Annotated in this window: 52 protein-coding genes and 1 pseudogene (1 of these 53 running past the window's edge); 14 read left to right on the plus strand and 39 right to left on the minus strand. The window is 62.1% G+C overall.

The features are described 5' to 3' along the window. Nucleotides 1-134: 134 nt before the first annotated feature. From RNA01_RS09880 to RNA01_RS09915, 8 genes are all read right to left on the minus strand, one after another. Nucleotides 135-638 (minus strand): 2-thiouracil desulfurase family protein, encoded by a 504-nt coding sequence (locus RNA01_RS09880; protein ID WP_235916555.1) that lies wholly within the window; start codon nt 636-638, stop codon nt 135-137. Nucleotides 639-654: 16 nt separating this feature from the next. After that, a complete protein-coding gene (gene glyS, locus RNA01_RS09885; protein ID WP_147179991.1) occupies nt 655-2,961 on the minus strand; it encodes a glycine--tRNA ligase subunit beta in 2,307 nt (768 codons plus the stop codon). Between the two features lie 122 nt (nt 2,962-3,083). Continuing rightward, nucleotides 3,084-3,635 (minus strand): hypothetical protein, encoded by a 552-nt coding sequence (locus RNA01_RS09890; RefSeq protein WP_147179993.1) that lies wholly within the window; start codon nt 3,633-3,635, stop codon nt 3,084-3,086. A 26-nt stretch (nt 3,636-3,661) separates the two neighbouring features. Then, nucleotides 3,662-5,593 (minus strand): DUF2207 domain-containing protein, encoded by a 1,932-nt coding sequence (locus RNA01_RS09895; protein WP_147179995.1) that lies wholly within the window; start codon nt 5,591-5,593, stop codon nt 3,662-3,664. Nucleotides 5,594-5,598: 5 nt separating this feature from the next. Further along, nucleotides 5,599-6,855 (minus strand): 3-phosphoshikimate 1-carboxyvinyltransferase, encoded by a 1,257-nt coding sequence (aroA, locus tag RNA01_RS09900; protein ID WP_147179997.1) that lies wholly within the window; start codon nt 6,853-6,855, stop codon nt 5,599-5,601. Between the two features lie 34 nt (nt 6,856-6,889). Beyond that, nucleotides 6,890-7,441 (minus strand): LemA family protein, encoded by a 552-nt coding sequence (locus tag RNA01_RS09905; RefSeq protein ID WP_147179999.1) that lies wholly within the window; start codon nt 7,439-7,441, stop codon nt 6,890-6,892. Between the two features lie 85 nt (nt 7,442-7,526). Further along, complete coding sequence (locus tag RNA01_RS09910; protein WP_147180001.1) at nt 7,527-8,264, minus strand: DUF4328 domain-containing protein; 738 nt, start codon at nt 8,262-8,264, stop codon at nt 7,527-7,529. Continuing rightward, nucleotides 8,261-9,193 (minus strand): glycine--tRNA ligase subunit alpha, encoded by a 933-nt coding sequence (locus RNA01_RS09915; RefSeq protein WP_147180212.1) that lies wholly within the window; start codon nt 9,191-9,193, stop codon nt 8,261-8,263. The genes RNA01_RS09910 and RNA01_RS09915 overlap by 4 nt, the downstream gene beginning before the upstream one ends. Before the next feature lie 195 nt (nt 9,194-9,388). Between RNA01_RS09915 and RNA01_RS09920 the strand changes: the two genes are divergently transcribed. Next, complete coding sequence (locus RNA01_RS09920) at nt 9,389-10,120, plus strand: glycosyltransferase (RefSeq protein WP_147180003.1); 732 nt, start codon at nt 9,389-9,391, stop codon at nt 10,118-10,120. Between the two features lie 49 nt (nt 10,121-10,169). On the opposite strand, the gene RNA01_RS09925 is transcribed toward RNA01_RS09920, so the two are convergent. Beyond that, nucleotides 10,170-10,361 carry a hypothetical protein gene (locus tag RNA01_RS09925; protein ID WP_147180005.1) on the minus strand — a complete coding sequence of 64 codons (192 nt, stop codon included), beginning with the start codon at nt 10,359-10,361 and terminating at the stop codon, nt 10,170-10,172. Between the two features lie 14 nt (nt 10,362-10,375). Further along, nucleotides 10,376-11,242, minus strand: a complete 867-nt coding sequence (locus RNA01_RS09930) for a S49 family peptidase (protein WP_147180006.1) — start codon at nt 11,240-11,242, stop codon at nt 10,376-10,378. Between the two features lie 176 nt (nt 11,243-11,418). On the opposite strand from RNA01_RS09930, the gene RNA01_RS09935 reads away from it, so the two are divergent. Further along, entirely contained in the window at nt 11,419-12,765 is a 1,347-nt protein-coding gene (locus RNA01_RS09935; RefSeq protein WP_147180008.1) for an Nramp family divalent metal transporter, read from the plus strand. A 19-nt stretch (nt 12,766-12,784) separates the two neighbouring features. Here the strand turns inward: RNA01_RS09935 and RNA01_RS09940 are convergent, their stop codons facing one another. Both RNA01_RS09940 and RNA01_RS09945 read right to left on the minus strand, forming a co-directional pair. Continuing rightward, nucleotides 12,785-13,570: a tRNA1(Val) (adenine(37)-N6)-methyltransferase gene (locus tag RNA01_RS09940; protein ID WP_235916557.1), complete on the minus strand. Its 786-nt coding sequence runs from the start codon at nt 13,568-13,570 to the stop codon at nt 12,785-12,787. A 3-nt stretch (nt 13,571-13,573) separates the two neighbouring features. Further along, nucleotides 13,574-13,804 carry a putative signal transducing protein gene (locus RNA01_RS09945; protein ID WP_147180010.1) on the minus strand — a complete coding sequence of 77 codons (231 nt, stop codon included), beginning with the start codon at nt 13,802-13,804 and terminating at the stop codon, nt 13,574-13,576. 106 nt (nt 13,805-13,910) lie between these two features. Between RNA01_RS09945 and RNA01_RS09950 the strand changes: the two genes are divergently transcribed. The 3 genes and pseudogenes from RNA01_RS09950 to RNA01_RS09960 all read left to right on the plus strand — a co-directional run bounded on the left by RNA01_RS09950 (nt 13,911) and on the right by RNA01_RS09960 (nt 17,960). Beyond that, entirely contained in the window at nt 13,911-14,927 is a 1,017-nt protein-coding gene (locus RNA01_RS09950; protein ID WP_147180012.1) for a polyprenyl synthetase family protein, read from the plus strand. A gap of 122 nt (nt 14,928-15,049) precedes the next feature. Beyond that, nucleotides 15,050-16,822 (plus strand): annotated as a pseudogene (locus tag RNA01_RS09955) (tetratricopeptide repeat protein); the annotation flags it as partial. Nucleotides 16,823-17,060: 238 nt separating this feature from the next. Continuing rightward, nucleotides 17,061-17,960 carry a 4-(cytidine 5'-diphospho)-2-C-methyl-D-erythritol kinase gene (locus tag RNA01_RS09960; protein WP_147180015.1) on the plus strand — a complete coding sequence of 300 codons (900 nt, stop codon included), beginning with the start codon at nt 17,061-17,063 and terminating at the stop codon, nt 17,958-17,960. Nucleotides 17,961-17,995: 35 nt separating this feature from the next. On the opposite strand, the gene RNA01_RS09965 is transcribed toward RNA01_RS09960, so the two are convergent. Beyond that, entirely contained in the window at nt 17,996-18,517 is a 522-nt protein-coding gene (locus RNA01_RS09965) for a glycosyltransferase family 2 protein (protein WP_147180017.1), read from the minus strand. 130 nt (nt 18,518-18,647) lie between these two features. Here RNA01_RS09965 and RNA01_RS09970 point away from each other — a divergent pair, with 130 nt between their 5' ends. Then, the gene (locus RNA01_RS09970; protein WP_147180020.1) at nt 18,648-19,805 is read left to right on the plus strand and encodes a PA0069 family radical SAM protein; all 1,158 of its coding nucleotides are present in this window, start codon (nt 18,648-18,650) and stop codon (nt 19,803-19,805) included. A gap of 267 nt (nt 19,806-20,072) precedes the next feature. Continuing rightward, complete coding sequence (rnhB, locus tag RNA01_RS09975; RefSeq protein WP_147180022.1) at nt 20,073-20,744, plus strand: ribonuclease HII; 672 nt, start codon at nt 20,073-20,075, stop codon at nt 20,742-20,744. Between the two features lie 156 nt (nt 20,745-20,900). On the opposite strand, the gene RNA01_RS09980 is transcribed toward rnhB, so the two are convergent. The 8 genes from RNA01_RS09980 to RNA01_RS10015 all read right to left on the minus strand — a co-directional run bounded on the left by RNA01_RS09980 (nt 20,901) and on the right by RNA01_RS10015 (nt 28,102). Beyond that, complete coding sequence (locus tag RNA01_RS09980) at nt 20,901-21,386, minus strand: F0F1 ATP synthase subunit B (RefSeq protein ID WP_147180024.1); 486 nt, start codon at nt 21,384-21,386, stop codon at nt 20,901-20,903. 2 nt (nt 21,387-21,388) lie between these two features. Beyond that, nucleotides 21,389-22,048, minus strand: a complete 660-nt coding sequence (locus RNA01_RS09985) for a F0F1 ATP synthase subunit B (RefSeq protein ID WP_147180026.1) — start codon at nt 22,046-22,048, stop codon at nt 21,389-21,391. Between the two features lie 80 nt (nt 22,049-22,128). After that, nucleotides 22,129-22,356 (minus strand): F0F1 ATP synthase subunit C, encoded by a 228-nt coding sequence (locus RNA01_RS09990; protein ID WP_006466154.1) that lies wholly within the window; start codon nt 22,354-22,356, stop codon nt 22,129-22,131. A gap of 67 nt (nt 22,357-22,423) precedes the next feature. Continuing rightward, entirely contained in the window at nt 22,424-23,176 is a 753-nt protein-coding gene (locus RNA01_RS09995; protein ID WP_147180028.1) for a F0F1 ATP synthase subunit A, read from the minus strand. A 66-nt stretch (nt 23,177-23,242) separates the two neighbouring features. After that, nucleotides 23,243-23,608: an AtpZ/AtpI family protein gene (locus RNA01_RS10000; RefSeq protein WP_147180030.1), complete on the minus strand. Its 366-nt coding sequence runs from the start codon at nt 23,606-23,608 to the stop codon at nt 23,243-23,245. Between the two features lie 271 nt (nt 23,609-23,879). Further along, complete coding sequence (locus tag RNA01_RS10005) at nt 23,880-25,070, minus strand: cell wall hydrolase (RefSeq protein ID WP_147180031.1); 1,191 nt, start codon at nt 25,068-25,070, stop codon at nt 23,880-23,882. A 137-nt stretch (nt 25,071-25,207) separates the two neighbouring features. Continuing rightward, nucleotides 25,208-27,109, minus strand: coding sequence for a potassium transporter Kup (locus RNA01_RS10010; protein ID WP_147180033.1), 1,902 nt, complete (start codon nt 27,107-27,109; stop codon nt 25,208-25,210). A gap of 15 nt (nt 27,110-27,124) precedes the next feature. After that, nucleotides 27,125-28,102 carry a magnesium transporter CorA family protein gene (locus RNA01_RS10015; protein ID WP_147180035.1) on the minus strand — a complete coding sequence of 326 codons (978 nt, stop codon included), beginning with the start codon at nt 28,100-28,102 and terminating at the stop codon, nt 27,125-27,127. 249 nt (nt 28,103-28,351) lie between these two features. Between RNA01_RS10015 and RNA01_RS10020 the strand changes: the two genes are divergently transcribed. Next, nucleotides 28,352-28,825 carry an Hsp20/alpha crystallin family protein gene (locus tag RNA01_RS10020; RefSeq protein ID WP_147180037.1) on the plus strand — a complete coding sequence of 158 codons (474 nt, stop codon included), beginning with the start codon at nt 28,352-28,354 and terminating at the stop codon, nt 28,823-28,825. Between the two features lie 69 nt (nt 28,826-28,894). Here the strand turns inward: RNA01_RS10020 and RNA01_RS10025 are convergent, their stop codons facing one another. Together RNA01_RS10025 and RNA01_RS10030 are read right to left on the minus strand one after the other, a co-directional pair. Beyond that, entirely contained in the window at nt 28,895-30,034 is a 1,140-nt protein-coding gene (locus tag RNA01_RS10025; protein WP_147180039.1) for an Mrp/NBP35 family ATP-binding protein, read from the minus strand. Nucleotides 30,035-30,511: 477 nt separating this feature from the next. Beyond that, entirely contained in the window at nt 30,512-31,249 is a 738-nt protein-coding gene (locus RNA01_RS10030) for a LuxR family transcriptional regulator (RefSeq protein ID WP_147180041.1), read from the minus strand. Between the two features lie 393 nt (nt 31,250-31,642). Here RNA01_RS10030 and RNA01_RS10035 point away from each other — a divergent pair, with 393 nt between their 5' ends. Together RNA01_RS10035 and RNA01_RS10040 are read left to right on the plus strand one after the other, a co-directional pair. Then, nucleotides 31,643-32,530 carry an SMP-30/gluconolactonase/LRE family protein gene (locus RNA01_RS10035; protein ID WP_147180042.1) on the plus strand — a complete coding sequence of 296 codons (888 nt, stop codon included), beginning with the start codon at nt 31,643-31,645 and terminating at the stop codon, nt 32,528-32,530. Nucleotides 32,531-32,750: 220 nt separating this feature from the next. Then, complete coding sequence (locus tag RNA01_RS10040; RefSeq protein WP_147180044.1) at nt 32,751-33,332, plus strand: PRC-barrel domain-containing protein; 582 nt, start codon at nt 32,751-32,753, stop codon at nt 33,330-33,332. A gap of 108 nt (nt 33,333-33,440) precedes the next feature. Here RNA01_RS10040 and RNA01_RS10045 read toward each other — a convergent pair whose 3' ends face one another. Together RNA01_RS10045 and RNA01_RS10050 are read right to left on the minus strand one after the other, a co-directional pair. Further along, nucleotides 33,441-34,802 carry a putative bifunctional diguanylate cyclase/phosphodiesterase gene (locus tag RNA01_RS10045; RefSeq protein WP_147180045.1) on the minus strand — a complete coding sequence of 454 codons (1,362 nt, stop codon included), beginning with the start codon at nt 34,800-34,802 and terminating at the stop codon, nt 33,441-33,443. A gap of 125 nt (nt 34,803-34,927) precedes the next feature. After that, nucleotides 34,928-36,553, minus strand: coding sequence for a response regulator (locus tag RNA01_RS10050; protein WP_235916558.1), 1,626 nt, complete (start codon nt 36,551-36,553; stop codon nt 34,928-34,930). A 377-nt stretch (nt 36,554-36,930) separates the two neighbouring features. Between RNA01_RS10050 and mutL the strand changes: the two genes are divergently transcribed. Together mutL and RNA01_RS10060 are read left to right on the plus strand one after the other, a co-directional pair. After that, nucleotides 36,931-38,778: a DNA mismatch repair endonuclease MutL gene (gene mutL, locus RNA01_RS10055; RefSeq protein WP_147180049.1), complete on the plus strand. Its 1,848-nt coding sequence runs from the start codon at nt 36,931-36,933 to the stop codon at nt 38,776-38,778. A 75-nt stretch (nt 38,779-38,853) separates the two neighbouring features. Then, nucleotides 38,854-39,081, plus strand: coding sequence for a DUF2093 domain-containing protein (locus RNA01_RS10060; RefSeq protein WP_115671513.1), 228 nt, complete (start codon nt 38,854-38,856; stop codon nt 39,079-39,081). Nucleotides 39,082-39,096: 15 nt separating this feature from the next. Here RNA01_RS10060 and lpxK read toward each other — a convergent pair whose 3' ends face one another. The 6 genes from lpxK to RNA01_RS10090 form a co-directional block, all read right to left on the minus strand. Continuing rightward, nucleotides 39,097-40,134 carry a tetraacyldisaccharide 4'-kinase gene (lpxK, locus tag RNA01_RS10065; protein WP_147180051.1) on the minus strand — a complete coding sequence of 346 codons (1,038 nt, stop codon included), beginning with the start codon at nt 40,132-40,134 and terminating at the stop codon, nt 39,097-39,099. 82 nt (nt 40,135-40,216) lie between these two features. After that, nucleotides 40,217-40,957: an HAD family hydrolase gene (locus RNA01_RS10070; RefSeq protein WP_147180053.1), complete on the minus strand. Its 741-nt coding sequence runs from the start codon at nt 40,955-40,957 to the stop codon at nt 40,217-40,219. 20 nt (nt 40,958-40,977) lie between these two features. Then, the gene (gene waaA, locus RNA01_RS10075; protein WP_147180214.1) at nt 40,978-42,297 is read right to left on the minus strand and encodes a lipid IV(A) 3-deoxy-D-manno-octulosonic acid transferase; all 1,320 of its coding nucleotides are present in this window, start codon (nt 42,295-42,297) and stop codon (nt 40,978-40,980) included. A 160-nt stretch (nt 42,298-42,457) separates the two neighbouring features. Next, nucleotides 42,458-42,706 carry a DUF4170 domain-containing protein gene (locus RNA01_RS10080; protein WP_147180055.1) on the minus strand — a complete coding sequence of 83 codons (249 nt, stop codon included), beginning with the start codon at nt 42,704-42,706 and terminating at the stop codon, nt 42,458-42,460. Between the two features lie 62 nt (nt 42,707-42,768). Further along, nucleotides 42,769-43,578 (minus strand): 3'(2'),5'-bisphosphate nucleotidase CysQ, encoded by an 810-nt coding sequence (locus tag RNA01_RS10085; protein ID WP_147180057.1) that lies wholly within the window; start codon nt 43,576-43,578, stop codon nt 42,769-42,771. A 39-nt stretch (nt 43,579-43,617) separates the two neighbouring features. After that, nucleotides 43,618-44,964 (minus strand): TldD/PmbA family protein, encoded by a 1,347-nt coding sequence (locus RNA01_RS10090; protein ID WP_147180215.1) that lies wholly within the window; start codon nt 44,962-44,964, stop codon nt 43,618-43,620. A gap of 108 nt (nt 44,965-45,072) precedes the next feature. On the opposite strand from RNA01_RS10090, the gene RNA01_RS10095 reads away from it, so the two are divergent. Next, on the plus strand, nt 45,073-46,884 hold the full coding sequence (locus RNA01_RS10095) for a monovalent cation:proton antiporter-2 (CPA2) family protein (RefSeq protein ID WP_147180059.1): 1,812 nt from the start codon (nt 45,073-45,075) through the stop codon (nt 46,882-46,884). Nucleotides 46,885-46,892: 8 nt separating this feature from the next. Here the strand turns inward: RNA01_RS10095 and RNA01_RS10100 are convergent, their stop codons facing one another. From RNA01_RS10100 to RNA01_RS10110, 3 genes are read right to left on the minus strand one after another with little or no spacing between them, the layout of a single operon-like run. Further along, nucleotides 46,893-47,780, minus strand: coding sequence for a patatin-like phospholipase family protein (locus RNA01_RS10100; RefSeq protein ID WP_147180061.1), 888 nt, complete (start codon nt 47,778-47,780; stop codon nt 46,893-46,895). Between the two features lie 24 nt (nt 47,781-47,804). Beyond that, nucleotides 47,805-48,365 carry a 16S rRNA (guanine(966)-N(2))-methyltransferase RsmD gene (gene rsmD, locus RNA01_RS10105; RefSeq protein ID WP_147180063.1) on the minus strand — a complete coding sequence of 187 codons (561 nt, stop codon included), beginning with the start codon at nt 48,363-48,365 and terminating at the stop codon, nt 47,805-47,807. A gap of 6 nt (nt 48,366-48,371) precedes the next feature. After that, on the minus strand, nt 48,372-50,351 hold the full coding sequence (locus tag RNA01_RS10110) for a pseudouridine synthase (RefSeq protein ID WP_147180065.1): 1,980 nt from the start codon (nt 50,349-50,351) through the stop codon (nt 48,372-48,374). A 91-nt stretch (nt 50,352-50,442) separates the two neighbouring features. Here RNA01_RS10110 and RNA01_RS10115 point away from each other — a divergent pair, with 91 nt between their 5' ends. Further along, nucleotides 50,443-50,880 (plus strand): nucleoside deaminase, encoded by a 438-nt coding sequence (locus tag RNA01_RS10115; protein ID WP_284728043.1) that lies wholly within the window; start codon nt 50,443-50,445, stop codon nt 50,878-50,880. 80 nt (nt 50,881-50,960) lie between these two features. On the opposite strand, the gene RNA01_RS10120 is transcribed toward RNA01_RS10115, so the two are convergent. The 5 genes from RNA01_RS10120 to RNA01_RS10140 all read right to left on the minus strand — a co-directional run. Then, entirely contained in the window at nt 50,961-51,761 is an 801-nt protein-coding gene (locus RNA01_RS10120) for a GGDEF domain-containing protein (RefSeq protein ID WP_147180069.1), read from the minus strand. Between the two features lie 72 nt (nt 51,762-51,833). After that, the gene (locus RNA01_RS10125) at nt 51,834-52,313 is read right to left on the minus strand and encodes a GNAT family N-acetyltransferase (RefSeq protein WP_147180071.1); all 480 of its coding nucleotides are present in this window, start codon (nt 52,311-52,313) and stop codon (nt 51,834-51,836) included. Nucleotides 52,314-52,398: 85 nt separating this feature from the next. Beyond that, nucleotides 52,399-53,025, minus strand: a complete 627-nt coding sequence (locus RNA01_RS10130; protein WP_147180072.1) for a hypothetical protein — start codon at nt 53,023-53,025, stop codon at nt 52,399-52,401. A 136-nt stretch (nt 53,026-53,161) separates the two neighbouring features. Continuing rightward, nucleotides 53,162-56,185: an isoleucine--tRNA ligase gene (ileS, locus tag RNA01_RS10135; RefSeq protein WP_371864058.1), complete on the minus strand. Its 3,024-nt coding sequence runs from the start codon at nt 56,183-56,185 to the stop codon at nt 53,162-53,164. Nucleotides 56,186-56,375: 190 nt separating this feature from the next. Further along, nucleotides 56,376-56,477, minus strand: the final stretch of a protein-coding gene (locus RNA01_RS10140) for a YeeE/YedE family protein (RefSeq protein WP_147180076.1). Its footprint extends 342 nt past the window's final position; only the last 102 of its 444 coding nucleotides appear in the window; its start codon lies beyond the right edge, outside the window; its stop codon occupies nt 56,376-56,378.

A 56,477-nucleotide genomic window follows, 5' to 3' on the forward strand; every position in this document is an offset into this window, starting at 1 on the left:
TGCCTCGCAGTCGACCTCGCTCAGCGGCATGGCCCAGCAGATGCGTCGCGCCAGCTGACGCAAAACCAGGCTCGCGCCACGCAAATCAAGCCGCCGGAGGAAACTCCGGCGGCTTTTCCATCTGGAGAACTGTTTCAGGAGGCGGAGCCGGCGGCGCCATCGAGATGCGCCACAAGCGCATCGATCTCACGGTCGGCATAAACCGCGATGCCGGCGCGACGCAGCAGGGCCACCGTCACGCCCTCACCGGAATGCCGGACACCGGAAAAGCTGCCATCGTAGATGAAGCCCGACCCGCAGGACGGGCTGCCGTCAATCAGCAACGCGAACCGGCAGTGCTGCGCCTTGGCGACGGCGACCGTCTTCTCCGCTCCAGCGATGAATTCGGCCGTCACGTCGCGACCGGTCACTTCCAGCACCCGGGCGCGACCTTCCAGCACATCATCGCCATTCATGCCGCTTTCGATTTCGGCGGGCGGGCGTGGTGTCGGCAGACCGCCGGACTGCTCGGGACAGAAACCGATCAGCCGGCCTTCCGCCATCCAGCGGGCGATCACCGGATGATGAAGCGGCTTGCCCTTGCCGTCATAGCGGACGGGGCGGCCGAGCAGGCAGGCGCTGATGAGGATCTTTTCCACGTCAGCGCCACCCCAATCAACCGACGATCTTGGAGAAATCTGCGACCGTGCCGGTCGCCTCGCGGATCGCCTTGAGGAGAGCCAGACGGTTGGCGCGGATCGCGGCGTCCTCGTCATTGACCAGAACATCCTCGAAGAATGTGTCGACCGGGGCGCGCAGCTTCGACAGCGCCTGCATGGCCGAGCGGAAGTCTTCCTTGGCCACGGCGTCGGCGGCTTCGGCGCTGGCGATTTTGATCGCGGCGAAGAGCGCCTTCTCCGCGTCGAGCGTCAGCAGGGCTTCCGACACGCCGTCAGCGACGACGGTGCCCTTCTTCTCTTCGGCGGCCAGAAGCTGGGTCGCACGCTTGGTGCCGGCCAGCAGGTTCTTTCCGTCTTCCGAGGTGATGAAGGCGGTGAGCGCCTCGGCGCGGCGGGCGACCATCAGCAGATCGTCGGCCTCGGGGGTGAGTACCGCATCGATGATGTCGTGGCGGGCACCCTGATCGCGCAGGTAGACCTTCAGGCGGTCGTGGAAGAAATCGAGCATCGATGACGTGACTTCCGAAAAATCCTCGACGACAATTCCACCTTCCCCACCTCCGAATACCTTATCTCGATATTCTCCTGTTTCACTAACCAGTTCAGCTAATCGCCTCGACTGTGCATACAGGCGCCTTACTTTGTGCGCCGCAAGAATCTTTGCGCTCAAGTTCAATATTGGAGCCAAATTAAGGCGAATGCCCCGCTCCAGGATCATCCGCACCACGCCCAGTGCCGCGCGGCGTAGCGCATAGGGGTCCTTCGAGCCGGTCGGCTTTTCGTCGATCGCCCAGAAGCCGACGAGCGTATCGAGCTTGTCGGCGAGCGCCACGGTGAGGCCCACCTTGTCTTCCGGCAGACGGTCGGAGGGGCCGTTCGGCTTCCAGTGATCCTCGATGGCGGCGGCGACGGCGGCGTCTTCGCCCTGGAGCAGCGCGTAGCGGCGGCCCATGAGGCCTTGGAGCTCGGGGAATTCGCCGACGGCTTCGGTGCGAAGATCGGCCTTGGCCAGAACCACGGCGCGGTCGACGAGGTCTGCGTCTGCGCCGACGATCGGCGCCAGTTCCTTCGCCAGCGCGCGGATGCGGGCGACGCGCTCACCCTGCGTTCCGAGCTTGGCGTGGAAGGTGACATTCAGCGCGTCGAGCTTGGCCATGCGCTGGTCAAGCGGCTTTTTCAGATCAAGGTCGAATTTCTTCGCCGAGGCTTCGAGATCGCCGAGATCCGGCAGGTCGCCCTGGTCGCGGGTCCAGAAATGCTTGGCGTCCGACAGGCGGGCGCGCACAACCTTGCCGTTGCCGTGCATGATCTCCTTGCCGCCGTCCCTGGCCTCGATGTTGGAGACGAGGACGAAATGGTTGGACAGGCCTTCGGTCGCGCCGTGCGGGCGGGTGACAAAGCATTTCTGGTTGGTCTTGATGGTCAGCCGGATGATCTCGGCCGGGATCTCCAGATATTCCGGCTCGAAGGTGCCAAGCAGAACGTGCGGATATTCGACCAAGCCGGACACCTCTTCGAGCAGGCCCTCGTCCTCGACGAGGTCGAGACCGTTGGCAAAGGCGAGATTGGCGGCGTCCTGTGCAATGATCTGCTTGCGGCGCTCGGCATCAAGGATGACCTTGGCCTTTTCCAGGCTGGCGACATAATCGTCGAAGCGGCGCACGGTAATGGCGTCCGGCGCATGGAAACGGTGGCCGTAGGTGACATTGCCGGCGGTGATGCCGTCGATCTCGAAGGGGATGACGACGGTTTCGTCGTGGTCGGTGCCGAAAGTGCAGACGATCGACTGGAGCGGGCGCACCCAGCGCAATGCTTCCGGGCCCTTGCCCTCGATGCCGGCGAAGCTCGAGCCCTTCGGCATGGAGGCAGCGCCTGAGCGCATCGATTTTAGCCAAGGGAAAGTGCGGATGATGCCGGGCATGACGTCGGCGACGATTTCCTCGGCGGCACGGCCAGGCTTGTCGAGATAGGCGACATAGAAATCGCCCTTCTTCGGATCGGTCTTGATCACCGCCTGATCGATCGAGGCAAGGCCCGCACCGCGCAGGAAGCCGTCGATCGCCTGTTGCGGCGCGCTGACACTCGGCCCCTTCTTTTCTTCACGAATGTCGGCCGAACGGGCCGAAAGGCCGCGAATGTCCAGCGTCAGGCGGCGCGGCGTCCAGTATTCGCGGGCGCCTTCGTAATGCAGGCCTGCCTCGACCAGCGCGTCGGTGACAAGCTTCTTCAGATCACCGGCCGCCTTGCGTTGCATGCGGGCGGGAATTTCCTCGGAGCGGAGTTCGAGCAATAGATCAGGCATAGGTTTTCTGCTTCATCTTGAAAGACATTCTTCGAGGTCGGGGCTTATCAAGGCAGGAGGTGATTGTCATCCAAAAAGCAGGAAAAACCATGGCGGGAAGGCCATCCCAGCCATGAAAACACCTAGAGCAAACGCCGCCGGAACAGAAGCAGGGTGATGAGCAATACCACCACACCCGATAGGGCGAACGGGATGACGACATGGCCGGCACCAGGGCTTGCGGCGACACTCCAAAAGATCTTCGCGCCTGCGCCCAGAATAGCGACCGCAAGGCCAAGCCGCCACGACCTGCGCCAGAAGGCCAGAACGAGCGCCACCCCATAAAGCACAATGGCGGCAAGACTGGCGATGATCGCGGGAGTCCAGCCGCCGCTAAGAACGCTCTGTTCCATAGCTAGGAACTGTTGAACCTCGGCCCGAGGAGCCGATGGGGCGGGAAACCAGAACATGGACGACAGGATCGCCAGCACACAGAACATCACGCCGCCGAGAGATCGCCGCCAAGCACAATAACAGAGGGGAAGCAGCAGCAAGGGCCGCACAACCCATGAGAGGGTGTTCTGATGCCGACGGAAAGCCCATTCGAAGAAAGCATCGTTGCCAAAGAACATCACGAGCAGCACGACGATTACACAACAGGCGGCGAGCGCGACAGTCCGGTCCAGAGATTTCAACGGCTGCCCTCCCTTGATGCGAAGGATCACCAGCCGCCGCCGCCACCGCCACCACCACCGCCACCGGAAAAGCCGCCGCCGGAGGAAAAGCCGGAGGACGAGCTTTTCGGCGGGGCCGGAATGGTGGAGGCGATGGTCGAGGCCATGGACCGCGAGAAGCCGCCGATCCGGCCGCCGAAACCGCCGGGATAGGCGCCGTGATACCAGGTCGGCTGGTAGCTCGCGGCAGCGGCCCCAGCGGCCGCCGAGGCAAGCCAGATTTCAAACGTCCGCGTCCAGGGCTTTTCGACCCCGAGCGCCACGGCGTAGGGCAGCAGGGTCTCGAAATGCTGCGGCGACATTTTCGGAGCACCCTGCATGTTGAGCCTGTCCTTCTCGGCCAGCGTCATATAGGTCCTCAGCCCCTCGATACCGTCCATCAGCTTTCGACCGACGGGCGTCGGCGCGCCCATCAGGAAGAAGAACAGCACGTTAAGCAGCACAATGCCGCCGACCGCGATCAGGACGTGAAGCTGGTTGATGTCGGAGAAGTCGATAAAGATCGCCAGAAAGGTGAAGATCACCACGGCTATGGCGACAAAACCAAGGACCGCCAACCCAATGATGGAAATGATCCGGACGGGGAGCGCCGCACCTCTTTGCACGCCCTTGCCGAGGCGAACCGCGAAGATGCCGAGGAACAGGGAAAGCATGATCGGGGCGAACAGCAGGCCGATCGTGTCCTCCGTCAGCGAACCGAAAATCAACAGGGCAGCGAGCGCGGCCACGCTGAGAACCACGCCGCCGACGATATAGCCGGTGTTTGCCTGGTAGTATTTTCCGCGATGCTCCTTCTCGATCGCACCGCGGAACTTGTTGCCGACCGATTGCACCCGCTTGCCGTTCGCCTTGTCGATGGTGAATTCGTCACCCGATTTGCCAAGCGACGCGATCAAAGCGGCCTGGCCGGCGGACAGCTTGCCAGTGACCTGCTTTTCCGTTCGCTGGACGACGATCGATTTTTCCAGATCATCGAGCACGACATAGCCCTTCACCGCCAGATCGAGCAGCGAGGCCGAAAGCGCCGTCCAACCCTCGCCGGAAAAGCCCTTGTTGTCGATATAGTTGACCAACGCCGGCGAAATGCCGTCGGGCGGATCCCAGCGCGGCACCATCACGCCCGCCTTCGGATCGCGGCCGACCGCGATCCAGAAACGCAGATAATAGAGCGCCACGAGGCCGAGGCCGCCGAAGCCGAGGATCGCATTGATGTTGTCGCGGATCCACCACCAGCCGACCTGCTCGCTCGAGGGCGCGGAAACGGTCCCCTTCGGCAGGCCGACGACAATGGTCAGGCCATTGCCGATGCCAAGGCGTTCGGTCGTTTCGAAATAGGGACCTTCCGCCGTCATCTCATAGCACGCATTGGTGGCGGTCGAGCCGAGATAACCGGTATAATAGGCCGTTCGCGTGGGGGTCGCGCCGCCCGGCAGAGTCACCAGGGCGGAGGCCTTGAGGATCGGGAAACGCCAGCCATTGCCGGTCACGTTCCAATAGAGTTCGTCATGATCGTCGAAATAGCGGATCTGCCGGCCGGTCGTATAGGTAATGGTATAGGTGTAGTCACCGGGATCGAGGAAAACGTCGGCCGAACCGGCATAAATGCGGATACCGCCGGTAATGCTCTCGGTGTGATAGTCCTCCGGCTCACCGTCGCGCTCGACCGAGAGGAGGTTGAAATCGACCTCGACGCGACGGCCATCGGCATCTTCGGCATAGAGCGGAAAGTCGCGGAAGATGCCGCGCTTGATCTCTTGCCCCTCGGCGCGCACCGTGATCGTCTCGGTCACGGTAAGCGTCGCATCGGAGGAAACGGCGATATCGGCGTGATAGTCGCGGATAACCTCGGCGGCCAGAGACTGCCCCGCCGCAGCAAGAACGAGGAAGACTGCCGTCAGGAGGCCGAGCATCGCTTTCATGCCATCTAATCCTGCTTGAACTGAACGCCGAGCGAGCCGAGCGCATCCCAATAGCCGGGATAGGTCTTGGCGACACAGCCGGGGTCGAGAATGGTGATGTCGCGGATTTTCAGGCCGGCCAGCGCAAAGCTCATGGCGATGCGGTGGTCGGCGAAGGTGTCGATCTCGGCCGGAAGGCTCTGGCCGGTGAGTGCCGGATCGGAATGGACGATGAGGTCGTCCCCCTCCTCCACCGCCAGACCCGTACGGATGTTGTTGAGCCCGGTCGAAAGCGCCCGGATGCGGTCGCATTCCTTGACCCGGAGATTGGCGATGCCGACGAAACGGACCGGCGTCTCGTTGAAGGCGGCAAGCACGGCGATCGTCGGGATGGCGTCCTGCATCTGTGAGCCGTCGATGACGGCCGGCATGTGCGGGAAGGCGGAAATGACATCATAGGCCCGGGCATCTGGCTGGGTGAATTCTCCGGCCGGCGTGCTGATGTCAATCGCCCCCCCGGTCAGCACCTGCGCGCCCCAGAGATAGGTCGCGGCCGAGGCGTCCGGCTCGATGTGGAAATCGGTGGCGGTATAGCCGGTCGGCTCGATGCGCCAGGACGCTGGTGTCGGCTGGCTGACCTTCGCCCCGAAGGCGCGCATGGCGGCCAAGGTCAAATCGATATAACCGCGTGCACCGATATCGGCGCCGGCTAGCTCGATCTCGAACGGTTCCGCCCCACAGGCCGCCGCCATTTGCAGGGCGGAGACATATTGGCTGGAGAGGCCGGCGTCGATGACGACCTTGTTGCGAGTGAAGGCGCCCTTGGCGTCGATGGTTACCGGCGGGCAGCCGGTCGGCGCCTCGATAGCCACCCCAAGCGATTTCAGCGCCTCGACCAGCGGCTTGATCGGCCGCTTGCGCATGTGCTCGTCGCCGTCGACGACATAGCGACCGGAACCAAGAGCGAGCGCGGCGGTGAGGAAGCGCGTGGCTGTCCCGGCATTGCCGAGGAAAAGAGGTTCGGCCGGGGCTTTCAATTCGCCTGAGCCGGTGACCACGAATGTCGTGGCGTCGGGTTCATCAACGGTGACGCCCATGGCGCGCAGGGCGTCGGCCATATAGCGCGTGTCGTCGCTCTTCAACGCGCCGGTCAGCCGGCTCGTGCCCCTGGCGAGTCCGGCCAGCAGCAGCGCGCGGTTGGTGATCGACTTGGAGCCGGGCGGGTCGACGCGCCCGCAAAGCGGACGGCCCGGCGGAAGGATGGTCAGTTTGTCGGTTTTCATGCGGGGTCTCGAAGCGGGAACAGCGGGCCCGCGTTTAGAATTTCACGGTCGGGACGGCGCGGTCGGCGTCGTTGGCAATCTCGAAATAACCGGCTTTGGTGAAACCGAAATTGCGGGCCACCAGATTGGACGGAAAGCTGTCGACCCTGACGTTGAGGTCACGGGCGGCGCCGTTATAATAGCGCCGCGACATCTGGATCTCTCCTTCGATCGCATCGAGCGAACGGTGCAACTCCATGAAGTTCTCGTTGGCCTTGAGATCCGGATAGGCTTCGGCAAGAGCCACGATGCGTCCGAGAGCCTGACCGAGCAGTCCTTCTGCTGCGGCACGGCCCGCCACGTCGCCCGCCGGCACGGCCTGGGCCCGGTTCCTCAGCTCGACCACTTCCTCGAAAGTCGACTTCTCGTGGGCCGCATAGCCCTTCACCGTCTCGATCAGGTTGGGAATAAGATCGGCGCGGCGCTTCAGCTGAACATCGATGCCGGACCAAGCTTCCTCGGTCATCTGCCGGGATTTGACGAGACCGTTATAGACGGAGACCGCATAGAGAGCGACAAGGACGAGAATAGCAAGCGTGATATACATGGCGATGCTCCAGCCGGTGCAAGGATAGTCGGACCTTAGGCGTTCAGCCGGGGAAAGTCATCATCAGATCGCGCGGTGCGCGATCTCAAGGCACGTCACTGCGAACGGCTGCGGCAGATGTCAGACGCTCGGTTTCGGCGAGTTCACGAAGTGCCAATTCCTGTCCGGTGGAGACGATGCGCATATAGGCATTGCTCAGCATCAAAAGGACCAGATGAGCGATCGCTCCGAGAGCGGCGATCTGCATCAATCTCTGGCTCGCGGCGGGATTGGAAAAGCCCTCGACTGGCGTGGCATTGACGATCTGCCACAGACCATAGGCAAGGAAGCCGCAAAAGACCATGCCGGCCGGATACCAAGGGAAGGCCGAGACGGGCCGCTCCTCTTCTGCCGCCGCGAAGGCTTCAAGATCAATCAGGACCTGGAGTGGCATCCAGTAATTGACGATCGGCACGAGGAACCCGACGACAGCAACCCAGGGCGCATAACGAACGCTTTCCCGATTCACCGCGCGGGCCAGCACGACGGACAGCCAGATCCAGCGGAGGAAGACGAGAATGGCAACGGCCTCCAGCACGGTGAGGCAGAGGTCGAAGACACCCGAGGCGTTCAGCATGACCTGAAAAGCCGCGCTGTCGGCGCCGGTGCGAAAGGTCGAGCCAGTGTGCTCTATGACGTAGCTGACGAAGGCGATGTAGAGATAGAAGCCGACCGATAGAACCAGCATCGAGCCGCTGAGCCATGCCAAAACAACCCAGGCGCGGCGAGCCCATGACAGCCCGTCGGCCAGAGACTTAGCCGGCAGAGGCCGGCCTTTGCTCATGCAGCCTTGCCGAAGTTCGCTCCACCGGCGTCAGTCAGCAGGAAGGCCTCCCCGCAAGCCTTGGCCAGTGTACGAACGCGCAGGATGTAGCTCTGCCGCTCAGTCACCGAAATCACCCCGCGCGCATCGAGCAAGTTGAAGACATGGGACGCCTTGATGCACTGGTCATAGGCCGGGAAGACGCATTTGTGCAGGCGCTGATTGTCGTTTTCGCCGGGCGCGCCGGCGGCGAGCAGCGCCAGGCATTCCTTCTCGGCGTCGACGAAGTGGCGGTGCAGCATTTCGGTATTGGCGAATTCGAAATTGTGCCTGGAATACTCCTGCTCTGCCTGCAGGAAGACCTCGCCATAGGAGATCTTCTCGTCGCCCTCGCGACCGTTGAAATTGAGGTCGTAGACGTTGTCGACGCCCTGGACATACATGGCGAGGCGTTCAAGGCCGTAGGTCAATTCGCCGGCGACCGGCGAACACTCAATGCCGCAGACCTGCTGGAAATAGGTGAACTGCGACACTTCCATGCCGTCGCACCAGCACTCCCAGCCGAGACCCCAGGCGCCGAGCGTCGGGCTTTCCCAGTCATCCTCGACGAAGCGGATGTCATGCAGCAGAGGGTCGAGGCCGATGGCGGCCAGCGAGCCGAGATAGAGTTCCTGCAGGTTGGACGGGTTCGGCTTCAGGATGACCTGGTACTGATAATAGTGCTGGAGACGGTTGGGGTTCTCGCCGTAGCGACCGTCGGAGGGGCGACGCGAGGGCTGCACATAGGCGGCCTTCCAAGGCTTGGGGCCAAGCGCGCGCAACGTGGTGGCTGGATGAAAGGTGCCGGCGCCCACTTCCATGTCGTAGGGCTGAAGAACCGCGCAACCCTTGTCCGCCCAGTAGTTGTGAAGGGTCAGGATCAGCGCCTGGAACGAGCGCTTGGGGTCCATATGGGGGGCGAGGCTGGTCTCGGTCATGGGGGATCCGGTTTTTCATCAAAAAAACTTGCGGTGAGGTGGCACACTGCTCTTAGCCGGTCAAGTGCGGCTGCGGCCAAAGTCTCGCCACTATCTTCATTTGTTGACAGTGATGAAGTCAACTCTCTATTAATTTCCGACTTTTAACTAAGACCCAAGGAACTCGCCATGATCAACGTCTTCATTGGATACGACCCACGCGAGGCCGTCGCCTACCACGTCTGTGCGAACAGCATGATCCGTCATTCGAGCGAGATCCTGGCGCTGACGCCGCTCGCTCTCAACAATCTCGGCGCCTATAAGGAGACGCATAGCGACGGTTCCAACCAGTTCATCTATAGCCGCTTCCTGCTGCCGCACATCATGAACTACAACGGCTGGGCGCTGTTCGTCGATGGCGACATGCTCGTTCGCGATGACCTTGCCAAATTGTGGGCACTGCGCGACGAGACGAAAGCGGTCATGTGCGTGCATCACGACTACAAGACCAAGGCCAAGACCAAGTATCTGGGTTCAACCAATGCCGACTACCCGCGTAAGAACTGGTCGAGCGTGGTTCTGTGGAACTGTGGCCATCCGGCGAACAAAGTCGTCACACCCGAATTCGTTATGAATGCCACCGGCGCGCAATTGCACCGGTTCACCTGGCTTTCGGATGACCTTGTCGGCGAACTGCCGAAGATCTGGAACTGGCTGCCGGACGAGTTCGGACCGAACCCGGACGCCAAGCTACTGCACTGGACGCTTGGCACGCCGTGCTTCCACGAATATGCGACCGCGCCGATGGCTGGTGAATGGCACCGCGAAAAGCTGCTGACCGATTTCAGCATTCAGCATACGGTCAACGGTCCTTTCGAGGATGAAATCGCCAGCGCGGCAGAAAATAAAGCTGCTGAATAAAGCGGCGGGCAGATCGTAAAATACAGGGCGGCCTTCGAGGTCGCCTTTTTTACTCTCCCTCGCGCTTCACCCGATATTCGCCGGTCACCTCGTCCTTGACCAGCGTGCCCATGGCGCCGGTCTGGCGCTCCTTCTCAGACGCCTTCGACTTGGCCGCCAACTTCTGCGCATCGGTCACGAAGCGGCGATAGAGGTAGTAGGCACCCCCAATCAGAACGACGAAGAAAATGATCCGCGACATATCCCCTCACGCAGTCAGAGCCCGTAACGGCTCCACAATGCCTTTTCTTCCAGTGTCTCGGCAAGCCCGGATACAGCCATAGCCGCGACCTGCTCCAGCCCGGCGCCTTTCGCGTCCACGCCCGGAAGCCGCCGGCCGAAGAAATCCCGGGAACCGGAGACCAGTTCCAGCTTGGCATCCCTGCCGTAGCGCTTCTTGATCTCCTCGCGCATGCCGCCGAGACTGTCGACAAGGCCGAGTTCCAACCCGCGCCGACCAGTCCAGAACAGACCGGAAAAGATATCGGCATGATCGACAAGGGCGCTGCCGCGGCGCGATTTCACCATGTCGATGAAGATCTCGTGGATCTCGACCTGCAACGACTTCAGGTAATCGATGTCGCTTTCCTTTTCCGGCTGGAAAGGATCGAGGATCACCTTGTTCTCGCCAGCAGTATAGACGCGCCGTTCAACACCGATCTTCTTCAGCAGTTCCGGAAAGCCGAAGCCGCCGGAGACCACCCCGATCGAGCCGACGATTGACGTGGCGTCAGCGAAAATCTCGTCGCCGGCCAATGCGATCATGTAGCCGCCGGAAGCCGCGACGTCCTCGACGAAGACCAGAACGCGCTTGTTCTTTTCCTCGGCGAGCGCGCGGATGCGATCGAAGATCATACGCGACTGGACCGGCGAACCGCCCGGCGAATTGATAGACAGAGCAACGGCCGGACTGTCCTTCTTGGCGAAGGCTTTTTCCAACGCTGGCGCGACACTCGCCAGATTGAGTTGCGGCTTGAACCGGCTGCCGCCGCTCATGATCGCACCGTGCAGGCGAACAACCGGAATCACCAATCCGTCATCACGGAACCGCTTGGGCACAAATCGCTTGAGAAAACCGGCCATTCACATCTCCTGCTGCACATGCTGTGGACGCTGATGTATGTATTTCACGCGGAAACACAATGGCCTAACGCAGATCATCATACGCTGGCATTCTGTGCTCTTGCGCCGCAGGGCAATAGCGCATAGCCTTCTTGCGAATTATTCGCATTACAAAACTCAGACAACAAGAACAGGCCATGGCTGAAGCGCAAGACAAAAGCAGGACCTCTCCCGGCTGGACCAGGGAACGCGGAGAACCGAGTCTGTCAGACGTGCACGCGTCCATATCGGTGAAGTCTACCAGCCCTTACTGGCGCCGCGCGCTCGCCTTTCTCGGACCGGGCTATCTTGTCGCCGTCGGCTACATGGACCCCGGCAATTGGGCCACCTCGCTCGCCGGCGGCTCTCGGTTCGGCTACGCCCTTCTGGTCGCCATCCTGATCTCCAGCCTCATGGCCATTCTCTTGCAGTCGCTTGCCGCACGGCTTGCGATCGCCTCCGGGCGCGATCTCGCGCAGGCCTGCCGTGATTCCTATCCGATGCCGGTCAACATTATTCTCTGGCTGCTGGCTGAAATCGCCATCGTCGCCACCGACGTCGCCGAAGTAATCGGCACCGCGATCGGCATACAACTGATCTTCGGCATACCTCTCGAGATCGGCGTCCTCATCACCGCGGCGGATGTCTTCATCATCCTCCTGCTGCAGCGGCTCGGTTTCCGATGGGTCGAGGCCTTCGTAATCACACTGACCGTCATTATCGCTGCAAGCTTCGCCATCCAGCTGACGCTCGCAGGCCCAGACTGGGGCGGCGTTGCGGCGGGCTTCCTGCCTTCAGCGCAGATCGTGCTGGACCCAGAAATGCTCTATATCGCCATCGGGATCATCGGGGCGACGGTCATGCCCCACAATCTCTACCTGCATTCCGGCATCATCCAGACGCGGCAGGTTCACACCGGCATCAAAGCCAAGCGCGAAGCCCTTACCTTCGCCACCTTCGATTCCACCCTGGCATTGTTTTTCGCCTTCCTGGTCAACGCCTCCATCCTCATCCTCGCCGCCGCGGCATTCCATGGCAGCGGGCATCAGGATGTCGCCGAACTCGGCGATGCGCACGCGCTGCTTTCGCCCTTGCTCGGCAGCACGGCGGCACCGATATTGTTCGGCGTGGCACTCTTGTGCAGCGGCCTCAACTCGACAGCGACGGCGACGCTGGCGGGCCAGATCGTCATGGAGGGCTTCGTCAACCTGCGGGTCAGCCCGTGGATCCGGCGGCTCATCACGCGCGGGCTTGCCATCATTCCAGCCGCCGTCGTCACGATCTGGTTTGGCGAGAGAGGGACCGCCGAACTGCTGATCCTCAGTCAGGTCGTCCTCAGCCTTCAATTGCCCTTCGCCGTCATCCCCCTGGTGACGATGACCGCCAGCCGCGCAAAGATGGGCGCGCTGGTCTCGCCGCGGTGGCTCTCCGGCCTGGCCACATTGATCGCCGTTGTCATCATCCTGCTCAACATGAAGCTGGTCATCGATTTCATTGCCGGATGAGGCCAAAAGACGCGTCGCATCACTTCCGGCGATAGGCGGAGCGGCCGTTGTTCAGGTCATCGACAAAGGCGGAGAACTTGTGGCTGGTCGGATCGTCGTGCATCAGGAGCGGCGACCGCAAGTTGAGCCGGGCCTTCGAACCCTTGATCGCCGTCACCAGGATGCGCACGGCGTTCTCGCCCGCCCGCGGATAGACGGGTGTTACCTCCAGCCCGCCGAAGCGGCGGCCACAGGCATCGATGATCTCGGCGACCGATTGCGGCCGGGCGATCAGCGACAATTGCCCGCCCGGCACCATGATCGCGCCGGCAGTGCGGATCCAGCCCTCAAAAAGGCCTTCGGTCATCGCATGGGCTTCGGCCTTCAACGCATCCGGCGTCTTGCGATCGCCCGCATCGTTGAAGGGCGGGTTCATGATGACATGATCGAAAACATCATCAGCAAGGCCGGCGGCAACCCGTGCACGACCGGTCAGCGTCACGTCCGCCTCGATCAGCACCACGCGGGGGGCGATCGCGGCGTTCTCCGCCAGCGCCAGGCTCTTGGCCGCGAAGGCGATCATCTCGGCAGACCGCTCGACCAACGTGACCTCGGCCTGCTCCAGCCGGGCCGCCACGGCGAGACCGGCAGCACCGGCCCCGGCACCGAGATCGGCGACCCGGATAGGCCCTGGGGCGTCAACCAGCGAGGCCAGCAGCATGGCGTCCATACCGGCGCGGTGGCCCCTGCCCTTCGGCTGGACCAGATGAAAGCGACCACGGTGAAAGGCGTCGACGGTTTCTGCGATCTGTGGGGCGCCTGGCACGGGTCAAGCCTCTGGATCGAGCAACTCGTCGCCAAGGCCGGCATCCGTCAGAATGCGGCGCGCCTCATCCGCCCGATCGCCCTCGACCAGCAAACGACGCGGTAGCATGCCGAGCGAACCTTCAAGAATGCTCATCGCCTGATCGGCGATCATGCAGGAAATCCCGGCATCCTTCATCAGGCTTTCGGCGAAGGACAGGACAACGGCGTCGTTGCTGCGGATAATCTCGTGCATTGCGCCCCAAACCCTTCCTAAAACGGCCTGGGCGGCTGATTCGCTCTTGCCCATCATGCCGCCACTTTTTATTGTCGCGCCGAGAATGCAATAGGAGTCCGGTGCGTTGGGCGTAGTCATACCGCTTGAGGAAAATAAAAACAAACAGGCTTCCATCCAGCCTCTGGTGGACCTGACCAAGCCGGGTATGGAACGGGTGAACCAGCTCATTCTGTCGAAGGCCGGCTCGGATGTGCAGATGATTCCCGAAGTGGCCAATCACCTGATCTCGTCCGGTGGCAAGCGGCTCCGGCCGATGCTGACGCTCGCCTCTGCGGCACTGTTCGGCTACCAGGGCGACGGCGATGTCAAGCTCTCGACCAGCGTCGAGTTCATGCACACAGCCACGCTTCTGCACGACGACGTGGTCGATGAGAGCGATCTTCGCCGCGGCAAGTCGACGGCACGGATGATCTGGGGGAACCAGGCGAGCGTACTGGTCGGCGACTACCTGCTCGGCCAAGCCTTCCGCATGATGGTCGAAGTCGGCTCGCTCGAAGCGCTCGACGTACTGTCAGCGGCCGCGTCGGTAATCGCCGAAGGCGAAGTGCTGCAATTGTCGGTCGCCAAGAACATGGAGACCACGGAGGACGACTATCTTTCAGTCATCCGGGCCAAGACGGCGGCCCTCTTCGCCGCTGCGGCGGAAGTCGGTCCGATCGTCGCTGGCGCCGACAAGGCCGGGCGTAACGCACTCAAGTCCTACGGGATGAATCTCGGACTGGCCTTCCAGTTGGTCGACGACGCGCTCGACTACGGCGGCAAGGCCGTCGATCTCGGCAAGAATGTCGGCGACGATTTCCGCGAAGGCAAGATCACGCTTCCGGTCATCCTTGCCTATCGCCGCGGCACCCAGGAAGAGCGTGCTTTCTGGCGCGAGGCGATCGAGCAGGGTCACAACGACGACGCCCGGCTGGAAAAGGCGCTCGGCCTGATCACGAAATACGGTGCGCTCAATGAAACGATCGCCCGCGCCCTGCATTACGGCACGATCGCCCGCGATGCGCTGGCGCCGCTGCCCGAGACGGAATGGAAGTCCGCCCTCATGGACGTGATCGATTTCTGCATCGCCCGAGTGAATTGAAGTGGCCGGCATGTCGCCTTGCGAGGCTGCTTCAAAAAAGCCATTCTGTGCATGAATAATTCCCGCATTCTGGGGTATCAACAGCCCATGGCGGCTGGTCATCGATTCTGAAAGGCTCTTTCATGCGGCAAAGACTTGCCATCCGTCTGCTCGCCGGTACGGCGCTCGCCTTCCTGGTTAGCGTTTTCCCCTCCGGTATCGTGCATGCCCAGGCCACCGACGAGGTGAAGCCAGCCGAATCGGAGACCTTCGACAGCCAGAGCGTCGACACGTTCTCCGGAGCCTTTCTCGCTGCCCGCACGGCCGATGCCGACCGCGACTACGAGAACGCCATCGCGCTCTACAAAAAAGCGCTGTCCTTTTCGCCGAATGAACTCGACATCCAGGAACGGCTGATGATCGCCCAGTTCATGAATGGCGATTTCGACGACGGCGTGGCACTTGCCGAAGAGCTGAAGAACGACGAGGCGATCGAGCGTGTCACCTCGGTCGCACGCGCTCTCGAGGCGATCCGCAGGCAAGATTTCGCCGGCGCCGAGAAGATCCTCACCTATAGCGGCCCGAATGACCTCGACCGCCTGATGAACCAACTGCTCGTCGCCTGGGCCAAAGTGGGAGCCGGCCAGGGCAAGGAAGCGCTGGCCCTTGTCGAAGGCCTCAAGGGTCCGGACTGGTATGGCATCTTCCAGCATTACAACGCCGGTGCGATCGCCGCGCTGATCGGTGAGCCCGATGCGGCACGCCGCAATTTCACCGATGCCGTGGTCGACAAATCGGGTGCTGCCACTGCGCCCGACACCTTTACCCGAACCATTATTTCGCTGGCAACGCTTGAGGCGCAACAGGGCAACAAGCAGAAGGCGCTGGACGCCATTTCCGCCGGAGACGCACTAATCGCCAATTTCGCGCCCTTCAAGGCCCTGCGTGAACGCATTAATGCCGACGAAAAGCCGGATTCTCTGGCCAAGACCGCAGCTGAGGGAGCGGCCGGCGTTCTCTTCTCGATCGGCGGTGCACTCAATCGCGATGGCGCGGGAGACACGGTCACGCTCTACCTGCAGCTCGCCCGCGCGCTTGATCCGACGAGCGCCGACACGCTGATCCTGCTCGGCGGGATCGCCGAGAACGCCAAGCAACCGGAGCGGGCTATCCGCTTCTACAGCGAGGTGCCCGCCACTTCGCCGATGCGCCGGATCTCCGAACTACAGCTTGGCATGACACTCGCCGAGACCGGCAAAGTCGATGAAGCCCGGCAGCACCTCCAGTCGCTGATCTCTTCCGATCCGTCCGACATCCGCAGCTACCTCGCCTATGGCAGCGTGCTGTCCGACGCCAAAGACTATCCGGCCATGGCGGAAAACTACGACAAGGCCGTCGAGATCATCGGCTCGAACCCGGTTCGCAGTGACTGGTCGATCTTCTTCCAACGCGGCATCGCCTATGAACGGCTGAAGAAGTGGGATCAGGCGGAGCCCAATTTCCGCAAGGCGCTGGAACTCAATCCGGACCAGCCGCAAGTGCTGAACTATCTCGGCTATTCCTGGGTCGACATGAACCGCAACCTCGAGGAAGGCCTCGACATGATCCGCAAGGCGGTCGAATTGCGCCCCGATGACGGCTATATCGTCGATTCGCTCGGCTGGGCCTATTACCGCCTCGGTCGTTTCGACGAAGCCGTGACGGAACTGGAACGTGCGGCCGAACTGAAGGCCGGCGACGCGACCATCAACGACCATCTGGGTGACGGTTATTGGCGCGTCGGGCGCAAGCTCGAAGCGACTTTCCAATGGAAACGGGCACTCGCCTCCAAGCCGGAACTGGCCGAGATTCCGAAGATCGAGGCAAAGCTGCGCGACGGTCTTCCCGAGGTCACACCGCGGGTCGTCGCGAAGGACACCGAGGCCGCACAGGCAGATGCCATGAGCGATGCCGAAAAAGGTCAGGCACCGGCAATCGAAACGGACAGTTACACCGTCAAGGCGGGCGATTCGCTTTGGGACATCGCCACCGAGGCCTTAGGGGACGGTCAGCGCTTCATCGACCTGATCAATGCCAATCCGGACCTCAAGCGCCATCCCGACCGGATCTTCCCCGGCCAGCTGCTGAAAATGCCGAAGAGCGGCAACTGACGCCATGTCGGCGGAGACGACAAGCGAGGCAGCGCCAGCCAAGATCAATCTGGCGCTGCACATCACCGGGCAGCGCGCCGATGGCTACCATCTGCTGGACAGTATCGTCGCCTTCGCAAGCCATGGCGACCTGTTGACCTTTTCGCCTGCGGATCGAGACGGCTTCGGCCTGGCCGGCCGCTTCGGCGCATCGCTCTCGGCCGAGGCCGGGGGCAAGGACGACAATCTCGTATTGAAGGCACGTGATCTCCTGCGCGCGGCCCTTGCCGCCGACGGGCATGTCATGGAGCCCGTCGCCATAGAACTGGAAAAGAACCTGCCCGTCGCCTCCGGGATCGGCGGCGGATCGGCGGATGCGGCGGCGACGCTGCGCGGCCTGCTGCGTTTCTGGCGGGCTTCCCTCCCCCCCGAGACACTGTCGGCCATCGCCCTCAAGCTCGGCGCCGACGTTCCGATGTGCCTTGAAAGTCGCCCCCTGCGTGCCCGCGCCATCGGCGAGCGGATCGATATGCTCGGCTCCATACCGCGCTTCGCGCTCGTGCTCGCCAATCCGCTGAAGTCGGTCTCGACGCCGGACATTTTCCGGCGCCTGGCAAAGCGTGACAATCCGCCGATCGGTACGCTCCCCACCTCTTGCGACATCGCCGCGTGGATCGCCTTTCTCTCGGGCTTGCGCAACGACCTTGAAGCACCAGCAAGGGCGATTGTCCCGGAGATTGCCAGTGTTTCCACGGCGCTGCGGGAGGCCGGCTCTCAACTGGTTCGCATGTCGGGATCCGGCGCCACTTGCTTCGGCATATTCTCCGACAGAGAGCAAGCCGAGAAAGCCGCCCTTGAGTTGGAAAGCCGCCACCCTGACTGGTATGTTCAGGCGACCGAGACGGAGAATGGCTCTGCGGGCTGACCCGGATGCGCCAAAGGGCGACTTGATCCCGAGGCTTAGCGGCGGCCCTGCCGCGCAACCCAGGACGGGACGATTTCACTGGAGAGCCGACGCGGCTTCAGCCCCAGGGCCAGTTGAGAGAGCTGCATGCCGGATCTGGCCAGCGCCAGCGCCTCGCGCTTCTGCAAAAGCAGGCCGGTTTCCAGCGGCGGGCTGCGGTGGCCAATCCGCTTGTAGAACGGGCGTCTGTGCGCACGCGACACGGAGAAACGTGCCGACACCTTGTGGAGTGCGACATATTCGCCGATCTCGTCGATCCAGCCGTTGAGCGGCCGCGCGCCGGCCTCGACCAACAACAACCACTCCCCCCGCGCCGCCCGCAGTACATCCTTGATGTCCCATTGGGCGTAATAACGACAACCGGCAGCGTCTGCGATACGCAACACGCCATCTGATGAACCGTGGTCGAGAACGACCACGTCACTGACAAGTCCCTCAACCGCGCCGGCGACGAGCACAGCGAGCGTCTGAGCAAGCTCGGGCTCCTGGTCGCGACATTCCATCATCACTGTCAACATCTCTTATCTTTACCGCATCGCACAAACCAACGCCACTGCGACTTTCCGCATTTTGTTCTTGCATTGTTCTCATTTCGGCGGTAGGAATTTAGTCATCGAAACGGGGATAATGCCCCCGTGAGGAGCTAACATGAACGAGCTGTCCCTTGTGGCGCAGGCTGCCTTTCAGCCTGCCAATACGGCAGATATTGCCGATGCGATAGTTGCTGGCTCCGGTCTTCGGATCGAGATTGACCGGCGCCGCGGACGAGCTGCCGGGATGAATCCTTCCGGGCGCTTCGAGACCCGTGAGCGGGTCACCTTCGACGACGGCTGGGAGAGCCTCGAGGACATGCCGCCCTTTCGCACCGAGGTGCAAGTTGAGCGGCCACGCAGCGTCATCACCCGCAACGATTCACCCGATATTCCTTTCGACCGTTCGATCAACCCCTATCGCGGCTGCGAGCATGGTTGCATCTATTGCTTCGCGCGCCCCACCCACGGCTACATGGGACTATCGGCCGGGCTCGATTTCGAGGCAAAGCTGTTTGCCAAGCCCGATGCGCCCAAGCTGCTAGAGCGGGAACTCGCCAAGCCCGGCTACAAGCCGCGCACCATCGCGATTGGCACCAATACCGATCCCTACCAGCCGATCGAACGGGAATGGCGCATCATGCGGCAGATCCTCGAGGTGCTGGACAAGGCCAACCATCCGGTGGCGATCGTCACCAAGTCGGCGCTTATCCTGCGCGATCTCGATATCCTGTCGTCGATGGCATCGCGCGGGCTGGCCAAGGTGGCGATCTCCGTCACCACGCTTGACCGCAAGCTGGCGAGAACCATGGAGCCACGAGCCTCGACACCAGCGAAGCGGCTGGAGGCGATCCGGGCGTTAAACGAGGCGGGCGTGCTGACCGGCGTACTGATGGCACCGGTCATTCCCGCACTCAACGACCACGAGATCGAGCGCGTACTGGATTCGGCCAAGGCGGCAGGCGCCAGCGAGGCAGGCTATGTGTTGCTGCGCCTGCCCCTCGAAGTGAGCCCGCTGTTTCGCGACTGGCTGCTGCAACACTATCCGGATCGCTACCGTCACGTCATGTCATTGGTGCGGTCCATGCGCGGCGGCAAGGACTATGACGCCGAATTCGGCAAGCGGATGAAGGGGGCTGGTCCCTATGCCTGGCAGATCAGCCGGCGCTTCGAGATGACGACCAAACGGCTCGGCCTCGTTCGCCGCGGTATGCACCTGCGTGACGACCTGTTTATGCCGCCAAACGGCAGTGGTGTGCAGCTGTCACTGCTGTGAGGGTGCCGCCGACCGCTTCCCGACCCGTTCCAGGCGATGCCGTTCGGCGTGGCGATCAGGAACGACGGTTGCGATCAAGTTGAAACGGGGCGGTTCGCCGCTCCGACGAGAAATTGGCCAGCGTGCTGGCCATCGTTCTTTCCGGTGAGGTCCGCCGCCTCGCGCCGGGAAAAAAGTCCCCGGCTGCCGCTTCGGTGGTTGCCTCCCCTGCCGGCCATCGATGTCGGGGACTTGCAGGAGGTCGGGTGCGCGTGCGATTTCTGCCGCATGAAATCTCGCACGCCACCCGATTCTCCTGATCTTTTTGCCAAGCGGCCGTCAACGCCCGATTTCGAGTTCGAAAAACTCGCGGCCGAGCGCGGCCTTTTTCCTGTCGCCGGCACTGACGAGGCCGGACGAGGTCCGCTTGCCGGGCCTGTTGTGGCCGCCGCCGTCATTCTCGATGCGAACAATATCCCGGCCGGGCTCAACGATTCCAAGAAACTGACCGCCGCCCACCGCGAGCGCCTGTTCGAGGAGATCATCCTGTCGGCAACGGTCTCGATCGCCTCTTCGTCGCCACGCCACATCGACGCCCTCGACATCCGCAAGGCAAGCCTCGACGCCATGCGTCGCGCGGTGGCGGGCCTCGCGCTTCCGCCGCGCCACGTCCTGATCGATGGTCGCGACGTTCCGGAGGGACTGATCTGCCCGGGCAAAGCTCTGGTCAAGGGTGACGCCCGCTCGCTCTCGATCGCGGCCGCCTCGATTGTCGCAAAGGTAACCCGCGACAGGATGATGACGCGTGCGGGCCTCGTCTTCCCTGCCTATGGCTTTGAGAGCCACGCCGGCTACGGAACCGACCGTCACCGAACGGCGATCGTGGTGTATGGCCCTTGTATCCTGCATCGCATGAGCTTTCGCCCCTTGCGGCGCGATGATCCGGACACCGACAGGTAGAAGAAAGGTTCGCCGAATGCCCCCCGGATCAGGCGGCTCGGTTTCGCCGTCCTGACCATTTGACGCCCAGCCCCCCCTCGCCCGATCGGGGATATGGCAGGCAAAGAAAAAGCCGGGCGTCTCCACCCGGCTTTGCGATTCAGACTGGCCGATGCCTCAGTTGAGGCGGGTCTTGACCTCACCAACGGCGCCCTTGAACAGCTTGTCCTGAACGCCGGCGTCGGCCTTCTTGACGAGGAGCATTTCCGCAGCGGCGATCGAGAGATCGACAGCAGCGGCGCGCACGGCGTTGACGGCTTCCGTCTCGGCCTGCTTGATCTTCTGCTCGGACAGAGCGTTGCGGCGTGCCACGAACTCTTCGGTCTTCTGCTTGGCTTCGGCCGTCAGCATGGCGGCCTCGCGTTCAGCAGCGGCGATGATGCCTGCGGCCTCCGCTTCGGCTTCCTTGCGCTTGCGCTGGTATTCTGCCAGCACATGCTGAGCCTCCTCACGCAGACGCTTGGCTTCTGCCAGTTCATCACGGATCTTGCCGGCCCGCTCGTCGAGCGACTTTGCCACCATGCCCGGTACTTTAAGATAGACGATCAGAGCCAGGAAGAGCAGCAGGCCGACGAAGGCGAAGAATGTTGCGTCGAATTGCATGTTCAAGCCCCCTGCTTGGCGGTAACGCCGCTGACGGCCGCCTTGATGTCGGCCGCGGTCGCCTTGGCGCCAATCAGCTGCTCGACGATCGTGCCGACGGTGTCGACGGCGATGGTATCGACCTCGGCGAATGCCTTGGCCTTGATCTCGGCGATGCGCGCTTCTGCGGCTGCAACCTTGCCGGCGAGTTCCGCCTCAACGGCGGTCCGCTCGGCGTCAGCCTTGGCCTTGGCACTTTCGCGGGCGGTCGCTGCGATCTGCCCGGCTTTGGCCTTGGCAGTGGCGAGCTCACGCTCATAGGTTTCGATGGCAGCATCGGCCTCGGACTTCAGCCGGGCAGCCTCATCGAGATCCTGTGCGATCCGGTCATGCCGGTTTTCCAGGATGCCACCGACGCGCGGTACGATGACCTTCTGCATGAGCACGTAGAAAAGACCGAACGTAATCACCAGCCACAAGAGCTGCGAGGCGTAGGTCGACTGGTCGAACGGCGGAAAAACGCCACCACCATGCCCCTTGGCGGGGGCAACACCGGTCTCCGTATGAACTTCGCCGTGTGCAGGGGTCTCTTCGGTATGAACCTGACCCTGTGCGGGGGCTGCTTCGGCGGGAGTCTGGCCCTGCGCCGGGGTTTCCTGCGCATAGGCGGGGGTCACGAACATGCTCACCTCCAGGTGTATTCTCAAATGCGAAGGATCACGGCCGCCCCAAGGCGAGCCGTGACCCCATTACCCGGCCGATATTAGACGGCGAACAGGAGCAGGAGAGCGATGAGCAGCGAGAAGATGCCCAGAGCTTCCGTAACGGCGAAGCCGAATACCAGACGGCCGAACTGGCTGTCAGCGGCAGACGGATTGCGCAGAGCGCCGGACAGGTAGTTGCCGAAGATGTTGCCGAGGCCGAGAGCCGTGCCGGCCATACCAAAGCAAGCCAAACCTGCGCCGATGTACTTTGCTGCTTCCGCTTCCATGATTGATCTCCTTAGAATGGTTGTTGCGGCGAATGACTGACGCCTTCAGGCGCCAATGTCGTTATCCTTAGTGCCCGCCAGGGTGAATTGCGTCGTTGAGGTACATGCAAGTCAGTACCGCAAAAACATAAGCCTGCAGGAAGGCGACGAGGAACTCGAGACCGGTCAGAGCGACCGTCATGATCAGGGGCAGAACGGCGCCGCCGATGCCCATCGCACCAAGGGTTCCGAGCGAGGCGACGAAGCCTGCGAACACCTTGAGCGTAATATGTCCGGCCAGCATGTTGGCGAACAGACGAATGGAGAGCGAAATCGGACGCGAAAGGAACGAGATCACTTCGATCGGCACGACGAGCAGCAATAGCGCCGCCGGCACGCCCGAAGGCACGAAGAGCTTGAGGAAGCCGAACCCGTGCTTCATGAAGCCATAGACCAGCACGGTGCCGATAACGAAGATCGCCAAGGCGAAGGTCACGACGATCTGGCTGGTGATGGTGAAGAAGTAAGGCATCATGCCGAGCAAGTTCGCGGTCAGCACGAACATGAACAGCGAGAAGACCATGGGGAAGAATTTCATGCCATGACTGCCGGCACCTTCACGCAGCATCGAGGCGATGAATTCATAGGACATCTCGGCGACCGACTGAGCGCGGGTCGGGATCAATCCGCGGCTGGACGTCGAGAAATACAGGAATGCGGAGGCGCAGGCGACCGTGGCAACCATGAACAGCGAAGCGTTGGTGAACGAAAAATCAATCCCGCCGATCTCGATCGGAACAATCTTCTGGATCTGGAACTGATGAGTCGGATCGTTTGACACCGTCTGGTCTCTTTCGCTTTTAGCCCGCCCACGGGCGGATACCTGCCTATTTCACGCTTCGCAACCTTATCGATCGGCGTCGCGCTTATTCCCTGCCTCAGTACTTCGGTCCGCCGGATGGGGCGACGCCACTTTGCCCGCGGTCCTCAGCACATTCAAAACACCGGCACAGAACCCGAGTAACAGGAGCACGATCATGCCCCAGGGCGCAGTACCGACAAAACGGTCGAAAAGATAGCCCAGGATTGCGCCAACAACGACAGCGGAGATGAATTCGCTCGAAAGCTTCATGGCCTCGGCATAACCCTTGCGGCTCTGCTCGGCCCGCTCGTCGGCGGCTTCTTCACCCCTCGTCTCGACCCCCTTCACCGCCAATTCGGCAGCGAGGCGCCTGCGACGCTCTTCCAGACTCTTTTCGCGGTTTTCCGTCATGATCTCGCATCCGTCCGTTTCTGCGTTTCACCGAACCATCCGCGGCCCGACAGCACTGTAGATACGGCAGGATTTGAACCCTTCCAGCCCGTCTTGAAGTCGCGCGCACCATAATTTTGAGCGCCCGCATAGTCAAGGCATACCAAGGGCAAGTTTCACCACAAATTAACCGGGAAAAATCATAGACTTAAGTCGAAACCGCCGAATCTTGGGGAGAGTTTCGGACAAAAGGCCGCCATTGGTCGCAGGCGGGCGGGCTTTTTGTCGAAGATCAGCTCCAGCCGCCGCCATAGGTGCGGTAGAAGACATGTAGACCGATACGGCCGACCTTCTTCATCGTACGCGCCCAGCCGGGGCGAACATATATGGCGTGATAGTGAGTCGAGGATCCGACCTCCTTCAGCCAGATCTTGCCTGCGGTAACGGCCAGCGCCACTTCGCGCGCCACCTTCCAGTGGTACTGGGAATTCACCCGATCCTTGATATTGTCGCAGGCGAAAGAGAATTGGCAGCGGTTGCGCCAGTCCTCGTTCTGGTAGACGACCCCGCAGATCGTATCGGGATAAGCGGGATTACGCACGCGGTTGAGGATAACCTGGGCGACGGCCGCCTGGCCCTTCACCGATTCGCCGCGCGCTTCAAAATAGACGCCGGAGGCCAGGCACTGCTGCTCCCGGACGGAAAAGACCGCGGGCGGCAGGACGGACGCCGCCCAGGCATGGTCATCAGGCCCGATCTTCGGGACAAAACGGCCCGCTCCCGGCTTCTTCGTCAACAGGGCATCGAAGGGTGAGACGCTGGCGAAATCAGGCTCGGGTGGCGCATAGGCCGTCGCCAGCACATCGGCCTGGCGGTTGGTGACAAGAGACGCGAGCATGGCCGGCACGCCGACATCTGCCTTTGGAGCACTCTTCTTGAAATAGAAGCTGGCGAGTTCGACCGGCTTGGCCTTGGAGTGAACGAAGGCCGTCAGTTCATTTGGCGTGGTCTTGGGGGCGAGGAGCGAAGAGGTCCGCTGCAGGACGGACCCCGCAGTGAAGGCCTTGGGCGGCTGCATCGCCTCGACAGCGACCACCCTGCCCCTCTTGAGACCACGGGTGACACGGTCCTCGTCCGGCAACGGATCGGCCTCGGATTTGCCGCCGTCAAAGGCGATCTTACGGCCGTCGGGCAGCAGGATGCCGCTGTCCTTGTTCAATGCGGAGGAAGCCTCCGCGTCGCTAAAGGCGAGCTGTGACTGATGCAGCGACCCCGCCGGCGACGCGGTCAGCACCATGCGCCAATTGCTCGATCCACGATCGATACCGGTAATCAGCCCGGCGAGATCCGCCTGGGCTGCGATCGAGGGAAAGGCGAGCCAAGACACGAGGCCAAAGACCACGGGCGATGTCCACTTCTCCAGACGGAAGACGGACAAATTCGGCAGACGGCTTCTCTGACGCAAAACCGGTACTCCATACATGATCACGGTTACATTAGAGAAATATGCATCGTTAACCTTGATGTCTGGTTAATGCCCAAACCGTTCGTGGCGTCGATCGACGCAAAAGGCCGCCGGATCACTCCGGCGGCCTTGCAGGTATTACGACCGAGCCTCGTTCAGATGATGACGTGCGAGCCCAGTTCGACGACGCGATTGGCCGGCAGGCGGAAGTAGTCGGACGGATCGGTCGCTGAATTGGCGAGCGTGATGTAGAGCCGATCCTGCCAATAGGGCATGCCCGACTTGGCATCTGGAACGAGCTTGCGCCGACCGAGATAGAAGGAGGTCGACATGATGTCGAACTTCAGTCCGCCACGCCGCAGGCTTGCCAGCGCCTTGGAGACATTCTGGTTCTCCATGAAACCGAAGCGGATCTCGACCAGGGAGAAACTCTCGGACAAGCTCTCCACGAGGAACCTCTCCTCGTCCGTCGCCCGCGGACGATTGACCGTCCGGATGGTCAGGATGATGTTGCGCGTGTGAATCACATGGTTGTGCTTCAGGTTGTGCAAGAGTGCCGCCGGCGCGGTCTCGGGATCGCTGGTGAGAAAGATCGCCGTGCCGGCGACACGCACCGGCGCATGCTCGCTCTTCTTCTCGATCGAGGCGACGAAGGAGGCAAGCGGAACGTCGCCATGCCGCGTCTTGGCGAACAGGATCGCGGAGCCACGCCGCCAGGTCCACATGACGACCGTAAAGCCGCCAGCGAACAGAACCGGCACATAGCCACCATCACGGATCTTCAGCATGTTGGCGCCAAGGAAGACGAGCTCGAGGGCGAAGAGTGGCGCGAGAAGGAGGATGGCCGTCGACACATTCCAGTTCCACCGGGTCCGGACAAATTCAAAGGCCATAATGGTGGTGACGACCATGGCGCCGGTGACCGATATGCCATAGGCGGTGGCAAGCGCCTCGGAGCTCTGGAACAGAAGAACCAGCGCCAGCACGCCGACAAAGAGAAGGGCGTTGACCGCCGGGAGGTAGATCTGGCCGGTATGGGTCTCAGAGGTGAACAGGATCTGCATGCGCGGCAGGAAACCGAGGTGGATCGCCTGACGCACCAGCGAGAAGGCGCCGGTGATCACCGCCTGGCTGGCGATGATGGTGGCCGCGGTCGCCAGGATGACCATGGGCAGCAGCGCCCATTCGGGGAACATCAGAAAGAACGGATCAGATGCGGCCTCCGGGTGCTTCAGCACCATGGCGCCCTGGCCGAGATAATTCAGCACCAGCGCGGGAAAAACCAGAACGAACCAGGCCAGCTGGATCGGCTTACGGCCGAAATGGCCGAGATCGGCATAAAGCGCCTCCGCGCCCGTCACCGTCAGGAACACAGCTCCGAGCACGACGATGCCGAGAAACCCCTCATGCGCCAGGAAATTGACGGCGTGCCATGGGTTGAATGCGGCCAGAATGCCAAAGTCGTCCGATATGTGCATGATGCCGGCAAGGGCCATCGCGAGAAACCAGACGACCGTGATCGGGCCGAAGAATCTGGCCACAGCACCCGTTCCATGCGACTGCGCGGCGAAGATGGCGACCATGATCGCCACCGAGATCGGGATGACGAAGTGCCCCATATGCGGAGCAACCAGTTTCAGCCCCTCGACCGCCGACAGAACGGAAAGTGCCGGAGTGATCATCGAATCGCCGAGGAACAGGGCCGCGCCGATCAGACCGAGGAACATCAGGACGGCGCCATGGCGGCCGGCATTCTTCGACAGCAACGCCAGCAGGGAAAGCGTGCCCCCCTCGCCCTCGTTGTCCGCCCGCAGCAGAAAGAGAACGTATTTGAACGTGACGATGATGGTCAGCGTCCAGATGATGAGCGAGATCAGACCGATGATCTCGTCGCGCAGGATACCGCCCTCCGCCAGCGGCTTCAGCGCCTCGCGAAAGGCATAAAGCGGGCTGGTGCCGATGTCGCCATAAACGACGCCGACCGAGCCGAGGGCAAGCCAGAGGAGATTGCGAAGGTCCTTTGGCGCCTCCGGTACTTCACTGATTTCTTGGGTCATGGGGCACCTGGCTCGTCAGAGCCAGCCTTTCCAGCGGAAGAATAGGAAGGGAATGATCGCCGACAACAGCATGGTGACAAGTGCCAGCCCATAGCCGTAGGTCCATGTCAGTTCGGGCATGAACTGGAAATTCATGCCGTAGATCGACGCGACCAGTGTCGGCGGCAGAAAAACCACGGAGGCGATCGAGAAAATCTTGATGATGGCGTTCTGTTCGACATTGATCAGCCCGAGCGAGGCGTCGAGCAGGAAGGTGATGTTGTTGGACACAAAACCAGCATGCTCGGACAGGGACTGAATGTCATGGGCGACAATGCGGCACAGTTCGTCCGCTTCGCGGTCCTTGCGCACGGCCGGTTGCGACCGCAGAAAGGTAATCAAACGCGACAGCGACATCAGGCTGTCGCGTGCCTTGGTGAGAAGACGGTGATGGGCGGCAATATCGAGCAGTTTGTCCTCGAGGAAGCCCGGGCGGCGACGTTTCGCGGCCTTCCTGTCGACAAAGACCTCGGCTGAAAGGGCATCGAGGCGGGCCACCGCGATTTCGAGCACTTCCGCCGTTCGATCGGCAATGGTTTCGAGCAGACGGGCCATCATCTCCGCCCCCGTCTTGTACCTGCCGGGGATCCGCGCCAGCGCGCCGCTGAAAAGCTGGAAAGCCCTCGGTTCGGCATACCGAATGGTGATCATTCTATTGCCGCTCAGAATGAAGGCGACATCGGCCAGTTCCGGCAAGTCCGTCTCGACCTGGTGGACCAGAGAGGCGGTCATGAAGATGACATTATCCTCGACATAAAGCCGGCTGGAAGGTTCGATGTCCTTGAGGTCCTCCCGTGTCGGAAGGGGAATTCCCAGAAGTCTTTCCGCCGTGGCCTCTTCGGCACGGTCGGGATTGACGAGATCAAGCCATATAATGGCCGGATCAATCCCTTCGCTCTGACCGCTCGCAGGAATGATCTCCGCTTTGCCATCGGCGCGGTAGGCTCTGATCAAGTTCGAAACACGCTCATTGCGCCCCGTCTTGGCTGTTGCGGCTCACAACGCGCGACCAAACACCCGGTTGAGCAAAAATGCAAGCGGGTTTTCATGCCCGCAAGGCACCTTTGGACGAAGGTTCGCGGCCTGGAATCCCTGCGGGTATAGAGCTTCAAAGTAACCGCCACGGTTGATTTAAATCAAGTCGCGACTGGTCTGCGACGCTATTATCGGCTCGTTGAACAGCAGCCATTCACGGAGGGTCCCATGGCAGATAAACCGTCCAGTCTTCTTCCTAGCCTTTGGTCCGACAATCCTTTTGCAGCACTGCGCAAGGAAATGGATCAAACCCTTGAGAATTTCTTCGGCAAGAACAAGCTCCTGTCCACATCTGATGGAGAAGGTTTTCTCGCGCCATCAATCGACGTCGTCGAGAAGGATGACCAGATCGTACTCACCGCCGAGCTTCCAGGCATTTCCGAGGACGACATCGACGTCTCGATCCGCAACGGCGTGCTGAGCCTGAAGGGCGAGAAGAAGATGGAAAAGAAAGACGAGAAGGACAACTATCATGTCGTCGAACGGCGTTATGGTAGCTTCCAACGCTCGATGAGCCTGCCGCCGAGCGTCGACGAAGCGGCCGTTGCCGCAAAATTCGACAAGGGCGTACTGACTGTCACCATGCCCAAAAAGCCGGGCACCGCTGTTCCGGCTGAACGCAAGATCGCGATCGAAAAATAGAAATAGATCGCGCTATCCCGCCGCCCTTATCCGCCTGAGGGCGGCGGTTGATTTTCCAGCTGTCCTATATCACTCGAAAACGATCGAAGGCGCCGCACGGCCGGAACGGGCCTGCGCTTCCTTCCAGACCTTCTCGGCAATCTCTCTATAGACCTTGGCCTGCGGCCCTTCCGGATCGGAGACGACAACCGGCGTCCCCGCATCGGACGTCTCGCGGATGGCAATCGTCAAGGGAACCTCGCCGAGGAAGGGAACGCCAATCTTCTCCGCTTCCGCCCTTGCCCCGCCATGACCGAAGATGTCGTAGCGCGCGCCGGTATCGGGGGCGATGAAGTAGCTCATGTTCTCGACGATGCCGAGGACGGGTACTTCGACCTTATTGAACATATTAAGACCCTTGCGGGCGTCGATCAGCGCAAGATCCTGCGGCGTCGAGACAATGACGGCGCCCGACAGCGGCACCTGTTGGGCCATGGTCAACTGCGCGTCGCCGGTGCCCGGAGGCATGTCGACCACCAGAACGTCGAGATCACCCCAGGCGACCTCGCGCAGCATCTGCATCAGCGCCGACTGGACCATCGGGCCGCGCCAGATCATCGCCGTTCCCTCATCGACCAGAAACCCCATCGACATGGCCTTAATGCCGTAATTCTCCATCGGCACGATGATGCGGTTCTCGATCTGCTGCGGACGGCCGGAAATTCCCAGCAGGCGCGGCATGGAGGGACCGTAAACATCAGCATCAAGAATGCCGACCTTGAGGCCATTCGCCTTCATTCCAAGGGCGAGGTTCACCGCGGTCGTCGACTTGCCGACGCCACCCTTGCCGGAAGCAACCGCGATGATCGCGCCGATGCCGGGGATGTTCTGCTTGGCCGGACGCTGGCCTGCCGGCGCCTGGGTCGGCGCATGAGAATGCGCAACCGGTTGCGGTTTGGCTGCCGGAGCCGCGCCGGCCTTGCGCTCGGCGGTCAGGCTGACGAGGGCACCCCTAATGCCTGGCATGGCTTTGACCGCCCGCTCGGCGGCCTGGCGTAGCGGTTCGAGTTCATTGGCCCGCTCGGCGGGAACGGTGATGGAGAAATAGACCTTGCCGTCGGAGATAAAGACGTCAGAAACCATGCCGAGCGCGACAATATCGTGCTCGAAATCCGGACCGCGAACAGTCTTCAGCGTCGCCAGAACCTCATCTCTCGTCACTGCGCTCATTCCACCCTCTCAGAGTCTCGCCCGGCGTCCGCCGGCTGTGCCCTAGATAGTGGACGGCGACCGGTTCGCCAACCGGAAAAGCGGAAGCACTCCGCAAGCCGCCCTGCGGCCAATCGCCCGGGCACGGCTTTTCGATCGCTCCATTTCGAGCGCGCAAAAGAAAAGCCGCCGCCAAATGATGTTCGGAGTGGCGAACAGCTTCGACGACGGCTTCCCTTGCCGCACCTTTCGCAGGTGACTTGCAATGTCCCCTCTGGACTTGGTTATAGACATGCAGAAACCGTGCCAGTTTCTCGTTGGCCGAATTTCGCTAGGTTTTTCAGGGATCGGAGCGGATGACAGCAGCCAAACCGATGCACAGTGTTGGCCGTCTGCCTGTCTTTTGTGCGGAGTGATGACGGCAAGCGCAAAATTGCGGCAAGTAAAGGCCGGCGCTAAACCTGACGTGCTCGACCCGCAGAGACGTGCGAGGGCTGTCTACTTGATAAGGCCGAGGCGAAGCGCCTTTGCGACCGCCTGTGTGCGGTTCACGGTATCGAGCTTCTTGGTGGCACGATTGAGATAATGGTTGATGGTATGCTCGGACAGGCCGAGGATCTCGGCGATTTCGACGCTGGTCTTGCCCGCCGCCGTCCAGTTGAGACAGTCGATCTCGCGCTCCGTCAGCATGTCAGTCGCGCGGTTGTCGAGTTCGCGAATTTCCGCCAGCCGATTGTAGACATGAACCGAAAGATACATCAGTTCCATCATTTCGGTCGGCGAGAAGACCGTTCGGTCGCCCGCGAGAGAAACCGCGCCGCGCATGCCCGAAGAATCATGAACCGGGAAATAGGCGCCCCTCGGCATACGGTAGCGCGCGAACAGCGACCTTGATATTCCCATGGTGCGCTCGTCGCGCCGGCTGGTAACGTAGTCGACGTCATAGGTGAAAGGTGCTGTGGCCGTCCGCAAGCGGGTGACGATGGGGCTGGTAGAAAGAAGCGCCTCCTGATCATATTCCGAGATCAGGTCGGCCGGCCAATTGGTGATGATCGAATTGCTCGACAGATCCAGCGACGTGGCCGGCGGCAGGTTGAGCACCATGAACGCGCGGGCACCATAACGCTCCGTCAGCCGCTTCATGAAACGGAAGACATCGAACTGGGTCTTGAAACCGCCGATTTCGGCGACGTAATCCGCAACGCGGTCGGCGCCGTCACTATCAATTACAGTCATCTTACAATTTCTTCGCAAGGCACCAGACTCAGCAAGCGGCAAACCCAACCTGCGGCGATATATGGTCTTCGTCAAAATCGAATCCGGATTCCGGCTGGCCGCCCCGCTTCCCCAGAGACGCAAACAAGCCACCCATGACAATCGTCAAAATCACTCCTTCAGACGTCGTTTGAGATAACGTAAACAGTCATCGAGAGACAGAAAGGGAGAATTGAACGATTGCGCCCGGCCCCGCACGCCAAATCCCCCAACGAACCCGGCACGCCGATGCACTTCACATTAGCCGTAGAACGCCGCAGTCGTCCAGCAACTAACTTTATTTTACGGTAAACCCCTGTCAGAAGTGGGCTCGAATAGCCAACTGCCAGCGGGCACTATCGCGGGAGAGACGAAGTGACGACACGCCATCCATTTCAGGGAACCGTTCTCGAAGAAACACGCTTGGAACTCGGAGAAGGCCCAGTCTACGATCCCGACCTCGATTGCCTCTGGTGGTTCGACATTCTCGGATGCGGCCTGCGCCGGTTCGATCTCGCCAGCGGAACGGTCGCGGCGCAAGCCCTGCCGTTCATGGGCAGCGTGATCGCGCGGATCGACGGCAGGCGCCACCTTCTGGCATCCGACCAAGGCTTGTTCCTGCGCGACCTCGCATCAGGAGAACTTACCCCCCATTGCGAGCTGGAACCGTCGAGTCGCGGCAATCGCTCCAATGACGGCAGAGTGCATCCGTCCGGCGCGCTGTGGATCGGCACGATGGGCAAAGACGCCGCCACCGGTGCCGGGGCCATCTACCATGTTGCCGGCAAGGTTGTGACCCGGATTTTTGACAAGGTGAGTATCCCCAACTCCATCTGCTTCTCGCCCAACGGCGAAATCGGCTATTTCGTCGATTCCAGGGTCAACATACTGATGCGCGTGCCGGTCTCCCCCACAACCGGCCTTCCAACCGGCCAAGCAGAGCCATTCATCGACGGCCGTGATCGGCCAGGCGTGTTCGATGGCTCGGTTTGCGACGCTAACGGCGACATCTGGAACGCCCGCTGGGGCGGAGGTGGCGTGGATCGCTACGATCCGGCGGGCCGTCATCTGGCCCGCTACGACATGCCGGCCGAACGCGTCACCTGCCCGGCCTTCTTCGGTCCGCGCGCCGATCGCCTGATGATCACTTCCTGCTGGGAAGGTCTTGATGCCGCCGGGCGCACGGCTGACCCGCTGGCCGGCGCGACATTCGAACTGGGCGTTGCCGTCGAAGGCCGGATCGAGCCTGCCTTTCAACTCTGAAGGAAAAGCCGGTCGAAGGGGCCGGCCCTGCCTTTTGTGCGCCAAGCGTCAGGCATAGGACAGAAAAAGTTCCCCGAAACAACAAAAATATACCGCGCACCATGCCGGGAACGAATGGCGGCACCAGGCATTTTCCCCTCGAACCGACGCGATCGGCTCCGCTTTGGTGAAGTGGGTCGCGTTTTTCGCAAGACCATCTCAGAGGAAAGGTAGGGCCACCATGAAAAAGACCCTCAATACTCTCACCGCCGCAGTTCTGCTTGGCGTCACCGCCATTGCTCCCTTTGCCCATGCGCAGGATGCGACCGCTCCGGCCGCAGGAACGGCAGCTCCGGCTGTTGCTCCGTTGGATGACACGAACAAGGATGCCGCTGCAATGCCTGCCGATCCGGCTTCGGCAACCTCGACCATGGCTGCCGCAAACGATGCCTATCTGACCTACCAGTCAGAAAGCCAGATCAGCGCCAACAAATTCATCGGCCAGCCAGTCTACACATCCGGTGATGACTCGATCGGCGAGGTCAATGACCTGATCATCGAAGACAAGGGCGGCGTTGTCGCCGCTGTGATCGGGGTCGGAGGTTTCCTCGGCATCGGTGAGAAGAATGTCGCTGTTCCGATGAGCAAGATTACCGTCACTCGTGACGCCGACGACAGGAACAAGCTTCGCCTGGCGACGGTGGAAACTGCGGAATCGCTGAAGGCTGCTCCCGAGTACAAGAAGCTTGAGGACCAGGCCGACGCAAGCGCGGTGATGCCGGCCACCGACAACATCACCACCTCGTCGACGGTTACCAAGTAACCTGGAACGGGGGACGTGTTGAACTCCCTGAGGGCGATGCTTCGGCATCGCCTTTTTTCAGGGCGTTTCCCGACGGACGGTCATTGCATAAGAGAGTTGTGAAGCGTCTCAGACCATGGTTCGTTCGGCCACGATGAATTCATGGTGGTGGTCCCTGAGGTAACGTAGCGTTGCCGCCGCATCGGCCGGCTTGCCGAAATAATAACCCTGTCCCATGCCGCACCCCAGACGCCGCAACTTGTCGGCCTCAGCTGCGGTCTCGATCCCCTCGGCCACCACTTCGAGATCAAGTCCTTCGCACATGGTGACGATCGCCTTGATGATGTGCTCCGACGTGCGGTCTGTGGTGATCGCCGAAACGAAGGCCCGGTCGATCTTGACCTTGTCGAACGTGAAGTCGCGCAGGCGGCCAAGACTGGACTGGCCGGTGCCGAAATCGTCGAGCGAGATCCGGATGCCCGCCTCACGCAGTTCGCCGATGATGCGATGCGCCGTATCGGCCGAGGTCATGACCGCGGTTTCGGTGATCTCAAGTTCGAGACGACGCGCATCGAAGCCCACGGCAGACAGGATCGACAGAGTATTGAACGTGGTGCGCGGATCCATCAACTGGGCGGAGGACAGGTTGAAGGAGAGGAAAAGCTCGCGCGGCCAGGCGAGCGTCGCTTCCGCCGCCTTGCGCAACAAAGTCTCCGACAAAAGGTCGATGAAGCCCCGCTCCTCGGCAAGCGGAACAAAGATCGCCGGAGACACGAAGCCCAGATCAGGGTCGTTCCAGCGCGCCAGGGCCTCGAAACCGACGACACGATTGTCGGACAGCGAGACGATCGGCTGGAAGTGCACGTCGACCGTGTCGGTCATGATCGCATTGCGCAGCGCCTGCTCCAACTGGGTGGCGCGCTTCATCTCCTGGGCGATTTCACGCGAATAGACGGTGATCTGACCGCGTCCGCGACGTTTCGACCGGTAGAGCGCGGTTTCGGCGCTCTTCATCAGCTCTTCGAAATCGGCACCGGCAAAGGGATAGACGGCAAAGCCCAGCGAAGCGGAGAGACGCACATTGCGGTCGCCGAGGTCATAGGCCGCCGAAAGCACATCCTTGATCATCTGTCCCGTGCGCTCGGCGGCAACCCGCTCGAAGACCAGCGGCAGAATGATGGCGAACTCGTCACCGTCGTGGCGCGTTACCGTCGCGCCGTCCGGCACGCATGCTTTCAATCGGTGCGCGACCTGGCAAAGGATCTCATCCCCTGCAACCGAGCCAAACAGATCATTGATCGGCTTAAACCCGTCAAGGTTGACGATTGCAACGGTGAATGGCGCAGGATCGGCGGCTCGTTCGCTGGCGAGAAGCCGTACCTTGTCGCGCAACCGATACCGGTTGCCAAGCCCGGTCAGCTGGTCGGTATAAGCCATCGCCTGAAGCTCATTCTGGCTTACCTTTGGCGATGTTGTTCCGGCAGAGCCCATCGGCACATCCTGGATAGAATCCTCTCACTAAATTGTGAGAATGAGCTCCAAATCTTAAAAAATCATAGCGTTTTCGAATAGTTGGCGAGAATCAGAGGCCCATTATTTAGGGGGTTGACACTCCCTCAGCCGACGAACGCATCCTTCAATTCCGGTGCGACCCGCGCGATTACAGCCTCGATCGCATCCGGGCTCAAGGGCTTCAGGATCACATCATTCATGCCCGCAGCAAAGCACTCCTCGCGGTCACGCTCAAAGGCCTGGACCAGAACGCCGATCACTGGCGTAACACGGGACGAGCCTCGTTCTGCCGCGCGGATGCGACGGCATGCCTCGAAACCGTTGATGCGCGGCAAGGTGACATCCATCAGAACAATATCCGGCCGAAGCTCCGCGCATAGCCGCACCGCCTCCTCGCCGTCCGCGGCGATGCGATAGGCATAGCCCAAACCTTCCAGGATCTGGGAGAAGACGATCTGGTTGATGTCATTGTCCTCAGCGACCAGCACGAGTTGCGTGGCGGCCTCGGAGGACGCGGGCGCTTGCCCATCCCCCGTGCTGATTTCCCAGTCCTCGGTATGCGGGCTTGGTTCGAGACCGCTCAGTTTTTCCATGACGAGGAAGGCAAGCTCGGTGTCCAACTGGAATCCGTCGAGCGTGATGGTGCCCACACCATAGCTCTCGGCCACCTCCAGGCAGTTGACGTCCATCTCTATGTCGACAACGATCAGGTCGACCACCACGCCCACGGAACGGGCGACGCTGAGGAAGGCTTCCTGCTCGGCGGCATCGTGCACGCAGCAGGCGTCCAGGCCAAGGCGCTGCAGCGTCCTGAGGCTTTTTGCCTCGAACTCGGTGTCGCTGGTGACGAGCAATGCCTTACGTCCAACATGAACGGCGGAAGTCGGGACGGGGCGGCCGCCCATTTGCTGAGGGAGCGACTTGGCCTCGGTCGAGACCGCACATGCGGCAGCCACGACCTCGGATGTTGCCTGCGCGGCGTCGGCAAAGGAGGTGACGATAAAATACCGTCCCGGCTTGCCGACGCGCTGCGAGCGTAAAACGGCACGCGTGCCGCGCGCCGAAACGCCCTTCAGGTCCACCGCCGTCGCCGAGGGCGTGCCGGTTTCAAGAACATGCCGGGTTACGTCGGTCAACTGGCTGGCAATCTCGTCGGCGAAGGCGCTGGCCAAAGTGCCGCCCAGTACATTCTCGGACGGAATTTCCATAATGGCGCAAAATGCCTTGTTCACCGCCACCACGCCGAGATTGCGATCCTGAACGAAGACCGCTTGCGGCAGGTCGTCCAGGATTTCCTCGGTGAGTTGCACGCGCTCCATATCGGCGCGCCACTGCTCTTCACGTTTCTTCTGCTCGGTGATGTCGGCAATGAGGCAGATGCCATAACCGGAGGGCAGCCGCCGCTTGGTGAGCCGCATCCAGCGGTTCTGGCCATCGCGCTGCTGCACTTCTGAGCGCTCGCGCCAGTGCGCCGAAATATGTTCGGCGATCCACTCCTCCCGGCTCTGGAGCGCCTGATCCTTGCCCCCCATCGCCGCGCCGCGCCATCCGGCATCGTAGAGGGCGCCCAAATAGTCGCGCAGACGCGTGCCGGGCGTCAGGAATTGCGGGGGAACCGGAAAATAGCTTGAAATGAGACGGCTGGCGTAGATCAGCTCGTCATTACGGTCGTAGACAAGGAAGGCCACGGCGAGGACTTCCGACACGGCGTCAAGCATGGTCGTCTGCATCGTTGCATCCGATCCCGCGCTCACCATCCGTCGCTCCCCTCGCCTATCGTCACCAGGGACTGGTGCAATGTCATTGACGCCGGCGTCTTGAAATACTGGGGCATAGGCGAGCAGCCGCAAATCGCACGTATTTCGCAACACAAACGGACATGCCGAAAAAAAGCTTGATTCGGCGACGGGGTCAAATGAAGGACGCTTCGGCGGCGTCTTTCCCCCTGCTGGCATGCCAGCGCTGCCGGAAAACATTTCAAGTCTGCATCGGAAACTATCGACCTAAGCTTAAGGCGAGCTTAATAGGTTATGCAAGATGTACCGCTTTTGGCCAGTGGGATCAGTTCCCGCTTCCCTCGGCGCAACGAATCCTTGAAAATGCGCGCATGGTCATCAAGCAACTTTCCGAAACGCTCATCAACCAGATCGCCGCCGGCGAGGTCATCGAACGCCCTGCCAGCGCCGCGAAGGAATTGATCGAGAACGCCATCGACGCGGGCGCGACGCGAATCGAAATCGCCACGGCAGGTGGCGGCAAGAGCCTGCTCAGGGTTGCAGATAACGGCTGCGGCATGGAGGCACAGGACCTAGAGCTCGCCATCCGCCGACACTGCACGTCAAAGCTCAACGACACACTGCTCGACATCCGCTCGCTCGGCTTCCGCGGCGAGGCCTTGCCCTCGATCGGCTCGGTCGCCAGGCTCAGCATCGCCAGCCGACGCACCGGCAGCACGGAGGGCGCCGAGATCGTTGTCGCCGGCGGAAAGGTCTCCCCGATCAGGCCGGCCGCCGCCAATCCGGGCACGACGGTCGAGGTGCGCGACCTGTTTTTCGCGACCCCTGCCCGGCTGAAGTTCCTCAAGACCGAGAAGGCCGAAGCCGCGGCAATCACCGAGGTGGTGAAGCGTATGGCGATCGCCTTTCCGACGATCCGCTTCGTACTATCGGGGAGCGACCGCTCGACACTGGAACTGCCGGCGACCGGCGACGATCATCTGGCTCGTATCGCCCAGGTTCTCGGCTCTGAATTCCGCGACAATGCCATCGCGCTCGATGCCGACCGTGAGGACGTGCACCTCGGTGGCTTCGCCGGCCTGCCGACCTTCCATCGCGGCAATTCCGCCCACCAATATGCCTTCGTCAACGGCCGCCCGGTACAGGACAAGCAGATTCTATCGGCCATTCGCGGGGCCTATGCCGAGACCATACCGCAAGGCCGCTATCCGGTTGCCGTACTGTCATTGACACTCGATCCGGCGCTGGTTGATGTTAACGTGCATCCAGCCAAGTCGGACGTGCGCTTCCGCGATCCGGGACTGGTGCGTGGCCTGATCGTCGGTGCGATCCGGGAGGCGCTGAAGCGCGAGGGCGACCGCGCCTCGACCACCGGGGCGAGCGGCATGCTGCGCGCCTTCCGGCCGGGCTTTCGCCCGACCGCCTCTCAAGCACCCGGCGGCAACTGGAGTTTCCAGTCTTCGCCCTACCGCCCCTTCACCGAGGCTCCAGCCACGGCGGCCGGGACTTTCGAGGCCGCACGGCCGCAGGGATTCGGCGAAGCCGGGCAAGCCGCGTTTAGCGAAACTGCCATGCCGACCGCCCGGGCAGAAGGCTTCGGCATGCGGGAAGGACCGGCAGTGACGCCGGAGCCGATTGCCTATCCGCTCGGCGCGGCGCGTGCGCAGGTGCATGCCAATTACATCGTCTCGCAGACCAAGGACGGCCTGGTGATCGTCGACCAGCACGCCGCCCACGAGCGACTGGTGTTCGAGCAGATGCGCAAGGCGCTCACCGGGCGGCGCCTGCCTTCGCAGGGTCTGCTGATCCCCGAAATCGTCGACCTGCCCGAGGAGGATTGCGACCGCCTCATGGTGCACGCTGCCTCACTCGAACAAATGGGGCTCGCTATCGAGCGCTTCGGCCCGGGAGCCCTTGCGGTGCGCGAGACGCCGGCCATGCTGGGCGAGATGGACGTGCCCGGCCTGATCCGCGAACTCGCCGACGAGGTCGCCGAATGGGACACGGCGCTGGGGCTTTCCGCCAAGCTGGAGCACGTCGCCGCCACCATGGCCTGCCACGGTTCGGTGCGCTCGGGGCGCCATCTGCGGGTCGAGGAGATGAACGCACTGCTTCGGCAAATGGAGGAAACGCCCGGTTCCGGCCAGTGCAATCATGGCCGCCCGACCTATGTCGAATTGAAGCTTTCCGACATCGAGCGACTTTTCGGCCGAAGCTGACACTCGCGGAAAAGGCTGGAAATCGCGGCGATGGCACGCTATGGCAGTTTCGTTACACGCAGGAGACCACGTCAGATGAACCGTTTTGAAGGCGGCAGCCGCGAAGCCAAGATCCGCTATCTCGACGCGGACTTCCAGATCCTGTCACCGGGCTCCTACGTGACATGCGCGATCACCGGCCAGCCGATCATGATCGACGAATTGAAATACTGGAGCGTCGCGCGTCAGGAGCCCTATATCGACGCAGCCGCCTCGCTCGAAGCGGAAAAGCGTGCAGGCGCACTGCCCAACCAGAAGCGCTGATCTCCAAACCGTCGTTCAAGGGGCCGTTTTTTTAAGCCGGCGCGCCCGGCAAACCTCGATGGCTCGATCGATGATGAGACCCGGCGCGCGCGGATCATCGAAGGCCATTTCCACATCGACGACACTCACGCGCCGCCGCAGTTCCTCCGAACGGCCATGACCGCCGATGAGACGCACCATGTCCTTGGCTGTGGTCGTAAGCGTCAGGCCATCCCTGTCGGCGCGACCAATCAGGTCGTCGATCTCGTCGTCACCGAGATGATAGTGGTCGGGGAAGTCGCGGGTCTCGACGACGTCCGCGCCAATCGTTTCGAGCGTGCGGTAAAACTTGCCCGGATCGGCGATACCGGCGAAGGCGAGCACGCGTCGCCCGGCCAACCCCGCATCGCCGCGTGGCGTGATTTTCGCCACCATCACCGGTTTTCCGGCACGCGCTGCCTGGCGCACCAGCCGATCGGCGGCATTGCCGTCACCAACCTTGAGGATGGCATCGAGATACCGCATCTGCACGGCAATCGGCGCACGCACGGGGCCCCCCGGAACGATATGCCCGTTGCCAATTCCGCGCCCGGTGTCGATCGCCAGTAAGGCGAAATCGACAGTTAGCCGCGCGCTCTGGAACCCGTCATCCATAATGATGAGGTCAGCCCCTTCCCTGACCAGGCGTTCCGCGCCGGCGACCCGGCGTCGGGAAACCACCGTCAACGCCTCCCGGGCAAGCAGCAGAGGCTCGTCGCCAACGTCGACGGAGCGGTGATGCTCGAGATCAACGACGGTCGTCACATCAAGCGATCCGCCATAGCCGCGGGTAAGGAAACCAGGCTTCAAACCTTTTGCTTTGGCTGCACGGGCCAAGGTCAGGGCGGTCGGCGTCTTGCCGGCGCCGCCGACGGTGAAATTGCCGACACAGATCACTGGCACAGGCGGGGAATGGCGCCGCTTGCGACCCATGCGGTAGCCTGCAATCCGGCCATAGAGAAAGGAAATGGGCGCCAGGCTCAGGGCACGCCAATCGGGCTTCGTCCACCAGAACGGTGGGGCTTCCGATACCATTTTACTCAGCTTCCCACATTTCCGCAGGCGCCCACCCGCGCCCTGCCAACGCTGGCAAGAGAGCCTGAACGCATGGCTTCCGTCAAGTCGGATGCGCCATTTCGGCACACGGAGCAGCCCCCAGCACAGACTCGAGCTCAGTGATGTCATTGAGCAGAACATCGCAGGCCTCTTCGAGCGACTGGCGCGATCCAGTGCCCGATAGCACCCCCACCTTCAGCCCGGCGCCGGCGTTGCGCCCCATATGCAGGTCATGATTATTGTCGCCGACCACGGCCACCTGACGCGGCTCCAGACCAGTCTCCGCGCAGAAGCCAAGCACCATGCCCGGACCAGGTTTGGAACCGTGGCCGCTGTCATAGCCAGCGACAAAGTCGACGTATTCCTCGATGCCGAAGCGACGCACGGTCACGCGGATGGACCGCTCATTGTCGCTGGAGGCAATGCCGAGCCTCAGGCCGCGATCGTGCAGGCGTGCAAACAAAGGCTGGAGTTCGGTAACCGGCACGGAGAGTTCGGCGGCGCTGGCGAAAAGATCGTCTATCAGCGGTACGAGTTCGTCAACGGCGAAGGACGCACCGGAAGCGATCAACCCTTCGCCAATCTCACGGCTATTGCCTGCGGCAAGCAGGCTGTCAGGCGCAAGATGGCCGGTGGCGGGATCCATGCCGCAGGCGGCAAGCAGACGCTCGGCAAGCTCAGCATCGCCGGAGGCGGCGATCAGCGCCAATCTGCGATTGACGGGCGCCCAGCTCGCGTCGAAGTCGAGCAATGTTCCGTCCTTGTCGAACAGGATTCCGGCGATGGCAGACGGTGCGGCCATGGTCCCTCCCCCTAGTGACTTCAGGCGCGGCCGGCGGAGCGCGGCTCAAGCCTCGCCTGAACCGTGAGCGGGTTGATATAGGGCTCCAGCCCTTTGACCGTCGCGGCCAGTGCTCCGCGCATTTCCTGCATGCTCTCCATGCCGGCATCGATCATCTTGTGGCGGGCCAGATCATTGGACAGGAGGAAATGCACCGCCTTGGCCAACATTTCGGCGTCGCGCACGATGCGGGCACTGCCATTGCGCACGAGGCGCTGATAGCTCTCGCGGAAATTCCCGACCTTCGGGCCGGCAAGCACGGCGCAACCGAGCATGGCCGGTTCCAGCGGGTTCTGTCCACCCTCCCCGGTCAGCGAGCGGCCGACGAAGGCGACTTCGGTCAGACGCAGGTAAAGGCCCATTTCGCCGATCGTATCGCCAAGAAAGACATCGACGTCCGGAGTTACGACGTCATCACGCGTCCGGCGCGCGACCTTCAGCCCCTTCTCGATCAACATGGCCTCGATCTCGTCGGCACGCTCTGGGTGGCGCGGCACGACAATCGACAAGAGACCGATATGAGCCTTGAGCGCGCGGTGCACCATGCCGGCGATCTTTTCCTCGCCATCGAAGGTCGAGATCGCCGCCCAGGTCTTGCGGTCGCCAATCTGCTGACGATAGCGCTCCAGAACCGCCTCATCGCAGGGCGGCGCATCGCCATCGACTTTGATATTGCCGGATACGTTGACCGGCCAGGCGCCGAGATCGCGGAAACGCTCGGCGTCGAGATCGGACTGGGCGATCACCAGCGCCAATCGGGAGAACAGAGCCTCAGCGACCGACAAATGGCGCTGCCAGCGCGAGAACGAACGGTCCGAGATGCGGGCGTTGACCAGGATTTGCGGAATATGCCGCTTGCTGAGTTCCATAAGCGTAGTCGGCCAGATCTCCGACTCCACCGATATAGCGACATCCGGCCGCCAATAATCGAGGAAACGACGCACCGCCGGCCTCACGTCAAGCGGCACGTATTGGTGCATGATCTCACCGTCGAGCCGGAAACGGGCGAGTTCGGCCGATGTAACAGTGCCGGTGGTCAAAAGGACGTTGATGTCGCGGCGACGCAATTCCCGCATCAAAGGCACGATGGCAAGTGTCTCGCCGACACTTGCGGCATGCATCCAGACGAGCGGACCGGCCGGCCGATCAATTGCCGGATAGCCGAAACGCTCCAGCCGACGCGTGCGATCTTCCTTGCCCTTGGCGGCACGAAGGGCCAACAGAGGCCCCGTCAGCGGATAGGCGGCAATGCCCGCCCAGCCGTAAGACGCTATGATCAACGATGCCAGACCGTCGCTCATCGCCATTGTTGGGAACCGTTCCTGTTCATCATGAACGCCATTTCGCCCTTTCCGGGGGTGGCTACGCAGAAAACTTCTGATGCTTCAAAACTACGTTTTAAAAGTGACATACGGCAACGGCCGGGGAGGTCATCCACAGGCCGTTACCAAAAAAAAGTCATTAGCTCTCGATGGTCGTACCACCCGGGGTCAGCAGGCGGTGCATATGCACGATGAAGTAGCGCATATGGGCATTATCGACAGTCTGCTGGGCCTTGGACTTCCAAGCCGCGAGCGCGCTGGCATAGTCGGGGAAGATACCGACGATGTCGAGGCTGTTCAGATCGCGGAACTGGACGTCTTCCAGGCTCGACAATTCGCCGCCGAAGACGAGGTGAAGAAGCTGCTTGCTATCGCTGGATTCCGTCATTCTCGATTTCTTTCAATTTCGGATTATCTCCCGCCTTCCTCTGCTCGATTTACAGGCAAAGGTCAACCGTGCGGCAGCAGGAGCAGGTGTTTGAGAAGGTCCGGCAGTTCCGCATCAATGGCCGCACACAGCTCGCCATGGCTGACATCGGCCCGGTTATAGCAAAGCGGCGCGCCGGCAAGATCGACGAGACTTCCTCCGGCACGCTTCAAGATGAGATCGGCTGCGGCGAGATCCCAGTCATGCGAGTTGCGCTTGACCAAGGTGGCGTCGATACGGCCCTCGGCCACCATGGCAAGACGATAGGCCAGCGAAGGGATATGCTCAACGCGTTCGATGCGGGTGCGGATCTGGGCATCGAAGGCTGAAACAATGTCCTGCGGGGTCGCGACGCGCAAGCGGTCGTCCGGGCGGTGTGGCGCGACCGTGATCGGCTGGCCGTTCTTCAGCGCCGGCCCATCGCTATAAGCCGTGAACTCCTCATCGAGCGCGGGCGCGACCAGCACTCCGGCAACCGGCTTGCCCTGATGGACCACGGCGACACTGACACACCATGTCTTGCGGTTGTTGATGAAGGCGCGCGTACCGTCGATCGGATCGACGATGAAAAGCGTCTCGCAATCGAGCCGCGCCGGATCATCATCGGTCTCCTCCGACAGCCAGCCGTAGTCCGGACGGGCCTTGCGCAATTGCTCTTCCAGACAGCGGTTGGCGGCATAGTCGGCGGCGCTGACCGGTGAATGCCCCTCGTTCTTCCACCAGACTTCCGGCGACTGGCCGAAATAGCTGAGCGCCACTGTGCCGGCTTCGCGCGCGGCCGTCGTGATCAACGCCATATCCGCCTGCCAGTCGAAGCTCGTCGTGCCTGTCATTCTTCTCTCTTTCAGCGTGGTACTGCGCTTGGCCGGCCGTCAGCGTCCGGCCAGCGTCATGCCTTCGATGGCGATGGTTGGCGCAGCGACTCCGAACTTGCGGTCGATGTCATTGGCCGGCGTGACCCGCATGAACATGTCCTTGAGATTGGAGGCGATCGTCACTTCGGAGACCGGATAGGCAAGCTCGCCGTTTTCGATCCAGAAGCCCGTCGCGCCACGGCTGTACTCGCCAGTAATCATATCGACGCCCTGGCCAATCAGTTCGGTCACGTAAAAACCATTGCCGACCTGGCGGATCAGGTCCTCGGGCGAAATCATTCCGGGTTCCAGCGCCAGATTGGTGGAGGTCGGGGACACCGACGTACCGCCCCGGGCACCACGGCCATTGGTGTGGAGGCCAAGCTCGCGGGCGACGGACGACGACAGGAACCAGTGCCGCAGAACACCATCCTCGATCATCGCCAGTTTCTCGCCGCGCACGCCCTCGCCGTCGAAGGGCCTAGAGGCAGAGCCGCGGATCTTGAGCGGATCGTCGGTGACGTTGAGCCCGGCTTTCAGCACCTGCTGGCCCATTCGGTCTCGCAGGAAGGATGTCTTGCGGGCGACCGAAGCGCCATTGATGGCGCCGGCAATATGGCCCACGAAACCACGGGCGACGCGCGGATCGAAAACCACGGTCAGATCCTTGCCGGTCGGCACCTGGCGCGGATTGAGCCGCTTGACCACACGTTCGCCGGCGCGACGGCCGATCGCTTCCGGCGTATCCAGCTCGCCGAAATAGAGACGGCTGTCGAAATCGTGATCGCGCTCCATTCCTGTGCCCTCGCCGGCGATCACGCCGACCGAACAGCTGAACCGGGAAGCCATGTAACTGCCGGAAAAGCCGTGCGAGGTGACAAGAACCATGCCGCCCATGCCGGCGGATGCGCTGGCTCCGGCAGAGTTGCTCACGCCATCGACGCCGAGAGCGGCGGCCTCCATCGAAAGAGCAGCCTCACGCAACATATCGCTCGACACTTCAGTCGGATCGAACAGCTCAAGATCGAGGGCCGAGCGGGCGAGATCGCCCTCGTCGGCGAGGCCGGCGAAAGGATCTTCCGGAGAGACCCTGGCCATGGCGACAGCGCGCTCGGCGAGCGCCCTGAGATCGAAGCCGGGGTTGGCCGAAACGCTGGCCACCTGCTTGCCGATGAACACCCGGAGCGAAAAATCGTCGCTCTCGGACGCATCGGTCTGCTCGACCTTGCCGAGGCGGACGCTGACCGAAGTCGAGCGGGAGCGGACGACCACGGCATCGGCGCTGTCGGCACCGGCCTTGCGGGCAAGCGCGACGAGTTCCTCGGCGCGGGAGAGGAGGCTGACGGAATCGATCTGGCTGGACATGTTTTGGCCTTTCATTCCCGCTCCATTTATTGTGCATTACGGAAGGCATCAAGGGTCGCCCGGTGATTCACCGGCCACAAGCGATCACAAACGCAGGAGAGTCAGGGATTGTCGACAGGAGCCGAGGCGCTTTTCACGGAAACGCTGCTGCTGCTTGGCGGCGCCATCGTCGCGGCTCCCCTCTTTCGCAAGCTCGGGCTGGGCACGGTGCTCGGCTATCTCGCCGCCGGGGTGCTGATCGGGCCGATCGCGCATCTCATCTCCGACGCGGAAGATATTCTTGCCGTGGCGGAGCTCGGGGTCGTCTTCCTGCTGTTCATCATCGGCCTTGAGCTGAAACCCACGCGCCTGTGGCACATGCGCCATGACATATTCGGCCTCGGCACCGCCCAGGTGGTGCTGACGGGCCTCGTGCTGACCGGGGCCTGCATCGCCACCGGTCTTGCGGACTGGCGCGGCGCGCTGGTGGCCGGATTCGGCTTGGCGCTGTCCTCGACCGCTTTCGCGCTGCAGACCCTCAACGGCAACGGCGAGATGAACAGCCGACACGGACAGAGAAGCTTTTCGATCCTGCTGCTGCAGGACATCGCCATCGTGCCCTTGCTCGCCATGGTCTCGATCCTCGGTGGCAGCGTCGAGGGCGACGGGCAGTCCGCCATTGTCGACATCGCCCTCTCGGTCGGCGCGATCGTCGCGACGATCGTCGCCGGACGGTTCTTGCTCACGCCGCTATTCCAGGTCATCGCCCGCACCGGCGCGCGCGAGGTGATGATCGCAACCGCCCTCTTCGTCGTCATGGGATCTGCCATGCTGATGCAGCTGGCCGGTCTGTCGATGGCGATGGGCGCCTTCCTCTCGGGCGTGATGCTGGCCGAATCCTCATACCGACATGAACTGGAGGCGGATATCGAGCCGTTTCGCGGCCTGCTTCTCGCCCTGTTCTTCATGGCGGTCGGGTTGTCGATGCAGCTCGACGTGATCTGGAACAATCTCGCCGTGGTCCTGATCGCCGTGCCAGCATTGATGGCGATCAAGGCGCTCATACTCTACGGGCTGTGCCGACTGACCGGCTCGGGCCATGACGATGCGATCCGCATTGCGCTGCTCTTGCCGCAAGGCGGCGAATTCGGCTTCGTCCTCTTCACCACCGCCGCGGTCGCGGGGCTGATCAGCGCCAGCACCTCGTCCCTGCTGATCGCAATCGTCACCCTGTCCATGGCGTTGATGCCATTGGCTTCCCTGGTCACCCGTCGCCTGATCCGGGAGGAGGCGCGCGAGGAGATTGAGGAGGACTTCGAGGGCGCCGGGTCCGACGTGCTGATCATCGGCTTCTCCCGCTTTGCCCAGATCGCCGCCCAGATCCTGCTCGCCAGCGGCCGGGACGTGACGATCATCGACGATTCGGCCGACCGCATCCGCCAGGCCGCCTCCTTCGGTTTCCGCATCTATTTCGGCGATGGCTGCAGGCTCGACGTGCTTCGGGCCGCCGGCATCGAGCGGGCGAAGATCGTCGCCGTGTGCACCCAAAAACGCGAGACAACGGACCGCATCGTCGACCTGATCCGGGACGAATATCACGACGTGCGACTGTTCGTGCGCGCCTATGACCGCGTTCACAGCATTTCGCTGAGAAAGCGTGATGTCGATTATGAACTGCGCGAGACGTTGGAATCGGGGCTTCTTTTCGGTCGCCGCACGATTGAGACGCTGGGTGTCAGCCAGGATGAGGCCTATGCGATCGGCGAGGACATTCGCCGCCGCGACGAGGAGCGACTGAAGATCCAGGTGGCCGACGGACTGCATGCCGGTCACCACATGCTGCATAACCGCCCGGTTCGGCCCGAACCGCTGGTCAAGCCGAAACGCGCGACGGCTCTGCCGGAGGCTCAGGGGGCCGGCGCGGAAGACAACGGCGCCTGATCGATGTCTCAGCGGCGGATGAAATCCTCGATCCGCGCGTCAAGCTCGCGCTTGAACTGGTCCTTGATCACCTCGTTCTCCTCAATGATCTGACGGGCTTTCAGGAGATCGAGCACGCGGAAAGCGTTGACCTCGGGCCGCAAATAGATATCCGGTTGGCAGAGCTTCATCTTCAGCGCGACATTCGACTGCATGAGCAATTGGGTTGCGCCGAGCAGGCTGTCGATCCGGTTCGGCACGAAGTTGCCCGCCGTATCCGGGCCACCAATCACGTCAACGCCGACGACGATGTCCGCCAGACCGCCCAGATGGTCATAGGGCACGGGATTGAAGATACCGCCATCGACCATCAATCGCCCGTCGCGCTGGATCGGCATGAACAGAGCCGGAATGGCCGCCGAGGCCGCGAGCGCCTCGTAGAGATCACCGCTATCGCAAACCACCTCACACTGACCGTAATAGTCCGTGGCAATGGCCTTGAACGGGATCTCGAGCGCGGAGAAATCTGCCGGAATCTGCTTGGGAAGGAACGCCTTGAGAATGCGTTCCAGATTGAACTGGCCAAGCTTGAAGCCGCCCAGCGCATCGCGCATGGTCGAAGGCCCCAGCCCCCACAGCCGGCTCACCACCGTGGCACGGTGGCCGATGGTTTCCACCGTGTAGTCGCGGATCTCCCTGCCCGTCATGCCGGCCGCCATACCGGCCCCCAGAATGGCACCCATGGATGACCCGATGATCACCACCGGCTTGAGGCCCAGTTCGTCAAACGCTTCGATGACCGGGATCTGGGCGAAGCCCCGCGCGCCGCCGGCACCAAGCGCCAGACCGATCGTCGGTCCGCCCGCCGGCAGCAGGGGCGGCGGCACGGTGACGGTCAGAGCATTCTCATCTTGCATGGCAGAGCCTTCCCAGGTGGAACGTCAGGCAGGCCTATAGGAGAAGAAGTACATTTTCGTGTCACCGAAGCTGCGCTCCTCGATGAATCGGAAGACGGGGTCAACAAGCACCTCGACATCGGCCCGCTCCTCGAGCAGGACGATTGCCTCCGGCTTGAGCCAACCGCCGGAATGGGCGGAGAACAGCGCTTTCTCGCCAAGCCCCTTACCATAGGGAGGATCGGCGAAAACCAGGTCAAAGGGCTCGATATTGGAAGCGGTGCCCAACTGGGTTGCGTCTCGGCGCAGCATGCGAGCCCGGCCGTGCAGGCCGAGAGCATCGATATTTTCCCACAGCAGGCTGCGGCCCTCGACGCTATTCTCGACGAAAAGCGCCGATTTCGCCCCGCGCGACAGCGCCTCTATGCCGACGGCGCCCGTGCCGGCGAAGAGGTCGAGCACGCGGGTCGCATCGAGCACGCCCGGATGGGCGTGCGCCAGAATGTTGAACAGGCTCTCGCGCGTCCGGTCGGTGGTCGGCCGGATGTCATTGGACTTCGGCGCGGCCAGGGAACGACCGCGAAACTCACCGCCGACGATCCGCACCGCGGCTTACCTCTTGCCCTTGGCAGGTCCCCGGCCGCCGGACGGCTTGCCACCGCCGCTGCGTCCACCGGGCTTGCCGGAGAAGGGCTTTGCCCCACCAGGTTTTCCACCAAACGACTTGCCGGCCGGCTTGCCGCAGAAAGGCTTTGCGCCCCTGGGCTTGTCGCCAAACGGGCGGTCTCCCGCCGGACGGCTGTCGGCGCTACGCGGCGCCCTCGGTTTGTCACCGAACGGCCGGTCAGCTGCCGGGCGGCTATCATTATTGCGTGGGCCACGCGGCTTATCGCCAAACGGCCGGTCGCCACGAGGACGGTCATCGCGCGGGCGTGCATCACGGGGACGATCGTCGCGCGGCCGGTCGCCGAAGGATCTTTCGCCACGGGGACGATCACCGAAGGGGCGATCACCACCACGGGCCAGACGCTCGGAACGGTCACCCCGATCGGGACGGCCGCCAAAGCCGCGCTTGGCGCCCTCATCACCCCTGCCACGGGCAGGTTCTTCGGCACGGATCCATTCGCCCTCCGCATCACGCGTGCGGCTGACCAGCACGCGCGGCCCCGGATCGGGACGGCCGTAGTCGGGCTTGCCCTTGCGGTCGGGATCGAAGCGGTTCGCCGATTTGGTCGGCTTGCCGTCTTTCGTGCGCCCGTAGCGCTTGTCGGGTGCGCCATCCGGACGAGCGCGTGACGGGCGCTTTTCCGCAGCGGCGGTCTCACCCGCCTTCTTTTCAGAGACCGGACGCGCGCCGGGTGCCATCCAGACATTGGCGGTACGCGACGAGCCGGGCGTACGGCGCTGCGGCTTGTCGGGGCCATCGCCGAAGCCGCCGCCACGTCGATCATCGCCGCGCGTCTCGCGCTTGCCGGCGAAGTCACCCTTGCGACGGTCGTCGCCCGGGCGCTTGCCTTGCGGCTTGCCGCGCGCGTCGTCACGTCGTGTATCGAGACGGTCGAGCGCCCGCTCGCGATGATCTTCGCGCTTACCCTCGTACCGGGGCTTTTCCTCACGCGCCCATTCGGATTTCACCGGCCTCGCCTTGGCGGACGCGACGTCGTCCTCGTCGTCATCACCGCTGTGATCGAAGATCGGCGCGTCGAAATTGGCCTTGGCCTCCTCGATCAGACGAGGGCCGAGCTGATCGCGCAGCATGCGACCACGCACCTCGATCACCTTGCCCTCCGGCAGATCGCCGAGCTGGAAAGGACCATAGGAAATGCGGATCAGGCGGTTGACCTCCAGACCGAGCGCGCCAAGCACGTTCTTGATCTCGCGGTTCTTGCCCTCACGAAGGCCCATGGTGATCCAGACATTGTGGCCCTGGGTGCGGTCGAGTGTAGCATCGATCGAGCCGTAGAGCACGCCGTCGACGGCAATGCCGTCCTTCAGCTTGTCGAGCCCCGCCTGGTCGATCTCACCATAGGCGCGGACGCGGTAGCGACGCAGCCAGCCGGTGGTCGGCAGTTCCAAAACGCGGGCGAGACCGCCGTCGTTGGTGAGCAGCAGAAGTCCCTCGGTATTGATGTCGAGGCGGCCGATGGACATGACGCGCGGAAGCTCTTCCGGCAGATTATCGAACACCGTCGAACGGCCTTCCGGATCGGCATTGGTCGTCACCAGGCCGGCCGGCTTGTGGTAGAGCCAGAGACGGGTGCGTTCGATGCCGCGGATCGGCTGACCATCGACCTCGATGGTGTCGGCAAAGGTGGCGTTGACGACAGGGGTGTCGAGCACCTTGCCGTTCAGCGAGACCCTGCCTTCCATCACCATGCGCTCGATGTCTCGACGCGAGGCGACACCGGCGCGGGCGAGGAGCTTGGAAATGCGCTCGGGCTTTACGCCGTCATCGGTCACGGCCGGGACCTGGGCCCTGGCCATTTTCGGCGCTGGCTTGTCAGATGCCGAGCTCGGCTTGCGGGTAAGCGGCTTGCCGCCACGGTCGGACGTTTTCGGCCCGGGGCGCCTGGACTTGTCTTTGAATGTCATTTGTTGTTTGCCTGTGGTTTGGGCTGTCCTATCAGGTCAGGGCGGATTGGTTAAGAGGAAAGTTGTAAACGTGGTGCAGACGAACGGCTTCATGGCGGCAGCACTTGAGGAGGCGCGTTGTGCCGCCGCGCGTGGCGAGGTGCCGATCGGCGCAGTCGTCGTCGCCGACGGGCGGATTGTCGCCCGGGCCGGAAACGAGACGCGGGCGCTCAATGACGTGACCGCGCATGCCGAAATACTCGCCATCCGCCGCGCCGCCACAGCGATCGGCGACGAACGGCTGGCCGGCGCCGATCTCTATGTCACCCTCGAACCTTGCACCATGTGCGCGGCGGCCATTTCGTTTGCCCGCATCCGCAGGCTCTATTATGGCGCCGAGGATCCGAAGGGCGGCGGGGTCGACCATGGCGTGCGCTTCTATGCCCAGCCAACCTGCCACCATGCGCCCGAGGTCTATTCCGGCCTGAGCGAAAGCGAATCCGCCACTTTGCTGAGAGACTTCTTCCAGGACAGGCGGGAAAGGCCTTGAGCCCATTGCCGCGGGTCGGGCTAGCCACCCATGCAATGAGCACATCGTCCGGCACCAGCGACGACGCTGGCGCGGCAAGGTCAGACCGGAAGAGGATCTAGTTCCCGCCCGTCGAGGACGATCCGGTCACGGCCGCCGCCCTTGGCCCGATAAAGATACTCATCGGCCCGGCGAAAGAGATCGACCGGGTCAAAAGCGTCGACGACGGATGCCGCCCCGATGCTGACCGTAACCGACACAGATTTTCCGTCGACCGTGAGGTCTATCGCCGCGACGGCGCGACGGATGGCATCGGCGATGACACCCGCCCGCTCCGCTCCGGAGGAATGCAGGAACACGACAAACTCCTCGCCACCGATCCGCCCCCAGATGTCGCCGCCAGTGGTCATCTCCGCTATGCAAGCCGCGATCCGGCGCAGGGCCTCGTCGCCGGCGAGATGGCCGAAGACATCGTTGATGCGCTTGAAATGATCGGCATCGGCAACCAGCAGGGTCGCCGGGCCGCGGTGGGTGCGGGCGAGCGCACCGAGCGCTGAAAACAGCGCCTCGCGGTTAAGACCGCCGGTCAGCGCGTCCCGCCGCGCCCTGAAACGCAGGTCCTCATGCAGGCGGCTGAGCTCGCTATGCATATCCTCCAGTTCGACATGCATGCGGGCCAGTTCGTCGCGCTGGCGCACGATAATGTCCTTCTGGTGAAACTGCCAGAGGCTGGCCGGTCCGCCAATAACAAGTGGGCAGAACACGCTCATCCAGAAGCCCGGACCATCGGGATGGCCACCCAGCAAGGGCACAAGCAGCAGGACGATGGACACGGAAGCGACCACGGAGGCCACTGTGGCGACCGCTGACTTGACCCATGTATTTTTACCGATCCCGAACATGGCGCACGCTAGCCGATCGCAAGTTAGTCTAACATGACATCATGAGAGCCTTGAGCTGAAAGCCGCCGGACATCAGCCCGCCGCGAATTCCTTCAGCTTGTCGCCCGTGAGCCGGTAGCGGATCCATTCGGTCTGCGGCTCGGCACCGATCGCATCATAGACGCTGATCGCCGGCGCGTTCCAGTCCAGCACGCTCCATTCGAACCGGCCGCACCCTTTTTCCACCGCCCGCTTCGCCATATGGCGCAGCAACAGCTTGCCGGCGCCTGAGCCCCGGTAATCCGGCGAGACATAGAGATCCTCGAGATAAAGGCCGTTTCGAGCCTGCCAGGTGGAATAATTGAAGAACCAGACGGCAAAACCGGCGGCTACGCCATCGACCTCCAGGATCGCCGCCTCCGTCACCGAAGCCGGGCCGAACAACGAGACCTTGAGGCTATCTTCCGTCGCCTCCACCTCGTGGCCGGCTTTCTCGAAAACCGCCAGCTCGGTGATGAAACGAAGGATGGTCGCAACGTCGTCCGGCGTCGCAGCGCGAATGGTGAAATTCATCAAAGCTCCTCAAATCGTCCAGGCATGAAAAAGGGCAGGTCGTTTCCGGCCCACCCTTGTCGTCAAATCGTCGAAGCCGCAAGGCCTATTGGAAGGGCAGCCACCAGTGCCGTTCCTGGCCGGCGGCCTTGGCCATCTTCTTGCGGCGCTTTTCCTTCGTGGCTTCGGGTTCGCCAAGGTCCGTGAGGGCCGCCTCATCAGCCTTGCGATATTCGGTCGGCGGATCGGAAAGGTAGCGACGCTGATCGAGATAGGCGCCCTTCTGCTGCTTGCGGGCATCGCGGAAGGCCTGCCACTTCTGGCTTTCAGTCATCGTTCCATTGGTCCCGTAGCCGGCGAGCAGCGGCGAACGATAGCGCGGGTTATCGGCATTGGCATCCGCTTCGGCGACGAGACGCTCACGCGCCTGTTCCGGACTTTCCAGCCAAGCAGGGTTCTCCTTGCCGGCCAGCGACTGCTGCGGTGCGGCCAGATTTGTCCTTGCGGTTTCCGGCGGCATGACAAGCGCGGGGCGCGGATTGTATTTCATCCCACTATTCTTGTTCGGACTGGAGCCGATCGAGGCGGCCGAGCCGACGTCGTCCACCAACTGTTCCATGGCGGTCTTGTCGGTGCCGTAGGTCGGGCTGCCAACACAGCCGGTCAATGCGGAGCATGCGAGCAAAAGGCCGGCCATCCCGACGCCAACTCTGAACAAATCTGCCGATTTCATGAATGCCTTCGAGCCTCGCCGCTGGTTATGCTTTCCGCCGAATGTCTTACATCTTCGCCTGAGCGAAGAATTCGGCCAATTTCAGGCACAATTACCGGATGACCGCCGAAAGCGCAAATCATCCGGTAACATTTCGTTAATGGCGGGCGGCCAGTTCGCGCAGCGCCGCCGCGTCGCGGGCCGAGACGTCCGGATAGTCCGGGTCGGAGCCGACGTCGCTGGTGATCCTCCAGGAGCGCGCGCATTTCGTGCCCACGGCAGGTTTCGGCTCGACCGCGACCTTGGTCCCGTCATCCAGACGGAAGGCCTCCGCCGGACCGTCTCCGGCCACGACGGAGATGCCCGAGGTGATGCAGATCTCGGCGAAATCGAGGTCCTCAATGGCTGCCAGAAGCTCCGGATCGGCAATGTGTACGACCGGGGCCGCTTCCAGCGACGAACCGATGCGCTTGTCCTTGCGCTCGATTTCCAGCGCGCCGGTCACCGCACGACGCACGGTGCGAACCTTGTTCCACTTCTCGGCCAGCGCCTTGTTCGACCAGTCCGCCGGGATTTGCGGGAACTGTTCGAGATGCACCGATACCGCGTTCGGATCGCGCGATAGCCAGGCCTCTTCCGTGGTGAAGGGCATCATCGGCGCGAACCACAGCACGAGGCAGTCGAACAGCTTGCGGATGACGAAGAGAGCCGAGCGGCGCTTATGGCTGGACGGGGCGTCGCAGTAGAGCGCGTCCTTGCGGATGTCGAAGTAGAAGGCCGAAAGCTCGACGTTGGCGAAATCGGTAAGCGAGCGGACGATACGCTTGAAGTCGAATTCGTCGTAGCCGGTGCGAACCAGCTGATCGAGTTCGGCCAGGCGATGCAACATCAGCTTTTCGAGTTCCGGCAGATCTGCGTAGGCGATCTCCTCGCCGGTGTCATGGGCCAGCGTTCCGAGCATCCAGCGGACCGTGTTGCGGATCTTGCGATAGGCATCGATATTGGTCTGGATGATCGTCTTTCCGAGACGCTGATCTTCCCAATAGTCGGTGTTCATGACCCAGAGACGCAGGATATCGGCGCCGGACTGGTTCATCACATCCTGCGGGAAGACCTGATTGCCGAGCGACTTCGACATTTTGCGACCGTCTTCCGCCATGGTAAAACCATGGGTCACGACGGCATTGTAGGGCGCACGGCCGCGCGTCGCGCAGCTTTCCAGCAGCGACGAATGGAACCAGCCGCGATGCTGGTCGGAGCCTTCGAGGTAGACGTCGGCAGGCCATTTGAGGTCCGGGCGGTCCTCGAGCGTAAACGTGTGCGTGCAGCCACTGTCGAACCAGACGTCGAGGATGTCTGTGACCATGAGCCATTTTTCCGCATCATGGGCATTGCCGAGGAAGCGTTCCTTAGCGCCTTCGGCGAACCAGGCATCGGCGCCTTCCTTCTCGAAGGCCTCGAGGATGCGCTTGTTGACCTCCTCGTCCTGCAGCACGTTGCCGGCCGCATCGGCGAAGACGCAGATCGGAACGCCCCAGGCACGTTGACGCGACAGGACCCAATCCGGGCGCTGTTCGATCATGGCGCGCAGGCGGTTCTGGCCGGCGGCGGGGACGAAGCGAGTGTCGTCGATGGCGCTCAGCGCACGGGTGCGCAGCGTGGAGCCGTCGCCGAGATCCTTGTCCATGTAGACGAACCATTGCGGCGTGTTGCGGAAGATGATCGGCTTCTTGGAACGCCAGGAATGCGGATAATCGTGCTTGATGCGGCCACGGGCAAACAGGTTGTTGGCGGCGATCAGCGCCTCGATGACGCGCTTGTTGGCATCGCCCTTCTTGCCGTTGTCATCCATGACCCGGGCGGCACCGCCTTCGGCCGAGGGGCCAAAGCCAGGCGCTTCGTCGGTGTAGAAGCCATCATCGCCAACGGTGAAGGGGATTTTCGACGAGATGCCGCGGGCCTCAAGCTCGCGGGCGTGATGCATCCAGGCTTCAAAGTCCTCGCGGCCGTGGGACGGCGCGGTGTGCACGAAGCCGGTGCCGGCGTCGTCGGTGACGTGGTCGCCGTCGAGCAGGGGGACGTCGAATGTGTAGCCCATATCGGCCAGCGGGTGGGCGCAGGTGATCGCGCCGAGTTCCATACCGGTCACATCGCGGATCAGCTTGAAGATAACCTTGGCCTTGGTGGCGCAATCTTCGGCCAGACGTTTGGCGAAGATCAGCTTCTCGCCCGGCTGCGGACCAAAATCGTTCACCGCCTCGGTGACCTCGTAGAGGCCATACTCGATGCGAGACGAGTAGGAGATCGCGCGGTTACCAGGGATGGTCCATGGGGTCGTGGTCCAGATGACGACAGATGCCCTGAACAGATCGGGGGAAACCGGCCCCATCAACTGCGCAGTGCGCTCGAGATGCCGTTCGATTTCAGGGCTTCCAGGCTGAACCGAAATGGCGCCATCAGATACTCTCACCGGGAACTTCACCCAGATCGTGTCGCTTTCGACCTCATGATACTCCACCTCGGCTTCCGCCAGCGCGGTGCGCTCCACCACGCTCCACATGATCGGCTTGGAACCGCGATAGAGCTGACCGGACATGGCAAGCTTCAGCAGTTCGCCGGCGATGCGGCTTTCGGAGTGGAAGGCCATGGTGGTGTAGGGATTGTCGAAATCACCCTCGATGCCGAGACGGCGAAATTCCTCCGACTGGGTGTTGATCCAGCCCTGCGCGAATTCGCGGCATTCCTTGCGGAACTCATTGATCGGGACTTCGTTCTTGTCCTTGCCCTTGGCGCGATAGGCCTCCTCGATCTTCCATTCGATCGGCAGGCCGTGGCAGTCCCAGCCGGGCACGTAGTTCGAATCGAACCCACGCATCTGGAACGAGCGGGTGATGACGTCCTTCAGCACCTTGTTCAGCGCATGGCCGATATGGATGTTGCCGTTGGCATAGGGAGGTCCGTCGTGCAGGACGAACTTCTCGCGGCCGGCGGCGGAGGCGCGGAGCTTTTTGTAAAGGCCCATGTCCTTCCACTTTTTAGCCATTTCCGGCTCCTTCTGCGGCAGGCCTGCGCGCATCGGGAATTCGGTCTGGGGCAGATAGAGGGTGGAGGAATAGTCTACTTTTTCATTGGTATCGGTCATGATCTTGCCATCGAGGGGCGCCCGGAGCGGGTCGCGCATTGGTCTAGAAATTCGCGGTGACGGAGAGCGCTATCACAAGCGCCAAGAACCCGGACCCTCCGGCAGCTTTCAAAGCGCGCGGAAGGCCGGGCCAATAATTCGAAGGGATATGGTCAGCCGAAACCTAGTCATTGTGGCGGTTGTTTAAGCGTTTTTGGCACGAAAAGGAAGGGGCCGGCGCGGCAAATGATCAGGTAGCGCGCACAGCCAAACCGAAGACATTGGCCTTGAGGAACCAACGGGCGGTCAACATGCCCGTCACCAGCGCGGCAAGGAAGATATAGGCCTCATG

This window comes from Paenirhizobium naphthalenivorans, assembly GCF_007992095.1.
Lineage (GTDB): Bacteria > Pseudomonadota > Alphaproteobacteria > Rhizobiales > Rhizobiaceae > Allorhizobium > Allorhizobium naphthalenivorans.

What these genes read in the sequence shown, in the direction of transcription:
- RNA01_RS10070 (WP_147180053.1), bottom strand. Translation starts at nt 40,957, where the DNA reads ATGGCCGCACCGTCTGCCATCGCCGGAATCCTGTTCGACAAGGACGGA.
- RNA01_RS09980 (WP_147180024.1), bottom strand. Translation starts at nt 21,386, where the DNA reads ATGCAATTCGACGCAACATTCTTCGCCTTCGTCGGCCTGCTGCTCTTC.
- RNA01_RS10005 (WP_147180031.1), bottom strand. Translation starts at nt 25,070, where the DNA reads ATGTATGGAGTACCGGTTTTGCGTCAGAGAAGCCGTCTGCCGAATTTG.
- RNA01_RS09970 (WP_147180020.1), top strand. Translation starts at nt 18,648, where the DNA reads ATGAACGAGCTGTCCCTTGTGGCGCAGGCTGCCTTTCAGCCTGCCAAT.
- RNA01_RS09985 (WP_147180026.1), bottom strand. Translation starts at nt 22,048, where the DNA reads ATGTTCGTGACCCCCGCCTATGCGCAGGAAACCCCGGCGCAGGGCCAG.
- RNA01_RS09990 (WP_006466154.1), bottom strand. Translation starts at nt 22,356, where the DNA reads ATGGAAGCGGAAGCAGCAAAGTACATCGGCGCAGGTTTGGCTTGCTTT.
- RNA01_RS10020 (WP_147180037.1), top strand. Translation starts at nt 28,352, where the DNA reads ATGGCAGATAAACCGTCCAGTCTTCTTCCTAGCCTTTGGTCCGACAAT.
- RNA01_RS09930 (WP_147180006.1), bottom strand. Translation starts at nt 11,242, where the DNA reads ATGGCCGGTTTTCTCAAGCGATTTGTGCCCAAGCGGTTCCGTGATGAC.
- RNA01_RS10010 (WP_147180033.1), bottom strand. Translation starts at nt 27,109, where the DNA reads ATGACCCAAGAAATCAGTGAAGTACCGGAGGCGCCAAAGGACCTTCGC.
- mutL (WP_147180049.1), top strand. Translation starts at nt 36,931, where the DNA reads ATGGTCATCAAGCAACTTTCCGAAACGCTCATCAACCAGATCGCCGCC.
- RNA01_RS10040 (WP_147180044.1), top strand. Translation starts at nt 32,751, where the DNA reads ATGAAAAAGACCCTCAATACTCTCACCGCCGCAGTTCTGCTTGGCGTC.
- glyS (WP_147179991.1), bottom strand. Translation starts at nt 2,961, where the DNA reads ATGCCTGATCTATTGCTCGAACTCCGCTCCGAGGAAATTCCCGCCCGC.
- RNA01_RS10100 (WP_147180061.1), bottom strand. Translation starts at nt 47,780, where the DNA reads ATGCAAGATGAGAATGCTCTGACCGTCACCGTGCCGCCGCCCCTGCTG.
- aroA (WP_147179997.1), bottom strand. Translation starts at nt 6,855, where the DNA reads ATGAAAACCGACAAACTGACCATCCTTCCGCCGGGCCGTCCGCTTTGC.
- RNA01_RS09915 (WP_147180212.1), bottom strand. Translation starts at nt 9,193, where the DNA reads ATGGACCCCAAGCGCTCGTTCCAGGCGCTGATCCTGACCCTTCACAAC.
- RNA01_RS10110 (WP_147180065.1), bottom strand. Translation starts at nt 50,351, where the DNA reads ATGACATTCAAAGACAAGTCCAGGCGCCCCGGGCCGAAAACGTCCGAC.
- RNA01_RS09895 (WP_147179995.1), bottom strand. Translation starts at nt 5,593, where the DNA reads ATGAAAGCGATGCTCGGCCTCCTGACGGCAGTCTTCCTCGTTCTTGCT.
- rnhB (WP_147180022.1), top strand. Translation starts at nt 20,073, where the DNA reads ATGAAATCTCGCACGCCACCCGATTCTCCTGATCTTTTTGCCAAGCGG.
- RNA01_RS09905 (WP_147179999.1), bottom strand. Translation starts at nt 7,441, where the DNA reads ATGTATATCACGCTTGCTATTCTCGTCCTTGTCGCTCTCTATGCGGTC.
- RNA01_RS10030 (WP_147180041.1), bottom strand. Translation starts at nt 31,249, where the DNA reads ATGACTGTAATTGATAGTGACGGCGCCGACCGCGTTGCGGATTACGTC.
- waaA (WP_147180214.1), bottom strand. Translation starts at nt 42,297, where the DNA reads ATGAGCGACGGTCTGGCATCGTTGATCATAGCGTCTTACGGCTGGGCG.
- RNA01_RS10125 (WP_147180071.1), bottom strand. Translation starts at nt 52,313, where the DNA reads ATGAATTTCACCATTCGCGCTGCGACGCCGGACGACGTTGCGACCATC.
- RNA01_RS09910 (WP_147180001.1), bottom strand. Translation starts at nt 8,264, where the DNA reads ATGAGCAAAGGCCGGCCTCTGCCGGCTAAGTCTCTGGCCGACGGGCTG.
- RNA01_RS09925 (WP_147180005.1), bottom strand. Translation starts at nt 10,361, where the DNA reads ATGTCGCGGATCATTTTCTTCGTCGTTCTGATTGGGGGTGCCTACTAC.
- RNA01_RS10025 (WP_147180039.1), bottom strand. Translation starts at nt 30,034, where the DNA reads ATGAGCGCAGTGACGAGAGATGAGGTTCTGGCGACGCTGAAGACTGTT.
- lpxK (WP_147180051.1), bottom strand. Translation starts at nt 40,134, where the DNA reads ATGGTATCGGAAGCCCCACCGTTCTGGTGGACGAAGCCCGATTGGCGT.
- RNA01_RS10045 (WP_147180045.1), bottom strand. Translation starts at nt 34,802, where the DNA reads ATGGGCTCTGCCGGAACAACATCGCCAAAGGTAAGCCAGAATGAGCTT.
- ileS (WP_371864058.1), bottom strand. Translation starts at nt 56,185, where the DNA reads ATGCGCGACCCGCTCCGGGCGCCCCTCGATGGCAAGATCATGACCGAT.
- RNA01_RS10120 (WP_147180069.1), bottom strand. Translation starts at nt 51,761, where the DNA reads ATGTTCGGGATCGGTAAAAATACATGGGTCAAGTCAGCGGTCGCCACA.
- RNA01_RS09935 (WP_147180008.1), top strand. Translation starts at nt 11,419, where the DNA reads ATGGCTGAAGCGCAAGACAAAAGCAGGACCTCTCCCGGCTGGACCAGG.
- RNA01_RS10080 (WP_147180055.1), bottom strand. Translation starts at nt 42,706, where the DNA reads ATGACGGAATCCAGCGATAGCAAGCAGCTTCTTCACCTCGTCTTCGGC.
- RNA01_RS10050 (WP_235916558.1), bottom strand. Translation starts at nt 36,553, where the DNA reads ATGCAGACGACCATGCTTGACGCCGTGTCGGAAGTCCTCGCCGTGGCC.
- RNA01_RS09945 (WP_147180010.1), bottom strand. Translation starts at nt 13,804, where the DNA reads ATGCACGAGATTATCCGCAGCAACGACGCCGTTGTCCTGTCCTTCGCC.
- RNA01_RS10090 (WP_147180215.1), bottom strand. Translation starts at nt 44,964, where the DNA reads ATGTCCAGCCAGATCGATTCCGTCAGCCTCCTCTCCCGCGCCGAGGAA.
- RNA01_RS10115 (WP_284728043.1), top strand. Translation starts at nt 50,443, where the DNA reads ATGGCGGCAGCACTTGAGGAGGCGCGTTGTGCCGCCGCGCGTGGCGAG.
- RNA01_RS09965 (WP_147180017.1), bottom strand. Translation starts at nt 18,517, where the DNA reads ATGTTGACAGTGATGATGGAATGTCGCGACCAGGAGCCCGAGCTTGCT.
- RNA01_RS10130 (WP_147180072.1), bottom strand. Translation starts at nt 53,025, where the DNA reads ATGAAATCGGCAGATTTGTTCAGAGTTGGCGTCGGGATGGCCGGCCTT.
- RNA01_RS10060 (WP_115671513.1), top strand. Translation starts at nt 38,854, where the DNA reads ATGAACCGTTTTGAAGGCGGCAGCCGCGAAGCCAAGATCCGCTATCTC.
- RNA01_RS09920 (WP_147180003.1), top strand. Translation starts at nt 9,389, where the DNA reads ATGATCAACGTCTTCATTGGATACGACCCACGCGAGGCCGTCGCCTAC.
- RNA01_RS10085 (WP_147180057.1), bottom strand. Translation starts at nt 43,578, where the DNA reads ATGACAGGCACGACGAGCTTCGACTGGCAGGCGGATATGGCGTTGATC.
- RNA01_RS10000 (WP_147180030.1), bottom strand. Translation starts at nt 23,608, where the DNA reads ATGACGGAAAACCGCGAAAAGAGTCTGGAAGAGCGTCGCAGGCGCCTC.
- RNA01_RS09960 (WP_147180015.1), top strand. Translation starts at nt 17,061, where the DNA reads ATGTCGGCGGAGACGACAAGCGAGGCAGCGCCAGCCAAGATCAATCTG.